This window comes from Leucobacter fengyongliangi, assembly GCF_052386045.1.
Window position 1 is genome coordinate 284,875 of record NZ_CM126356.1, and the last position, 56,650, is coordinate 341,524.

The window sequence follows — 56,650 nt, forward strand, 5'->3', positions numbered from 1 at the left end:
ATGGCCCGCGTCCGACCACGACCCTGGAGGGATTGGCTGGGCTGACACCAGTCTTTCGTGAGGACGGACGGATCACGGCGGGGAACGCCTGCGGACTGAACGACGGTGCCGCCGCGCTGGTCCTGATGAGTGATGCCAAGGCGAAGGAGCTCGGCCTCACGCCGCTCGCGAGGGTCGTGTCGACCGCTGTTTCTGGGCTTTCTCCCGAGATCATGGGGCTCGGCCCGGTCGAAGCCGTGCGTCGCGCCCTGTCGCTCGCAAAGATGAGCGTGCAGAGTATCGATCAGTTCGAGATCAATGAGGCCTTCGCCGCGCAGGTCATACCCTCGGCCCGACAGTTGGAAATCCCGCTCGAGAAGCTCAATGTAAACGGCGGAGCGATCGCGCTGGGTCATCCTTTTGGAATGACAGGCGCGCGCATCACGACCACGCTCATCAATTCATTGCAGCATCGAGACGAGCAATTGGGCGTAGTCTCGATGTGCATTGCTGGAGGCATGGGAATGGCAATGGTGGTAGAGCGCCTCTCGTAGGGAGGGCCCACGACCACTGTCAATCTGCGTCGCACGAAGCCACGATTGGTTTGACCTAGCCGGGTGGGGTATCTATAATAACTACCAACCGATTGTTTGATTTCGAATTCCGAAAGCGCTGACGCATTACTTCGCAGCACTGAGGTTTCGGAACACCTGCGGCTAGTCACCCTGACTGAGGTGCGACCTCCGACCACAACTGCCCGGCCCCGAGGGGAAGTAACATGAAGATCATTGTTCTCGTTAAGGAAGTTCCTGACACGTATAGCGACAGAAAGCTCGATCTCGAAACCGGTCTTGCGGATCGCGGGGCTAGCGATCCTGTCCTTGATGAGATAAGCGAGCGGAGTCTGGAAGTCGCCCTCTCCTACGCCGACGCCCACGAGGGCACCGAAGTAGTGGCGCTCTCGGTCGGTCCCAAGAGCGCGTCTACCACGGTGCGCAAGGCGCTGGCCGTCGGAGCCGGGCGCGCCGTCCAGGTCGTCGACGAGGAACTCCGCGGAGCAGATATCATGCTCACCGCGGAGGTGCTTGCGGCAGCTTCACGGCACGAAGGCTTCGACCTGATCATCGCTGGCAACACTGCCACCGATGGTATGAGTGGTATGGTGCCGGCCGCACTCGCCGAGCACCTCGAAGTAGCGCTGCTGTCGGGGCTGAGCGAGGTCGAGATCACGGAGTCCGTGGTCAGCGGAAGGCGACCAGTTGACGGTGGCGTGCAACATGTTTCATCGGCGCTCCCCGCAGTGATCTCCATCACTGAGGCGCTACCCGAGGGGCGTTTCCCGAGCTTCAAAGGGATCATGGCAGCGAAGAAGAAGCCGCTCGAAACGCAAAGCCTCGCAGATCTGAATGTGAGCATTGATCACGCGGTCTCACCTCGGTCGATCATGTTGAGCATCAACGAGAAGCCACCGCGCGCAGCCGGTGTCAAGATCATAGACGGGGGAGATGCCGGTGAACAGATCGCCAACTACCTCGTTGAGAACCGTCTCGCATAGGAGAAGCACAATGACTGATTTCCCTTCAGACGCGATTGTTGTCGTCATCGAGGCCTCACCAGACGGCGCGCCCGCCAAATCCTCGGCCGAGCTGCTCGGCGCAGCCTCACAGTTGGGCAGCCCGGTTGCACTGCTCCTCGGACCAGAGTCCGCGGGGCCGCAGCTCGCCGAACTCGGTGCCACTCGTGTGCTTGTTGCCGAGCGGCCCGATCCCCTGGCTCTCGACGGCTTCGGCGTCGATGCGCTCTGCGCCGCAGTCGAGCGCGTCCGGCCGGGAGCCGTACTCATTGCCCACTCGCTCGAGGGTCGCGTGCTCGCAGCGCGGTTCGGTGTTCGGGCGAAGGCTGCGGTGAGCGTCGATGCGGTCGGGGTCGACCGTGACGAACTCGGAGTGATCGCCCATCACTCGGTTTACGGAGGCAACTACACGGTCATCTCCGCTCCGACATTCGGCGTGGCGGTGATCACGCTCCGACAGGGATCAATCGAGACGCGCGCGTCCGCGCAGCCCCTCATCTCAGAGATTCTGACAGTGGCGCAGGCCGAGGGGCCGGCCGCCCGCATCGATTCCTTCGAGGTGGAATCCGTGGTCTCGTCCCGACCCGAGCTCCGGGGAGCGGCGAAGATCGTCTCCGGCGGCAGAGGCCTCGGGTCCGAAGAGCAGTTCGTGCTCGTGGAACAGCTTGCCGATGCCTTGGGTGCTGCGGTGGGGGCATCACGTGCGGCCGTTGATGCCGGTTACATAGCCCAGTCCCACCAGGTCGGCCAGACCGGAGCCTCCGTCTCTCCGCAGTTGTATATCGCGCTCGGGATCTCCGGAGCAATTCAACACAAGGCGGGTATGCAGACCTCAAAGACGATTATCGCGATCGACAAGGATCCGGACGCGCCGATCTTCGATATTGCCGATTTCGGCGTGGTTGGAGACCTGTTCACCATTGTGCCTCAGCTGATCAGCGCGCTCGAGACACGGCGGCAGTAGTTATGTCGTCTCACCCTGATGCGATCATGAGAAGTGGCTTGCCTCGCACGAGCGGCGGTGAGCCGTGGCCTCTTGGGGGAGTGAAAGCCGGTGATTTGCCGCGCGATCCTGACGCTCAGACCCGGACCCAGATACAGGCTCAGACCCAGGTAAACTCAGAACCTTGCGCTCGCGCCGAGGATCCGTCTGCGGAATCGGTTGCGCCCACCCCAGTGGGCGCTCGGAGCACGTGGCGAAGGGGCTTGCCGAGAACCCCCGCAGGCGAACCATGGCCCCCCCTAGGGGAGACCCTTACCGATTCCGGCGGTGCGACGGGCGCTGCGGCGAACGTGGCCGAAGCGACCCAGGCTTCCGTGATCGCAACAGTCGAGACCGGAAGGTCCGCGGTAGTGCCGTCTGCCGCCTCAGGCATCACGCTGCGTCGGGGCCTGCCCCGAGCCGCGGGCGGCGAGGCCTGGCCAGTCGCAGACCAGGTGCCAGTCGCACTGAGGCCGACCGGGCACACTAGTGGTGTCCCGGTTGTTGCGCCGGCGCAAGACTCAGGATCTGCCGCGCCCGTACCTGCCGCGCCCAAGGCTGTATCTGCTCTGGCGAAACAAGTTGTAATTGCTGAACCCGTTGTCGCCGAGTCGGTGCCCGGAACCCCGCGGCCCGTCATCGACACGATGCCCGCCGCGGAGAAACACACCGTCCCCGCTGTTCCGGCGGCCAGCAACCCGCAGCCGCGCATGATTGGTTCCCGCTCGCTCTCAGGGTGGGCGAGACTCGCGGTTTGGGGCATCGTGGGCGCGGTGGCGGCGGCGGGAATCATCGTGCTCGCCGCGCGCGGAGTCACCACGCTGCCCGGGGTGCCCGAGTTCTTGGCGCGCTACCCTGGTGAATACCATTCGCCGATCGTCGTGGAGGAGGGTTTCCCAGGATGGGTGCGTTGGACGCACTTCCTGAACTTCTTCTTCATGGTACTGATCGTGAGGACGGGCCTGCTGGTGCGATATCAGCAGAAGCCGCCGGCGTTCTACATGCCAAAACGGGGCGGGAAGAAGATCAGTCTGTACCTGTGGCTCCACACGACTATCGACATCCTGTGGCTGCTGAACGGCGTGGTGTTCGTGGTGCTGCTGTTCGCGACGGGACACTGGGCAAGAATTGTGCCGACTTCATGGGAGGTCTTCCCGAATGCCCTGTCGGCTGGCCTTCAGTACCTGACGCTCGAGTGGCCGACCGAGAACGGCTGGGTGAACTACAACAGCCTGCAACAGCTGATGTATTTTACCGTGGTCTTCATTGCCGCCCCGCTTGCGGCGATCACCGGGGTTCGGATGAGTGAGTGGTGGCCGGAGAAGGCGAAGAAAGTGAATCGAATCTATCCTGCGCCGTTGGCTCGGGCGCTGCACTTCCCGGTCATGCTGTTTTTCGTGTTCTTCGTTATCGTGCACGTGTTCCTGGTGCTTGCGACCGGAGCGCTGCGCAATCTGAACCACATGTTCGCGGGCACGGACAAATTGAGCTGGGCAGGCTTCTGGTGGTTCGCGGCCGCGCTCTTCGCGGCCGGGCTGGTCAGCTGGCTGGCGCGGCCGCTGCTGCTCGCCCCGATTGCGAATCTGTTCGGCAAGGTATCCAGCCGGTAACGTACCGGTGAGTAGAGAGTGCCCCGTTTCGCGATCCCGAGAGGGAGATGCGAAGCGGGGCACTATTTGTGGAGACAGCTACTACAGTGTGGCGAATTCAGCCGTCGAATCGACCAGTGCGAAGCCGACCTGCCGCTCGACTTCTTCAAAGCTTGCGTCATCGAAGATCTCAAGTACGTTTACGCCGTCTTCGCGGATCTCGAAGAGAGCCACGTCGGTGTAGACACGTTCAACGCATGCCTTGCCAGTGAGCGGGTAATCGCAGTTGACTACGAGTTTGCAGTCTCCGGTCTTGGTGAAGAGCTCCATCACGACATAGACGTGCTTCGCTCCGACCGCGAGGTCCATAGCTCCGCCGACACCTGGAATCGCTGATGGTGAATTGGTGCGCCAGTTGGCGAGATCACCGCCCTCCGACACCTGGAAGGCGCCGAGAACGCAGTAGTCCAGGTGTCCTCCACGCATCATGGCGAAGGAATCGGCGTGATGGAAGTATGCAGCACCGGGTGCCTCAGTGACATAAATTTTTCCAGCATTGATGAGATCTTCGTCGATCTCGTCCTCGCTCGGCGCCGGGCCCATGCCCAGTAGCCCGTTCTCGGTGTGCAGCACGATCTCTCGGCCTTCAGGCAAATAATCCGCTACCAGGGTCGGTACACCTATGCCCAAGTTCGCGTATGCCCCATCCGGGATGTCCTGTGCGACGCGGGCCGCAATCTCAGCTCTGCTCAGCCTCATTTTCCTCAGACGCTCCTTTTGTTGGCGGTGTCGGGCACTGCGACGATACGGTCGACGTAAATACCTGGGGTGACAATGTGTTCCGGATCGAGCTGCCCGAGCTCTACGACTTCTCCGACCTCGACAATGGTGGTCGCTGCAGCGGTGCACATAATGGGGCCAAAATTACGGGCAGTTTTCCTGAACACGAGGTTGCCGTGCGGATCGGCTTTGTGTGCCCGAACGAGAGCGAAGTCTGCGTACAGCGCCTCCTCAAGGACATACATCTTGCCGTTGAATTCCTTGACCTCGCGGCCATCGGTGAGTTCAGTGCCGTAGCCAGTCCGGGTATAAAATCCGGCGATTCCGGCTCCAGCCGCGCGAATCCGCTCAGCGAGGGTGCCCTGGGGCACGAGGTCGAGCTCGATCTCTCCCGCAAGGTAAAGCTCATCGAAAATCGTGGAGCCGATCGCCTTGGGGAATGAGCAGATTACCTTGCTCACACGTTTCGCAGCAAACAGCTCTCCGATCGCGTCGCCGCCGGCACCGGCATTGTTGTTGATGATCGTTAAGTCGCGCGCACCTGATTCAAGGAGTGCCTCGATGAGTTCGACAGGTTGGCCAGGGGGCCCGAAGCCACTGACCATGATCGTGGCACCGTCGCCAATATCGGCCACAGCCTCCGCGATACTCAGTACCTGTTTGTTTATCATCGACACTCCTTTGTGAATTCGAGAGCACACGCCCGCGGGCCGCGGGTGGCGGGTAATTTAGAAGAGCGCGGGAACAAATGTAATGCTCCCCATAAGACTATACCAACCAAACATTTGGACGACTACCTTTCGGTAGACTAGGTCCACACGTGCTTGATGGCTACGATCGTTTGACCCAGCTCGCGAGACAGTCTATTCTGAGACTGCCAACCGATTGGTTGATGGCGTTCAACGGCGACGTACTTACAAGGAGAACTTGGAATGACCATTTCATCGCAGGACATCAATAGCATCGTCGATGCGCTCCAACAGTCCGATTGGGACGAGGCTGTGGTGGTCATTGGTGATGTCAAAATTGCCGTCGCGCGCAACGGAGCCCACCTCGCAACCGAGTCTGCGGTCGCCAACTCACCTGCACCTGCTGCTCCTGCCGTTGCTCCCGCTGCCGCACCTGCAGTTGCTCCCGCTGCCGCTCCCGCCGCTGCTCCAGAAGCTGCTCCCAGCGCAGACGGTGTGCCGGTCAACGCTCCCAGCGTCGGCACGTTCTGGCGCGCCCCGGAGCCGAGCGCCGCGCCATTCGTTCAGGTTGGCGACCACGTAGATGCAGATGACACGGTCGGCATCGTCGAGATCATGAAGCTCATGAACAATGTCCCAGCTGGAGTGACGGGTACCGTGACCGGCATCCATGTCGGTAACGGTGAGGGCGTACAGTTTGGTGACACCCTCGTGACCATTCGCCCGGACGCGGCATAACGGCATGAAGCGGATTCTCATAGCGAACCGCGGTGAAATCGCCGTTCGTATTATTCGAGCCTGTTTCGACGAAGGCATCGAGAGTGTTCTTGTAGTGTCTGCTGCAGATACTGACTCATTGGCTGCGCGTCTCGCAGATGAGGTCGTGGTGATCGGACCAGCCGCCGCAACCGAAAGCTACCTTTCGGCAGAACGAGTAGTGCAGGCCGCAATCAACGCGAACTGCGATGCGCTCCACCCCGGCTACGGTTTCCTCTCCGAGCGACCTACGCTCGTTGAAGCCTGTGAAACGAATGGGATCACGTTCATCGGTCCGTCTGCTGAGATCATGCAGGGATCCGGTGACAAGTTGCTGGCGCGGAAGATGGCGGAGTCAGTAGGGATCCCGACAGGTAAGGGCACTGGAGGCCTTTCCTCTCTTGAAGAAGCAATCGAGGCGGCCGAGCAACTCGACGCCTACCCACTTCTCTTGAAGGCCTCTGCGGGCGGTGGCGGCCGCGGTATGACGATCGTCCGCGCAGCAGAGGATCTACGTGAGGGATTCATGCGATCCAGCACCGAAGCTGAGCGTGCATTCGGCGATGGCACGGTGTACCTCGAGCCCTACATTGAGAAAGCTCGCCACATTGAGGTGCAACTTCTCGCCGACAGCCACGGCAACGTACGTCATCTCGGAGAACGAGATTGTTCAGCACAGCGTCGGTACCAAAAGATCATTGAGGAAGCGCCGAGCGTCGGTCTCTCGGAGGACTTGGTGTCCCGCATCCGTGAGGCTGCGGTTCACCTGGCTCGCGCCCTGAACTATGTTGGCGCCGCCACTTGTGAGTTCCTCGTAGACGTACAGCGCGAAGCGTTCGTTTTCCTTGAGGTCAATGCACGCGTACAGGTCGAGCACCCGGTGAGCGAGGTGGTAACCGGGATCGACATCATTCGCGAGCAGATTCGGATAGCGCGAGGCGAGGAGATCTCCTTTTCCCAAGAGGACGTTCACATCAGTGGTCATGCCATTGAATGCCGCATAAACGCAGAGAACGTTCCCGCCGGATTCCTCCCGAGCCCGGGCACCGTATCCGAGTGGACGATTCCAAATGGTGAAGGAGTGCGTGTTGATACTTACATGCACGACGGTGCGGTCGTACCCCCCTACTACGACTCGTTGATCGCCAAGATCATTGTGCACGCACCAACCCGCGAGGCTGCCATTGCGAAGATGGTTCGGGTCCTTGAGAGGAGCAGCGTCAAGGGAATTTCCACGACCATTGAACTCCAACTGGCGATTCTTCGCGACCCAGTTTTCAGCGGCGAACCGATCACCACGAAGTGGCTCGAAGAGTCGTTCCTGGCAACCTACCACGCGTAGCTAGCACCCCGCCGACTTACAAGAAAGCACTCTCATGCACATCGACTTCATCGATTCGACACTTCGAGACGGGCAACAGAGTCTCTGGGGTCTGAATATGCGCGCCTTCGAAGCCGCCCGCGCGCTCGCGCCCCTCTCGGAGACCGGATTTAGCACGATAGATCTCACCGGCCCCGGGATGTTCCAGGTTCTCACCCGTGACTACCACGACGATCCCTGGGATCACCTCGACTTCCTGGTTCGGAGCATGCCGGGGAATACGTTCCGGCAGGGAATGAGGATCCACAGCGCGATTGGCTTCGGACAGTCGCCTGAGGCCATCATGGAATTGTGGGTGCAGACCATGGTGCGACACGGAGTCACCGAGCACTGGATCTACGATGTCGCCTACGACATGAAGACGTTCCAGAAGATGGCGAAGACCGTTGTCGACAGCGGTGGCGTAGTCATTCCGACGATCATGTATGGTCTCACTAGTGTGCACGACGACGCGTTTTTCGCCGATCGCGCTCGTGAGATGGCTGCGTGGGAGGGCGTTGACACTATCGAGATCGAGGATGCGCCTGGAATCCTGACTCCGGATCGTGCACGGACGCTCCTGCCGGCAATTCGACGCGCAGTCGACGATAAGCGACTTGAGCTCCACTGCCACGCTACGACCGGTCTCGGTATTCACAACTATGCCGAGGGTGTGATAGCCGGCATCGATGTGCTCCACACGGCTTCCCTCCCCATGGCGAACGGGCCGTCACTGCCTTCAACTGAGGCAACGGTGAACATGATCGAGTGGATGGGCCACACTCATTCGCTCGATACCAGTAAGTTCGCCCCCGTTGCAGACAACTTCATTGAGGCGGCAAGGCTGGGCGGGCATAGGCTTGGGGTCCCTGCGGAATACGATCCCACAATCTATGATCATCAGCTGCCGGGTGGAATGACCGGGAGCCTGATCCGCCAACTGGGTCAGCATGGGATGGAAGATCGTTTCCCTGAAGTGGTCCGTGCGATTCCGCAGGTGCGCCGTGACTTCGGCGAGCCAATCATGGCTACACCGATGTCGCAGTTCGTCGGGATTCAGGCGGTGCTGAATGTGGTGACTGGGGATCCCTACAGTATCAGCCCGGATGAAGTGATTCACTACCTGCTCGGTCACTACGGACCAATTTGGGGTCCCGTGAATCAGGAAGTGAAGGACCGAATCCTGTCGACCCCCCGCGCGCGGGAGATCATGAAGTGGGAGCGGCCGAATCCCAGCATTAAGGAGATTCGTTCGAAGTTCGAATCTGGGATCTCAGATGAGGAACTGTTGCTGAGATTCCTCCTCTCCAAAGAAGCTGTTGACCAGGCTCTCGGTAATGGGCCGGTGAGGAAGGATCCGCGCCGCTCATCGAATGCGATCGTGGAGAACGTGCTCGACCTTGTATCGGAGTCAGCTGCATCATCCGGTTTCTTGGTGCAGAGCCCCGAGTTCAGCGTCGAGCTGCGCCGATCGCGAGCGTGAAAATGTTGCACCACTGGAACCTCGAAGAGGAGGATGATGTTGTCACCGCCAGGTTCTCGAATGCCCCGAGCGGCTACTGTACAGATGCTGCCGTAAAGGAACTCGAGAACCTGGTACTCGCGTGGAGCGAAGACCCGATTGCTGGTCTGATCCTCGCCGGTACCGGTGATGGGTCCTTTATTACCCACTTCTCTCCAGACGAAATCCGCGCGGGTCTCAACGGGTCTGAGAGCCTTGCGAAGCTCGGGCCAGCTCGCAATGATCGGGTGAACCGGTTGTTTAACCTTATTGGGGCTGCACCTTACCCGGTGGTGTGTGCGCTCAACGGCGACACCATGGGGTTTGGGTACGAGCTTGCGTTGGCGTGCGATCTCCGCATAGGAGAGGACGGCGACTTTCTCTATGGTCTCCCGGAGACGAAGCTAGGTATCGTCCCAGGGTCGGGCGGGATGCAGCGTTTGAGCCGGCTCATTGGATACGATCGTGCCCTTCAGTTGGTGCTGACGGGGAGTGTAGTCACTCCACGGAGCGCGTGTGACTTGGGGATGGTCACCGAAGTCGCAGAGGATGCAGTTTCCAGGTCCCGTGAAATTGTCGCTGCGATGTTACGTAATAATGCGCTCGCGGTGGTGGCTGCGAAGCGCGCACTCCACGCGGGCCGGGAGGCGCCGCTCGGCGTCGCCCTTGATCTGGACTCTGGTGCAAGCTTGCGTGTTAAGTTCGGATCGGAGGCATTGCGGGTGCTTGACGCCTATCTCTCCCTCTCTCTTCCCGAGCGACGTCGGTTTCTCTCCGAGTGAGGGCTCTGGTCTCCAGATTTGGGAGCTATGAAGATAAATCGCTAATCAGGCAGGGCCTCAGCTCTGGGACAGTTGGTTGTCGACGAAGAGCACGTGTTCGTGCGATTGGATTGCCCATCGCGCCGGGGCGAGAGCATGAGCGAGGCGCGCAGAAAAGTGTTCCTGGGCTTCTCGTTCGTTTGCAAACCGGGTTTCTTCCACCCAGTCGATCTTCGGGGCGTTGAGCGAAACAGTGCCGCTGAGGTCGGTCGGTTGGTCGATGACATCGCACAAGATAATGTCGCGAGCTCTCGGGGTCTGGCTTGGGAGCATTTCGTGCGCGGCAGCGAGTGAGGAGCAATCTTGAATACCCTCGCCAAATGCGCCAAACGCCAAACATTTCACTGGCCCGACCCCTAGTCGAATCTTGCGCTCACGCACGCGGAGCGCAACGCTTGCCTCCCGATCGAGGAAGCGTTTCTCATCAGGCAAGATTCGATCCTGAAAGACCGCTGTCGCAGAAAAAGCAGGAACATCACCCTCGGGGAGGCGAACCGAGGCGACCCCGGCGAAGGGAAATGGCTCGAGGCCGAGCGAGTTGTTGACTACATGGTCCTGAATGTAATCGGTGCGAAACTTTCCGTATCCGGGTGTGGTCGCAATTAAGCCGCCGTGGGAATGGAGCCAGTATTCTCGAAAGCGCTGGGGGCTCCATCCTGCTTTCGGGATGAGGAGCGCTATCCTGCGCTCTCCGCCAGATGGCGCGACGCTTGGGGTGAACGACTCCTGCATATCTGTTCCGATCTCATCAAAAATGCGAGTCCCAGCCGCCATGCAGTTCCGAGATTCGCCAGACTCCGTTGTCACGCACGGCAACAAAACGATAGGGGCCCGCAGTGATTGCTCGTGTGCAGTCGTTCTCAGAACCCCAGAGCACGAGATATGCATGTGCGACTGCATAGTTCGCATTCTCGAACTCGATCACGAAGTTCGAGAACTGGTGTCGTCGATGGTCGTTCTGAAGCGGGAAGAAATCTGCTATGAACCTGCGAATTTCGTCTTGTCCGACGTAGGGGCCGTAGTCATCGACTCCCAAAACGGAGCCTTCCCAGGTGCCGTTTTCTGTGAAGCAATCGACCAGTAGGTCAAGACGACGTTCGTCAAATGCCCAACCATACCGGTTGATTCGCTCAACGATCAGCAGACGGTCAAGTGCCTCTTCTGCTGTGTCGCGGGGGACCTCGGGAGCGATTCGCGTCCGTTCAGCCCGTGTGCTCCACCCTGGAGCCGGGAATGCGGCGTTACTCATGAAACCACCTCGCGTCTGTAAGTAGCGAATAGCTCTGCTCAATATAACAACCAAACAGTTGATTGACTATAGTTGGTGCGGCCCGCGCTTCGGCGAGCGTGTCGGCAATTGGGTGATAAGACGGAGTATTGAGGAGATCGGATGCGCAAGAAGTTCAGACCTGAACCCGCCTGGGGTTCACAGGCCGGATTGCTCAAGATTGCACCCCAAAATAGCGAACCAGTTCCAGCGCAGCTCTTCATTGACGTGCAACAAGTACTCAATCGATTCACCTGGGGAACAGATGAGCGGTTGCTGGAAGTGTTGGCGGATTGCTTTGCGGAAGAGGCCGTGTGGGAGGCAAGCGTCATGGGAGAGACGCGGGTAGGTCCGTTCGTCGGAAGAGACCAGGTCTTGGACTGGTACACTCGGTTCTGGCCAGTGCAAAAGGACCAGCGGCGTCACGTGCTGACGAATCTCATCGTCGACCCTGTTGATGCGGATGGCAACGTCGAGGCCCACGCGTTAATGCAAGTCTATGGTGCCACGCGAGCGAAGAGCGACTTCGAGGCTTCTGCTTTCTGCCGCTTCGTGCTGATCCACCAGAGCGGTCGGCTCGTCATTAGGCGACTCATCGCAGGCTTTGATTCTCCCTTCTGGTCTCCTCATGAAGTTGAAAGCATGGAGGACTGGCTGTGCGACCTATTCGGCATTGACCCTCGCGATCGCCCTCATGGGGCCGAAACTCTTGGTGGCTAGAGCGTTCTGTGCGACGGGAGGGAGTCGGGGTCGATCCAGGAGTCACTTTCAAGATTCCAGAGTTCGGTGTCAGTGGCCCGAGCCTGTTGGTTGAATAGCTCAGTGAGTGCGCGGACAGCGGGCCTGGGTTGTCTTGTGATCTGCTCGGCGATTTCACGGGCCCGAGGGAGCAGGGACTGGTGATCGACGATCTCGTTAACGAGTCCCCATTCGTATGCACGCTTCGCGTCCAGCGACTGACCCGTCACTGAGAGGTACCGTGCCCGGCGTCTGCCGATTGCTTCGGAGAGGAGCAGGCTGAGACCCCAGCCTGGCAGGAAGCCAAACTTCGCATGAGTGTCGGCGAATCGCGCCCGCTCCGAAGCCAGGAGCCAGTGGCAGTTGAGCGCAAGTTCGAAGCCACCAGTGTAGGCGGGACCATTCACCGCACCGATGAGCGGCGTGCGGACTTCGAATATTGGTTCGGAACGCGGTCCGAATTCGCGCCCGGCACCGGGTACAGTCATAAGCTCATTCAGATCAACCCCTGCGCAGAAGGCGGGATCGGCCCCGGTCAAAATGATCGCCCCAATGCTGTCGTCGGCATCGAGTTGCGCGACCAGTGCTGTAAGTTGCCGAAGAAGCTCTCGGGTGAGTGCGTTACGAGATTCCGGCCGGTTGAGCGTCAGTACTGCTACTGCGCCGTCGCGCTCGCACTTCAGCATCGGGCTCTGTTCCATCATATCTCGCTCCTTTCGCCGCCGTGCCAGGATCCTTGTCTGCTCCGAACCCTTCGGCTAGAGTATGCATCGGAGAGCCATGTTTAACAATCGTTTGGTCAAACTTCTCGGACTGGGGGCGGAATGCTATCGACGGCGTTCACACGAATGTTCGGCATCACCGCACCCATCATGCAGGGCGGGATGCAGTGGATCGGTAAGGCTGAACTCGCGGCTGCCGTATCGAACGCGGGCGGGCTCGGATGCATCACCGCTCTGACGTATCCGACTCCTGAGGATCTGGCGCACGCTATCGAGCAGTGCCAGGAGCTGACTGACCGCCCGTTTGCGGTAAACGTCACCACACTCCCTTCGATCACTCCTCCGCCGTATGACGAGTTCCGCCGGGTGATCATCGAAGGTGGTGTGCAGGTAGTAGAGACCTCTGGCTCGAATCCTGCCGAGTTCATGCCGGTTTACCGGGACGCGGGAATCAAAGTGGTGCACAAAGTCACCAGTCGCCGCCACGCGATTAAAGCGCAAGAAGCCGGGGTTGACGCGGTTGCCGTTATCGGTTTCGAAGCCGCTGGGCACCCAGGCGAACTTGACACGCCTAGCCTGACGCTCCTACCCGCAATCGTCCGAGAACTTGATATTCCGGTCCTCGGAGCGGGCGGCTTCGCCGACGGCTCCGGCCTCGTCGCTGCACTTGCGCTTGGAGCCGACGGCATCCTCATGGCCACGCGCTTCATGGCCACGCGAGAGGCCCCGATCCACGATCGCGTGAAGGCTGCGCTGGTAGCAGGAGATGAGCTAAATACCGCGCTTATCTTTCGCGAACTTGGAAACACCGCTCGGGTCGCCAAGAACCGCATTGCATTAGAAGTTGCCCGACGACTTGCGGCCGGCTCCGACTTCTCTGGCGTGCGAGAGCTCGTGGCCGGTGTGCGGGGCCGAGAGGTCTATGAGACTGGCAACACAGAGGCCGGTATCTGGTGGGCGGGAATTTCACAGGCTCTCATCACAGATGTGCCGGACTGTGCGGAGCTCATCGACCGTATCGTGGGCGATGCCGAGGAACTCATCGCACACTCCCTCTCAAAGCAACTGAGTGAGTAGACAGAGCGGCGTGGGCCTGCAGAGGCGTATTCGCGCAGAAAGTGAAGAGTGAATCATGAACGAGACCGACGACCTCTTGGTGCACCGCGACGGCGGCGAGCTATGGCTGCGCCTCAACCGACCGCAAGCACGTAACGCGATCAACTGGAATATTCGGCGCGCCTTGCACCGGCACTTGCTCGAGGCTGAAGCGGATCCACGGATCCGTGCGGTGGTCATCGCCGGGACGGAAGTTGCCTTCTGCTCCGGTGGCGACATCAAGGAAATGGGTAACGGGCCAGAAGACTCGGCTGCGAAGCTTGCGCTGGCCAGTGAGATTGTGCAGTGCATTGCGCGAATGCCGAAGCCGGTCATCGCGGCGGTGCAGGGGCATGTCGCCGGGGCAGGGATTGGTTTGGCGCTTTCTTGCGACCTGGTGTTTGCCTCGAGTTCCACGGTCTTTTCCCCGGCATTCGTGCAGCGTGGACTAGGGCCTGATATGTCGACGAGCTACTGGCTCACGCGGGCACTAGGAATAGCGCGAGCAAAGCAACTCCTCCTGACTGCACGACAGCTTGATGCCTCTCAGGCGCTTGAGTTGGGTCTCGTGACCGAGGTAATTGACGAGGTGGACTTCGATAGCGTGGTGCGCGCTCGGGTCACTCAGTTCTCCATGGGCCCGACGATCGCGATCAGCCAGATCAAGAGCCTCGTTAACGCCGCTGCCGAGAGTAGCTTGCCGGAACAACTCGACCTCGAGGCCAAAGCCCAGGGGCTGCTAGCGGCGACCGAAGACCACCGTGCAGCGCTCCAGGCATTCAGTGAGAAGCGGAATCCGAGCTTCCAAGGTCGCTGACTGGCGGGCGAAGTAGCGCCTCCTGAGAGGCACTACTGACGAGGCTGCCGCTCGCGTCGAAGATTGACGCTTGGGACATCGACCGGCTGGAAAAGAAGCTGGTCGTGACAACGTCGACCAGCAGCCACTCATCTGCCCGGAATGGTCGATGGAACCACATCGTGTGGTCGAGGGAGGCGCCCCGGTGCTGCATCTTCTCTGTGTCGATGGGATTGTGTGCAGTTTTCGTAATCAGGAAGTCGAGCGCGTACGTGAGCGCCGCCTGGTGCTGCAGAGGGTCGTCGGTTAGCTCATCAACCGTCCGAATCCAGGTTTGCATGTGAGGCTTCGAAGAATCGTGTGGCACTGTGCGGCATATGAACGGTGCGCGTGCATCTGAGGTTGAATATCGATGGAGGGGATCGTCTTCCAGCGACACTGCAGGTATGACTTCGGGGGGCGTTACTTGAAACTCGAGCCCTGGCTCGCCGTCGTGGAAAGAGACGAGCGTCTCAAGAATCTCACGATCGTTCTGGGAAGCGCAGACCCTGACGACATCGAAGGCACGGCCTCGCTTGAGTGGTGTGGCGGCGTAGTGGACAGGTGCGGCTGCCAACCCCGGTGCCAGGAATACGGAGTGCAATGAACTGGCGCCTCGAGAGTACGAGATAGATGCAGAAGCGGCGATCAGCGACTGCGACAGGCTGTGTCCTCCGAAAATCCGAGTTCCGTAGCCGGCCGTACAGAGCCCGGTGAGCCCGTTGGGGGTCGGAGTGAGCTCCCGGTGGTCGAAGAGGTGGATCATGAGTATTGCTCCTGCGGACACGGTCGGAAACGAAAGTTGAACTCATTAGGGTATACCAATCGAATGATTGTTTGATAACGTGTATTTGGTCTTGAACTAGCTCAGTGAACCAAAGGAGTAGCGATGAGCCTTGTCTCCGTGCAGTACGAAGATGATCTCGCGGTCGTCTCGATTGATAATCCACCGGTAAGTACCGGAAACGTCGCGCTCCGTACAGGCTTATTCGAAGCCTTTACGCAGCTGAAAGCGGCACAGAACATCCGTGCGATCGTGGTGCTGAGCGCGCAGGCGCACTTCTATTCAGGGTCGGACATCAAGGAGTTCGATGGTCCGGTCCAGCACCCGCTGCTGACTGAGGTCATCGAGTTGATGGAATCCATTGAGATCCCTATTGTCGCGGCTCTCAACGGGCTGACCCTGGGCGGTGGACTGGAGTTCGCGCTCGCATGCGACGTAAGGATCGCGGCGACGGACTCGAAGCTCGGCCTTCCCGAAGTCAGTCTCGGCTTCATGCCGGGTGCAGGCGGTACGGTTCGGCTTCCTCGCCTGATTGGGACTGCCGCCGCGATCGATATCATCGCATCAGCACGACCCGTGGACGCGAAGAAGGCCCTTGAATTGGGTCTGGTGGATCAGGTCGTCGATCCCTCTGCACTGCAAGAAGCGGCCAAGGAAAGAGCGAAGTCGGCCGTCCGTCGCAGGATCGTGCTCATGGAGCACGAACCTGATGTCGATCAGACGGCACTCGATGCAGTCGTAGAGAAATACAAGAGCTCCCCGAAGACTCGACCGAATGTGTTGCGCGCGATTGACTTTGTTTTGGCGGGGGTGGGAAAGCCTGGCCCCGAGACGGTCAAGCAGGAGCGGGTCGTCTTCGATGAGTTGCGGGTGAGTGCCGAGGCGCGAAACCTTCGGTATCTCTTCTTTGCGACGCGAGCGGCGGCGAAGGATGTCGCGATCGCGAAGCCCAAAGCGCCGATCCGCCGAGTTGGAGTCGCAGGCGCTGGCACGATGGGTCTCGGGGTCGCTGAATCCTTGCTGAGCGCGGGACTAGAGGTTGTCGTTTACGAGGTCAACGCCGAGGCGCTCGCGCGCGCGGAGGGAAAACTGCGGGAGATCGGCAAGAACGCACGCAAGTGGGGCGAGCTCACTTGCGTGACTGACCTCGCAGGTTTCGCGGATGTTGACCTGGTGATCGACGCGGTCTTCGAAGACATGTCAGTGAAGCAGCAACTGCTTCGCGATTTGGAAACGATTGTCGCGGCCGACGCGGTGCTCGCGACGAACACTTCCTATCTCGACCTGAACGAAATGTCGGAGGTGCTCGAGCACCGTGATCGCTTCGTTGGGCTGCACTTCTTCAACCCGGCGAATCGGAATCCACTGATTGAGGTGGTACGCGCTGAACGCACCAGCGATCAGGCGATTGGGGCGATGGCCGAGGTTGCGAAACTATTGCGGAAGACCCCAATCCTCGCGGCAGTTGCGGACGGATTTGTGGCCAATCGTGTCTACGCCGACTACCGCATGCAAGCGGAGTATCTGGTCGAAGACGGTGCATCGCCCCGCCAAGTTGACGACGCGATGCGCGCCCTGGGTCTACCCGTAGGGCCTTTCGCGGTGGGTGATATGTCCGGGCTAGACATTGCGTGGGCTCGCCGCAGGCGGCTGGCAGCTACGCGCAATCCGGATCAGCGATATGTGACCATCGCCGACACGCTCTGCGAGCAGGGACGCCTGGGTAAGAAGTCGGGCGCGGGCTGGTACCAGTACTCAGAGGAGGCTCCCCGCGGTGCGGAGGATCCCCGGGTCGCGCTGATCATCGACCAGGCCCGTGAGGCCAAAGGCGTGGAAGCCCGCTCGGTTTCCCGAGAGGAGATCCAGCAGCGGATCATCTGTTCCATGCTGGTTGCCGCCGCCGGGCTTCTGGATCGCGGCGTAGCACGTCGAGCAAGCGACATCGATTTGGCTTTCACCGAAGGATTCGCTTTCCCCCGCTGGCTCGGTGGCCCGATCCGATTTGCCGCGGCTCAGTCAGAATCGTGGTTGAGCGAGGGGCTGCAGCGGGTCTGGGAATCCGACCCCATCGGCTTCGCGGGCGCCGCAGGTTCGGACGAATCGATCCCTCAGTCGATCCGTCGAGTCCTTGATGAGGTGGGTCGCTGAAGGGCCGGACCGAAGGAGTGGCGGCCGCGGGTCAGATGCCCACGTACCGGTCCTCTCCGTCTGAATCTTGTCTAGCAAGGTTAGAATTTTGTCTTGTAAGTAAACCAAACGTATGGTTGGGTAGGTAGTTATGAATCAGATATCTCAACGAAGAGTGGCGGCAGTGGGAAGCGCGCAAACCTCCCTCGCAAGTGCGCATACTGAAAAACAGCACATTGACCTCATCGACGAGGTCGTTGTGCAGGCTCTGAAGGGTACGGGCCTGACGATTCGCGATGTCGACTTCGTGATCGACTCGGGAAGCGATTTCCTGGATGGCCGGAGCATCTCAAACTGCGGCTTCCTCGGGGCGATGGGCGCGAACCACAAGGAGGAGTCCCGCGTCGAGGAAGACGGGCTCTGGGCGCTGACGTATGCCACGAACAAGATCGTTGCGGGACCAAAGTCCGTTGCGTTGGTGATCGCATACTCGAAGCCTTCGGAAAGCAACCTCGACAATTTCTGGAACGGCATGCTTGAGCCGTTCCTGCAACGGCCTGTGGGACTGAGCCATCAGACGGCTGCTGCACTCTCCGCACAGCGCTATGTGGCTGCAGCGGGGCTCCGATCCGAAGATCTGCAGGTCGTATCTGATGTCGCTTGGAAGCGAGCCGATGCCAACCCGGGTGTTGACACCGAGGGTGAGAGGCCCTCAGGCGAGACAGTGGCCTCACCGCTCGTTGCATCCGACTACTCGCGCCCGGTAGATGGCGCCGTCGCCATCGTCTTGGCAGTTGACACAATCGCCGAGAAGATCAGCCCGAATCCCGTGTGGATCACCGGTCATGGGGCATCAATGGATACCTACTTCTACACTGCGCGATCAGGTGATTCCATGCCCGCAGCCACCCACGCTCTGAAGGGTGCTCTCACGATGTCGGGCAAGTCGTCGGCAGCTGACTACGACATTGTCGAGTTTTCGGCGACATCAACCGCGGGTGAACTCATGGTTGTTGAGGCCCTCGGGCTCGCAGAGCAGCACAAGGGTATCGACCTCTATCGTTCCGAAGATAAGCGAATCAACCCATCAGGCGGTGCCTTGCCGGCAGACCCCGTGATGGCCACTGGTCTCGTGCGCTTTCATGAGGCACTCATCCGGCTCGCCGGACGCGAGGGACATGAAGTTGGCGAGGCGAAGTCCGCGCTCGTTCACGGAACCGGTGGTTTCGCCATGCAGAACCACTGCGTAGTCACAATGGAGGTGGCACGATGACCAAGGTAGCAATTGTCGGAACGGGGCAGACGGAGCACGCTCGGCGTCGAACGGACGTGAGCCAGGCCGGGCTCGCCCGAGAGGCCGTCATCGAGGCACTCGCTGATGCTCAACTGACCATGGACGACATCGACAGTGTCGTCATCGCGAGCGGACCCGCGATGTTCGCCGCGGTGAACCAGCCCGAGAAATGGATCGCCGACACCATCGGTGCCCAGTTCAAGCCCGTGGTCCGTGTTACGAGTGGCGGTGGGACCGGTCTCGCCGGTGCGCTCGCAGCTGTGAACCAAATCAAGGGTGGTGCAGCGAGGCGCGTGCTCGTCGTCGCGTACGACAAGCTCTCAGAGGGCGCGCTGCAAGCGTCGATATCTACGCTCTACGATCCCTTCTGGGGGCGTGAGTTCGCCGTGGGCATCATGGGCTTTTCGGCTGCGTATTGGCACGCGCGCATGCTGAAGTTAGGTCACACCGAGGAAGCCGCTGCGATGGTTTCGGTGAAGAACCGTAAGAATGCCCTGCTGAATCCGAAGGCGCACGTGAAGCGTGAAGTGACCGTGGATGAAGTCATGGCCTCCCGGCCGCTCTGCTGGCCCATCAAGATCCTCGATGTACCGCCGATCTCGGATGGTGCGTGCGCTGTGATCTTCTCCCATGAAGACGACGCAGAGAAGATCACGGATCGCCCGGCCTGGATTCGTGGAATGGCGTATTGGGGGGAGGCCGACAATGGGCCGGACCGTCAGATGGTGCAGTCTGAGCCGCTGCAGTTCGCCGCGGCGCAGGTCTACAAGGATGCGGGCGTTACCAACCCGTTCCGGCAGTTTGATGTCGCCGAGGTGCAGGAACCATACACCTGCTTTGAGTTGAGCTACTACGAGAGCCTTGGCTTTTGCGCCGAGGGCGGAGCTGCGGAACTCATTGCCTCAGGTGAAACCGAGATGACTGGCAGCCTGCCGGTCAACCCCTCGGGGGGATGCATGGGTGCGAACCCCATCGGCGCGACGGCTCTGATTCGACTGGCCGAAGTCGCCATGCAAGTAACCGGCAAGGCCGGTGCGCACCAAGTAGCCGGAGCTGAGCTTGGCGTCGCGCAAGCCGGCGGCGGATGGGCAAATCTCCGCGGTGTCGCAGTCGTGGGCGCAGAGAAGTAAGGGATGAAGATGACTGAGAATCAGAACGCATTGCTAGAGGCAATGCCCGCACAGATCCGGATGCCATATACCCTGACTCCGGGGACGGCGACCGGCATCTTCCTTGCCGAACTTTCGAAGCAGCGTTTGCTCGCTTCGAAGCACGGTTCGGAGATCAATTTCCCCCCCGCAGATTTCTCGCGCTCCGGGGTGGCCGCTGATGGGTTCATCGAGCTGGCGCCAGTTGGCGAAGTGGTGGCCTTTACCGAGACTATCGATGGTGTTCTCGGCCTCGTGCGGATCGACGGAACGGATGTGCCGCTCGCACACCGACTCGTTGGCTTCAGTGACGGGCAGCTTGAAGTCGGTGCACGTGTCGAAGCTGTTTGGGCTGAGACTCCTGCTGGGGACTCTGTGATGGACCTCGCAGGTTTCGGCCCCGAGCGGGGTACCGCCGGCTTCGAACCGCGGGAAATCACGGGCGAGCTCAGCGAGTCCCCGGAGAGCATCGAGTACTCGATGACGCTCGACTATCAGCACGCATATGGTCACTACTACGGCACTTTCTTTGACGGTGTGCGGACCGATCGTCGACTCCGCGGCATCAAGTGCACGGCTTGCGAACGCGTGCTGTTGCCGCCCCGGGGCCGATGCGATGCCTGCTTCGAGCCCACCGGACAGTGGGTGGATGTTGCCTCCACCGGTACAGTTCAGGCGAGTTCGGTGGTGCACATCGAGTTCATCGGCCAGCGTATGAAGCCACCCTACGTGTATGCGGAAATCGTGCTCGACGGTGCGTCAACTCGACTGATCCACATGATTGGAAACGTTGACCCAGATGAGGCGAAGACCTCGACTGCACCTGGCGCCCGAGTACGGGCGGTCTGGAGCGATCGGCACACCGGCAGCTTGGCCGACATCGAGTACTTCGAGGTAATCGAGTAACCCATGCCCCACACAAAGCCCGTTCGGCTCCACGAAGAATACGATAACCTGATCGTTCACATCGAAGATCACGTTGCAACCCTGACCCTCAATAGGCCGCATCGGCTGAACGCACTGAGCGATGGTTTGCTCGATGACCTCAGTCGAGCCTTGGATTTGCTTGCAAAAACCAGGCATCGGGTCGTAGTGATTCGTGGAGCCGGGAGAGCATTTTGCTCCGGGTATGACATCGCGGCAGACGGTTCTGAGATTGGCTACGCTGCCGAGCGGACCCCGGTCGAGGACCGAGATCGTCTCGCGTCGAACATTGAGCTGTTCACCCGGCTATGGAGGCACCCTCAGCCGGTGATTGCAGCGGTGCACGGCTACTGCATCGGCGGCGGGTCGCAACTTGCCTCATTCTGTGACATCACAGTCGTGGCTGAGAGCGCAGTGATTATGAGTTCTCCGTCGCTGCTCATCGGCGGTGGGTACCTCTCGCCGATGTGGGTGCATCTCGTTGGTCCGAAGCGCGCGAAACTGGTCTCCTTCGACGCGGGTCACCGTATCAGCGGAGAAACCGCGGTCGAGTGGGGGTGGGCCACCCACGCGGTGCCCGAGTCCGAATTCGACCAACATATCGACGAGCTCGGGCGTTCGATCGCCCGTACGCCCGGAAATGTGCTCCGCATGAAGAAGGAGGCCCTCAACCGGGTGACCGAGTTACAGGGGTTGCTGACATATGCGCGCATGGGTGCAGAAACAGACGCGTTGTTGCACCAATCTCAGGAAGTAAAAGAAGTACAGGGTTGGATCCGTGACATGGGGCTTAAGGCGGCGATTGCCCGCTTTAATGACGAAGGTGCCCCCGACTTTGAGGTGTGACAATGGCCGAACGAAAACGTTTCTCTGAGCTCCCGTTTCTCGGCGAACTGGATGTACGTCATGCGCGGGAGGAGCTTCCGGCTGCCCTCGGCACACTGTCGTTGATCACCGCGGCTCATGTGCGTCGGGCGAGCAATCTAGTGCGTGAAGGCGTGACGATTCCGCTCAACCTGCCGCTCGATGCGTTCGATCCACCGCTCTTCAACCGAGTTCCCGTCGCTCACGAACCTCTCCAGCCCAACCGGAACGAGGCCGAGGACCTCCTGCATAGTTTCAACCCGCAGTCGTCCTCGCAACTTGACGGACTCGGACACGTGCGAGCACGTGAGTTTGGGTACTTCGACGGTTCGCGAGACCTCGAAACGGCCCGGGAGAACATTGGTATCCACCACGTGGCAGAGCGCGGTATCGCGGGTCGCGCGGTGCTCCTTGACATGACCGTCATTGAGCCGGATCCTTTTCAGCCGCGCAGCCTTTCGGTTCAGGAGCTTCGTGAGGTTGCCATACAGCAGGGTGTGACAATCGAAGAGGGCGACATCCTTCTGGTGCACACTGGTTGGGCAGAGGCGTACTTGAAGAGACAAGATCCTGAACTGATGGCTGGGTGGTGCGGGTTAGAGGGCAGCGCCTCGATGGTGGAGTTCCTTTGGGACACCGGTATCTCGTTGCTGGGGTCAGACAATCCCTCGATCGAGCCCGGTCCCGGGGATCCGAAACATGGCTCCCTTCATCGGCGGTGTCTTCCAGCCATTGGGCTCTCGTTCCTGGAGTTGCTCGATTTCAGACGGCTCGTGGCAGAGGCGCGCGCGCGCAACCGCTGGGAGTTCTTCTTCGTCTCGGTACCTTTGAATTTGCGTGGCGGTGTCTCCTCGACGGCAAACGCAATGGTCATCCTCTGATCGCACCGCGTAAGCCCGGTCTCGGCGGTGGACGCAAGCCGGAGACGATGTAAGGAAGCGGATGATGCACACACCAGAAGATACGACAGTTACCGAAATCGGTCCCGAGTCTAGCTCGGGTCAGAATGTCTGGTTCGTGACGGGAGCCTCTCGAGGTTTGGGGCGGGCGATTGTTTCCGCCGCGCTAAATCGGGGCGACGCGGTTATCGCAGGTGCCCGCTCGACCCGGGCTGTTCGTGATGCCTTCCCCCATTCGGGGAACGGGCTCCTCCCCGTTGAACTGGATGTTCGCGATGAGGCTGCTGCATTGGCGGCAGTTGAGGCAGGGCTTGCCCGTTTCGGACGAATTGATGTGCTGGTAAACAACGCCGGCTACGGTCTGGTGGGTGCGGTGGAAGAGGTCAGCGCAGTACAGGTTCGCGAACTCTTCTCTACCAATGTTGACGGGCTCCTTAACTTGACTCGCGCGGTACTGCCGGCGATGCGACGAGCTCGAAAAGGCCACATCGTGAACATCTCCTCGCAGGGTGGTTTCGCGGCTGCTATCGGCTCTGGAGTGTATGCGGCGACGAAGTTCGCTGTGGAGGGGCTTTCAGAGGCACTTGCTCTTGAGCTCGCGGAGATGGGCATTCGCGTAACGGTGGTCGAGCCTGGAGTGTTCCGCACCGAGTTCTTCTCTACCGCATCGATCGTGGCGGCGGATACGCCGATCGCGGATTATGACACTCTGATCAATCGGGAAGTTGCCTTGGAGAACGACGGAATTCAGCCAGGTGATCCGCAAAAGGCAGCGGCGGCGATCTTGGCGATCGTAGATGCAGAAGTGCCGCCTCTGAGACTGCCACTCGGCGTTGACGCGGTGGCGCGCATTAGTAAGAAGATCGAGGCTGTTGCTATCGAAACGGAAACCTGGATTGGACTTTCACTCTCGACGGGCTTCGCCCCGGAGGAGTAGCTGACAGCACTTCATGGTGCGGCCAGCGGCGGCACCACCTCGACTGGATACCGCACTCGACCGACCGTTCTGAGCGGCACCCTTGGTCCTCGGCCGAGGCCGGGCTACCCGTTGTCTTCGGCGTGCCCGCCGACCACCCCGAACACCGACCCGGCGGCGGCGAATGCGCTGCGCAGGAGATCCCCAAGGTCCGACACGTCATCGGCGAGCCACTGCTCGTACGCGCTAATGCACAGCCCGAGGCATGCCCAGGCGATGGCCTGCGGGGCGAGAGAGCCGACGCTCTCGCCCCGCCGATCCGCTACGAAGTCCGCAACCACCTGGCGCCAGGCTGCGTATCGAAGGGTTGAGTGCGCAGCCAGCGACGGCACGGTGAGCAGCAGCCCCATGCGGTGGCGGTGGTAGACGCGCTCGTCTTCCGGGTAGTCATTGACTTCGATGATCGCTTGCCGCAGGGCGGCCTCGATGGAAGTCTCTGGATTGGCCGCGGCGAGTCGCTGGCGCAACGCATCGATGAGGTCGTCGAATTCGCCCCAGGGCAGGTCGTTCTTCGAGGGAAAATACCGAAAGAACGTGCGTCGACTGATGCCCGCAGCGTGAGCGATGTCGTCAACGAAGGTCTCCTCGAAGCCGCGTTCCAAGAACAACTCAATTGCCGTGCGGCTGATTTCGCGCTGGGTGGTTGCCGGCGTGCGCCCCAGGCGGGGAGGTGCGCCCGATTCCTGTGTCACTCTGGTCAGCCCTTCCGCGCGGATGCGATCGAACTCATTCTGCCAAGTTTTCTTTTTGACACCTGGTGTCATTAGTATCTATCAAGGAAAGCAACACGAAAAGCGGTTGCTCTGAATTCGAATCGCGAAGGGGCGGATCATGCGTGAACTTGGAGGGATGCCACCGTTCCCGGAGCCTCCTCGCCGCGACCGGGCATCTGCCGAGTTCACGACCCGAATTCCGCTCGCCTGGACGACCGGCGTGAGCCTCCGAGCTGGCCGGGTGGTGTTGGGTGGATCACCCTGGGCGGTGACGGTGCTGCCGCAGGCGGTGCGGCCGTTCGCGCGGAAGCTCTTCGCCGCCGACCGAGCCGGGCTCACGGCCACCACGCCGGAGGAGCAAGACGCGGCGGTCTTTTTGCTCGATCACGGCATCGCGGATCCACTGCCCATCGCAAACCGCGCAGACAGCGCAGTGAACGATGTCGAGGTCGTGGTGCCCGTCTACCGTGACGCCGAGGCGCTGGAGAACTGCCTGGCATCGCTGCAGGCCGAGGGCCTGCCCGTCATCGTGGTCGATGATGCCTCGCCGAAGCCCGACGCGACGCGCATCAAGCGCATCGCCGCAAAGCACGGCGCCAAGCTCATAGTGCACAAGGTCAACGGCGGCCCGGGCGAGGCCCGCACCACGGGCTTTCAGGCCACGAGCGCGCCATTTGTCGCCTTCATCGACTCCGACGCGATTGCAAGCCCCGACTGGGTGGCGCGCCTGCGCCCACTGTTCGACGACCCGCTCATCGGGGCGGTGGGGCCGCGTGTGCGACCCGACCTCCGAGGCACCTCGAGCATCGAGCTCTACGAAGAGACCCGATCGGAGCTCGATATGGGCCCCGACCCGAGCCGCGTGATGATCGGTGCCGCAGCTGGCTGGCTGCCGACCGCCTCCGTGATCGTGCGTCGCGCGGCGGTCACCGATCCGCCCTTTGAGCCCGGAATGCGCGTCGGTGAGGACGTCGACCTGTTTTGGCGCATGCACGAGGCCGGATGGACCGTGCGCTACGCGCCCGACGTCGTGAACTATCATCGGGTGCGCACCTCACTCAAAGACTTCGCGATTCGACGTGCAATGTACGGCGGATCAGCCGCAGAACTCGAAATGCGCCACCCGGGTCACCTGATCCCCGCACGGCCCTCCCTTTCGGGGCTCGCGGTGGTGGCCGCGCTCTCGACCCGTCACCCGTGGATCGCGGCCGGAATAGCGGGCTACGAGTTCGCCAGGCAGCGGCGCATACTTGGCCGCGAAGTACCCGCGGTGGTGGCCGCCGAGATGACCGCGCGCTCGCTGTGGTCTGATGCGTTCTGGATGGGTCACCTGCTGCGACGTGACTGGTGGCCCGTCGGCTGGGCCGTGCTCGCGGCGACCCCGAAGTCGCGACTCGCGCGCGGGGTCGCGGTCTCGATGATGTGGGAGCCGGTGCGCGATCACCTGCTTCGGCCCACGAGGCTCGGCCCCGTGCAGAGCCTCGCGCTCAGGATGGTCGATGATGCCTCGTACGGCACGGGAGTCATCAGAAACGCGATCCGCAAGCGTGTGCCCAACGTGGTGACACCTCGCGTGCGCTTCCCGAGCTGGCCCAAGAAATTAGATTCCTAAACCCCTGTATTTCACAGCTTTTCTGAACATCGAAAGAGGACAGCTCGAAATGTCGTTGCACCGTACTCGCACCCGAAGCCTCGCGCTCGTCTCGCTCACCGCCGTTGCCGGTCTCTTACTGGCAGGCTGCACCGTTGCGAGCGATGGCTCAGCAGCCGGTGGCGATGCCGCGAACGCCGAGCCCATCAGGGTTGGCGCGGTCAGCTCGCTCACAGGCCCCGCGCCGTTCCCGGAGGTTCCCGGGGCGGCGCAAGCAGTGTTCGACCGAGTCAACGCCGAGGGTGGCATAGGCGGGCGCATGATCGAGTACCTTTCTGAGGATGACGGGGCCGACCCGGCCCAGGCAGCCCAGGCGGGCCGTCGGCTCGTCGACGAGAACGAGGTCGTCGCGTTTGCCGGTTCGGCGAGCCTCGTCGAGTGCAGCGCGAACGCCGCGTTCTACGCGCAGCGTGAGGTGGTCTCCATCATGGGCACCGGTGTCGAACCCAGCTGCTTCGAATCAGCAAACATCGCGCCGGTGAACAACGGCACGATTCAGGGGTACGCGAGCCTGCTCTACTTCGCCTCGGAGGAACTCGGGCGCGAACGGGTGTGCCCCGTCATCATGAACAGCGCGGGCCTCACCGATCCCTACCTCGCACTGATCGAGCGCTGGGAGAAGGACACCGGCAGCACCGCAGCTCACATCGACACCTCTGTCGTGCTCGGCGACGATCCGACGCCGGCGATCCTCGCGGTGCGAGACGCTGGCTGCGACGCGGTAATTTTCAACGCCCACGAGGCCGCCGCGGTCGCATTCATGAACGCGGTGAAGCAGCAGGGCCTGCTCGAAATGGCCGACTGGCTGACACTCGCCTCGGCCTACACCGAAACGGCCCTCGAAACCTTGACGCAGCAGGGCACTCTCGGGCTCTATGTGAATTCAGAATTCATTCCATTCAGCGGTGATGACCCGGCGCTCGACGATCTGCGGGCGACACTCACTGCTGCCGATGTTCCCCTGACATCCCTGTCGATTGGTGGGTTTGTCAGCGCCGAGATTCTGGTCGACGTGCTTCGCAGCATCGACGGCGAGATCACCCGCGAATCCGTCACGGCGGCGTTCCGCAGTCTGGACGAGATCGCACACCCGTTGCTCGGCATGCCCTTCACCTTCGGGGAGGCCACCGCGCACCAGCCAAACCGGGCGAGCGTCATGGTCCAGGCGACCGATGCCGGGTGGGAGACCGTCAGCGACTGGGTCATCGCCCCATAGGCTGAACCACCATGAAGCGATCGCGCACCCAGGCGTTGCCCCGTGCTTGACGGGGTCATCTCCGGCCTCGTGTCGGGATCCGCCTATGCCATTTTGGCTGTGTGCGTGGTGACCCTCTATCGACTCGTCGGGGTGCTGAACTTCGGTCAGGCGGCGCTCGGCGCGCTCGGCGCGTACTCGTGTTTTGCGTTGGCCGGAGCCGGGCTGCCGCTGCCGCTCGCGGTGCTCGGCGGGCTCGCCATCTCCGGATCCGTCGCGGGGCTTGCCGGTCTGGCGATCGCGCACTGGTTTGGCGCGCCCTCCGAAACCGTTCGGGCGGTCGTCTCGGTAGTGCTGCTCGTGGTGCTGCTCGCCACGGGGTATCGACTCTTCGGTGACGCGCCGCGAGTTATGCCGAGCCTCGTGCCCACGACGGCGTTGGAGCTCGCCGGGGTGCGTATTTCGTTGACCACGGTCGTCGCACTGGCGGCCGCGATCGCGATCGCTGCGGGGCTGTCGCTGATCCTCCGCTTCACCCGGGTGGGCATCCGCCTGCAGGCCATGTCGGAGCGACCCACCACGGTGCAACTGCTCGGAATCAACACCCGCGGGCTATCGCTCGGGGTCTGGGCCGCGACGGGGATGCTCTCCACCCTCGCAATGCTCCTCATCGCCCCCACCCGCAACCCGACTTTCGAGTCGATGTCATTTCTCGTGGTGCCGGCGCTCGCCGCGGGCCTGCTCGGGGCGTTTTCACACGTGTGGATCGCGGTGCTCGGCGGCCTCGCCATTGGTGCGATCGAGGGCGCCGGATCCCGAATCGATCTTGTCTCCGATTACCGCGGGGCGATCCCGTTCGTGGTCATCATCGCCGCGCTGATCTGGTTGCGCAGGCGTGAGGTGTGGGATGCGGCTCGGTAGGCCGGGGCTCTTCGCGTGGCTCGCATTCCTCGCCGCGCTGCTCACGCTGGGGCTCATCCTTCCCACGTATTGGGTCTATCTGTTCTCCACCGTCGCCGTCAGCGCGATCGTCGCGCGCAGCATCGGTCTCGTCACGAACCAGGCGGGCATCATCACGCTGTGTCAGATGTCGTTCGCCGCGATCGGTGGGTGGGTAGTGTCGTGGATCGCCCTCGCATGGCCGGGTGTGCCATTCCCGCTGCTCGTGCTCATTGGGGGTGCGGCTGCCGCTCCGATCGGGTGGCTGCTCGGGGCCGTCACCACCCGCATTCGCGGCGTCGAGCTTGCGGTCGTGACGCTGGGGTTCGCGGCCGCGCTCGACCTGGTGCTGCGGCAGGGCACGTTTCCCGGTGTCGGCGAGGGCACGCCGATGCGTCCCTCCGCCCCGTTTGATGACCCCCGCTGGTTTTTCGCCCTCGCCTGGGCGCTATTGATTGTGCTGCAGTTCGCGGTGGTGGCGCTCGGCCGCAGCAGGCACGGACTCGGTTGGGCCGCGGTGCGCGCAAACGAACGGGCCGCGGCGGCGCTCGGTGTGCGGGTGGGTCTCGCAAAGGCGAGCGCGCTGGGAGTGGGGGCCGGCCTTGCCGGGGCCAGTGGAGGGCTGCTCGCCGGGCAGTACGGGTTGCTCACCCCGCAGGTCTTCACCCCGCTGACCTCGATGCTGGTGCTCGCGACCGCGGTGCTCGCCGGTGCGAGCCTCTTCAGCGGTGCCGTGCTCGCCGGAGCGCTCACGGTGTTTATGCCCGAACTGCTGCGGCGCATCGGTCTTCCGCTCGACGTCGGCAACGCCCTGCTCGCGCTTGGCGCGTTCGATGTGCTGCGCCGCGGCAATGGCGGGCTGGCCGAGCAGTTCGCCGCGAGGTTGCAGGGGCGCGCGTTCCGCGACGCACGCGTCACCTGCGAGCTCGGGCCGCTGCCCCCGCGCGCGAATAGCGGTGGCCATTCGACACAGAACCTCCCGACGACGCTGCCCGCGAGCCAGGCCTCCGCAGCGCCCCCGACCCAGGTGCTTGGCCAGAGCCTGCCCGCTGAGCCGTGTTTCGAGGTCACTGCACTGACCGTCGAATACGGGCCGAACCGAGTGCTGGACGCGGTCGACCTGACGGTGGCCCAGGCTGAGGTGCACGCGCTCATCGGCCCAAACGGGGCCGGCAAGACGACGCTGGTCGATGCCGTGAGCGGGTTCCTGCCGAGCTACGGTGGGGTCGTTCGACTGCGTGGGGATCCACTGGATGGGTTGACCGCCCGCGAGCGTGCTCGGACCGGCATGCGACGCACCTTCCAGCACCTCAGATCGATCGACGCGCTGACGGTCGACGAATACCTGCGGCTCGCCGCTGGCCCCGCCGATCTGGCAACAAGTTCGCGGGTGCACGAGTTCCTCGGGCTGCCTGATGGTCGCGTGCCGATCCGCCTCATTGATAGTGGATCGCGGCGTCTGCTTGAAATTGCCGGAGCGCTGGCCGCCGGGCCCAAGATCGTGCTGCTCGACGAGCCGGCCGCGGGGCTGGGGGAGGACGAGCGGCTGGGGCTTGCCGAGCGGGTGCGGCGAATCCCCGCTGAGTTTGGCTGCGCTGTGCTGCTCATCGAGCACGACATGGAATTCGTGCGCGCAGCATCGGACCGTGCGACGGTGCTCGATGACGGGGGCGTCATTGCCAGCGGCGGAGTTGCCCAGGTGCTCGCTGACCCGCGGGTCGCTGCCGCCTACCTCGGGCAGGAGGTCGAGCGGTGACGAGCGAATCGGGCGGGGAAGCCATGAGTGCAGAGGTGTTTGGGTCGGACGGGCTTCGGGTGGACGGGCTCACCGTGAAACGCGGCGACCTCATGATTTGCCGCGACGTGACGCTCGCGGTTCCGCCGGGCGAGATCACGGTGCTGCTGGGTACGAACGGTGCCGGGAAGACCACCCTGCTCGATGGCATCGCGGGGGTGCTGCCCGCAGCCACGGGCGCGATCACCCTGGGGGGCAGGCGGATCCACAGCGCACCCCCGCACCGCCGCGCAGCTCGGGGGCTGGCCTATGTCGAACAGGGGCGCTCGGTGTTCTCGAAACTGACGGTTGCGCAGAATCTCGCGGTGGTGGATCGGTCTCGGCAGGCGCGTGAGCGGGCCTTCGAGCTCTTCCCGCGCCTCGCCGACAAGCGGAATCTGCGCGCGGGGTTGCTCTCTGGCGGCGAGCAGCAAATGCTCATCATTGCGCGCGCACTCGCGACTCAGCCGAAGGTCTTGTTGGTTGATGAGTTGTCGCTCGGGCTCGCGCCACGTACGGTGCAGAACCTGATGGGGACGCTCTCGAGCCTGGCGGCATCTGGGATGGGTATCCTGCTCGTCGAGCAGTTCGCCGAGTTGGCGCTGCAGATCGGCACGACCGCGCACATCATGCAGCGCGGGCGCATCATCGAGACGGACACGTGCGAGGCGCTGCTGCGCGACCGCGGATCCCGCATCAGGAACGCTTTCTTCGGCGAGTAGGTGCAGTGGTGCCGTTCGCCCTTCCCCCACCCGCTTTCCCCCGCTCTGCCCCGCCGAGGGGTCCTAACTCCACCACCTACGGGCGAGGCGTCGTGGAAATGCGACTTCTCGGGGGGCCAGGAGGTGAGAGCTGTCGCGCCCCCCACTCGGCACGCGGCAGCAGTGCGAGAATGGGTCGGTGACCGACCTCCACGCGCTTTTCGCGCAGCTCTCGCGCGAACCAGACTTCGATGCGGCCGAGCTGGAGGCGTTTGACGCGACCGACGAGCTGCTGCTCGAGTCCGCATCCGAGTGGATCGCTTCCGGGCACGAGGCGCTCCCCGGCACGGTAGTGACCATCGGCGACCGCCACGGTGCACTGACTCTCGGCGCGGCGGTGCGACTTGGTGCGCGCGGGATTCGCGCCCACCAAGATCCGCTCTTGGGCGAGCGAGCCCTCGCGCGGAACGCCGAGCGACTCGGGCTGAGCGACACGTTCACCTCTCACGCGCTCGACGCACCGCTGCTTTCGGGCGCTCGGCTCGTGCTCCTGCAGCTGCCGCGGGGGCTCTCCGCGCTCGACGAGATCGCCCAGTTGGTGGCTCGCTACGCTCACTCCGAGGTGACGCTGCTTGCTGGGGGGCGGATCAAGCACATGTCGCACGGCATGAACGCGGTGCTGGCGCGCAGCTTCGGTGAGGTCAGCGCCGGGTTGGGATGGCGCAAGTCGCGGGTGCTCACCGCGCGTGCGCCGTGGCCCCTGGCGGCGGAGCCAGGGAAGCGCCATGCGAGCCATCAGGTCGCGGGCACCCCTGTTGATGCGCGGATCACTGGTGCTAGGCGGGACGAGACTGCTACGCGCGACGACTCGCACTCGTTTCCTACCTGGGGCGCCGACCCAGACCTTCGCTTTCGCGTGGCCGCGTTCGGGGCGACCTTCGGTGGGTCGGCGCTCGACCACGGCAGTCGCCTGCTGCTGCACACGCTGCGCGATGAACCCCCGGCAGCCGCGCACCGCATCGTTGACCTCGGCTGCGGAAACGGGGTGCTGGCGACTGCGGCGGCGCTCGACTTTCCCCAGGCGCGGGTGATCGCGACCGACCAGTCCGCGGCAGCGGTGGCGGCCACGCGTCTCACCGCGGGGGCGGCCGGCCTAGAGGCTCGCGTCGCGATCCACCGTGCCGATGCGACGGAAGCGGTTCCCGACGGCTGGGCCGATCTCATTCTGCTGAACCCCCCATTCCACGCGGGCGCGACCGTGCACGCGGGGATCGCGCACCGGCTCATCGAGTCGAGCGCTCGAGCGCTCGCGCCTGGCGGCGAGCTGCGGCTCGTGTTCAACTCGCACCTGCGCTACCGGCCCCTGGTCGAACGCGTCATCGGCCCCGTGCGAGAACTCGCGCGCGACCGCACCTTCACCGTGCTCTCCGCCACTCGCCGCTAGGGCGATTGCCTCGATCTCCGCTACCTCTCGCGAGCGGAGGCATCTCCTTCCCCAGGGTCATCCACCCACGTCGGGTGTCTGACTTCGGTCGGATCAAATCAAGGGAATCCATCCGACTGGAGTGAAATACCCGACGTGAGTGTGGCGGCTGGGGAGTGGGTGGCGTGTTGGCGGGCAGTGTGCCGGGGAGGGCGGAAGCAGGGAAGGAAAGTGATGCTCGAACAAATGTCACAAAAGGGTAACGAATCCGGATAGGGTAGTCGTCACACGCAGCGTTGCGTGAGGCGAAGGGGGAACCGGAATGCCGGGAACGAGCGGGGTGCAGGCGGATCCCCACCCGCGCAGGAACAGCGACTCTGTCTGGCCGCCGCGCAGAAGCATACGCCAGAGTGTCGCACGAATCGGTGTCTTCTCCTGGGTACTCACCGCACTTCTCGTTGTCGATGTCGGTGCGACCCCACACGCCGCCGCCGCGAGCACGCTGCAGGCGCACGGTGCGCTGCAACGGGAGGCTGCCCCCGCGATCGTGTCACACCGCGGCGCAGCGCTCCTCGCACCCGAGAACACCCTCGCGGGTATCGAAGCGGCGGTGCAAACCGGGGCCGATTTCGTCGAGATCGATCTTCGGCGCACCCAGGATGGTCGTGCGATCCTCATGCACGATCCCACACTCGACCGCACCACCAACGGCATGGGATGGGTGCGCGAATACACCCTGGGGCAGATCCGTTCGATGGATGCGGGCAGTGACTTCGATCCGGCGTTCGCGGGGGAGCGGGTGCCCACGTTCGAGGAGGCCGCCGCGGTGCTGGCACCCGCACCGGTCGCCGTGCTGATTGAACTGAAGGACGACTGGAGTGACGCGCAACTCGTGCCCGTGATCGAACACCTGCGTGATCGGCAAATGGTGAATCGCGTCGTGCTGCAGTCGTTCAACCTCGCCACCATGGAGGCACTGCAGCGCGTTGCCCCCGAGTTCGCGCGCGCCCTGCTGACCCGCGAGCTCGGCGATGAGATCGTCGATCTGGCACTCGACCTCGGGGTCTCGTGCGTGGGCGCGAAAGGCGCCCTCTTCGCGGCCGTGCCGGGTGCCGTCGAGCGACTGCGCGCCGAGGGGCTGGGCGTGGCCATCTACACCCTGAACTCGCCGGACGAGTGGCAGTTCGCTGCAGACAGCGGCATCGACCTCATCATCACCGACGACCCGGCGGCCCTCAGAGCATGGCACCGGGATCGCGCATCTGCCGCGCAATCAACTCCCCAATAAACACCGCGGTGTTGAACGGGCCACGCGAGGGCACGGTTGGCAAGATCGAGGTGTCGGCAACCCGCAACCCCTCGATGCCGCGCACTCGCCCCGCGCCGTCGACCACGGGGCCCATCGGCGCGGATCCACTGAGGTGAATCGCGGTGCCCAGGTGCGCGCGGATCCACGCGTCAAGCCGCGCGTCGTCTGTGAGGATCGTTTCGTCGAGCGAAATGAAGCGATCGAAGAGCGCCGAAAATGCCTGCGTGCGCAGCAGGTTTGCGGCGGTGCGCACACCGATTCGCATGCGTGATCGGTCCTCGGAATCCTCGAGATAGCGGTACTCAATGCGAGGGCGAGCGAGTGGATCGGCGCTCACGAGACGTAACCTTCCCCGCCCGCGCGGTTGCTGCAGCGCGACGAAGAGCTGCATGGTGTCGGTACCCGGCCAAGGATCCCCGTTCGAAACACCAGTGAACAACGCCTCCGAAGGTTTGACGGATAGCAGTACCTCGAGGTCACCCTCGGGGTACTGCGCCGCAGCGCCGGAGGAATCGAAGTTCAGTGCTGCGGGGAATGCGAATCGCTCGCGCTCATCGAGCAAGGAGCGGGTCGGGATCCAGTCGACTGTGAGGTTGGGATGATCGCTGAATCGCCCTCCGACGGGGAGATCGGCGACCAACGCGATGCCAAGCTGGGCGAGGTGCTCGGCGGGCCCGATACCACTGAGCATGAGCAGCTGCGGGGTGGCAACCGAGCCCGCGCAGAGCACCACCTCGTCGGCCGGGATGCTGCCAGCGCTCGTCTCGACCCCCGTGGCGCGCCCGAGTTCGATGCGCACGCGCAGCACCTGGGTGTCGCCGAGGATGCGCAGGTTCGGTCGGTCACGGGCTTGGTCGAGATAGGCGAGCGCCATGTTGACCCGCACGCCGTCGAGGATGTTCGACGGCACTGGGCCAACGCCGGGTGCGGCGACGGCGGCGTTCTTGTCTGATTCTGCGGGGAAGCCGAGCTCGAGGGCGGCGCTGCGAAAGGCCGAAGCGAGTTTGCTCGTTTGTGTGGGCCGGGCAACCCGAACAGGGCCAGCATCGCCGTGCCCGGGCTGGTCACCGAAATCGAGATCGTTCTCAAGTGCTCCCAGCACGGGAAGCGCGCGCTCGTAGCTCCAGACGGGCCCGCCGACCGCGGCCCATCGCGCGAAGTCAGCGGGCCGTGCGCGAACGAAGTAGCCGCCGTTGATGGCGCTCGATCCACCGAGCAACTTGCCGCGGGGCACCGTGTGTGGAACTCCCGGCGTGAGCTCTGCTTCAAATGCCCAGTTGGCCGGGTGGCCGGGCACGGCGGCCGGGAGTGTCCCGCCGTCGAGCAATTCTTGCGGGGTGGATCCGGCCGGTCCGGCCTCGACCAGCGTGACCTGGTGCTGTGGATCTTCGCTCAGCCTGGCGGCGAGCGCTGCCCCCGCGGCTCCGCCTCCGACTACGAGCGTGTGGGTCATGCGGCGGTGATGCCCGGGGTCGGCCGCGCGTCCGCGACCCCAAAGATCGCCTCTGCGGTGCCAAATGAGGTGTCGAGCAGCTCGAGCAGATCGGCTTCTTCGTGGGCGAGCCACTGCTCGTAGGCCCCGAGGCAGATACCGAGGCAGGCCCATGCGATGGTCTGCGGGGTGAGGTCATCGGGGCGCTCGCCGCGGCGCTCGGCGACGTACTCGGCAATGACGCCTCGCCAGGCGGCGTAACGCAGGGTGGAGTGAGCCACGAGCGATGGCACGTTGAGGAGGAGCCACATGCGGTTGCGGTGGTAGGGAAGCTCGTCGGGGGGGAACCTATTGAACTCGAGGACGGCTTTTCGGAGCGCCTCGATGAGGGGCTCGCGATGGTCGATTTCGTCTAGGGTCGCGCGCATCTTGTCGAGCAAGAACTCGAAGTCGCCCCAGGGCAGATCGTTCTTCGACGGAAAGTAGCGGAAAAAGGTGCGCCGACCGATGCCGGCCACGGTCACAATTTCGTCGATGGTGGTGCGATCGAAGCCGCGTTCGAAGAACAACGTGAGCGCGACGTGACTGAGTTCACCGTGCGTCGTTGCCGGGGCGCGACCACTGCGAATGGGTGGGAGTAGGCCGTCGTTCATGGTTGATCCCTCCCACTAATTGCCGATTTCCCCGATTTACCGACTGTATACCCGATACTCGCCGGACACCCCTTCCAATTGGCACCAAGTGTCATTAGGCTCAGTCGAACACGGTGCGGATCAACGGGGCGACGCACGAGGCCGCGGAAATCAACACCACCGGAACATTCACCGATTGGAAGGATTTACCATGGCAGGACGAGTTCAGGGCAAGGTCGCATTCATCACCGGAGCCGCTCGGGGGCAGGGTCGAGCTCACGCCATTCGCCTTGCTGAAGAGGGTGCCGACATCATCGCGATCGACATCGATACCCAGGTCGAGAATGTGCCATATGCCACGGCCAACGCTGAAGATATGAAAGAGACGGTTCGTCTCGTTGAGGCCCTCGATCGGCGCATCGTCGCCGAAACCTGCGACGTCCGCGACCTCGAGAAGATGAAGTCGGTCGTCGCCAAGGGCGTGGCTGAACTCGGTCGACTCGACATCGTCGCAGGCAACGCCGGAGTCGACATCGTTGGCCCCTGGCACTCGATGACTCCCGAGATTGTGCGCACCACGCTCGATATCAACCTCATCGGTGTGTGGAACTCGGTGATGGCCGCGTTGCCACACATGCTTGAGGCGGGCAATGGCGGCTCGATCATCCTCACGAGCTCGGCAAACGGCCTGAAGGCTGGCCCGTGGAACATGGCTTACAACATGTCGAAGTACGGGGTAACCGGCATGTCGAAGTCCTTCGCGCAGGAACTTGCGAAGGACGGCATCCGCGTCAACAGCGTGCACCCCGGCGGTGTCGACACGCCAATGGCGCAGGGCATCATGGGTGTCGAAGACAGCGGCTTCGTCAAGGGCATGGCCGAGAATCCCTCGCTGACGGGGATGCTCACTCAGTGGATCCCCGGCATGATGGAAGCCCGCGAGATCTCGAATGCTGTCCTCTTCCTCGCCTCCGACGAGGCAAAGTGGGTCACGGGCCACGCGATGGCGGTCGACGGCGGTCTCTCGCAGTACTAGTTTGCTGGTTTCGGTGCGGGCCGGTGATTCGGCCCGCACCGATCTATTTGTAGAGAGGAACAAGATGAGCGGTCAGACGACCACCCCGCAGCTTTCGAAGGCGAGTAGGGATCGCATTGCGTCCCGGGTTGTTGGACGTGAGAGAGAGCTCGAGCTGACCCTCGCCGCGGTGGCAGCCGGTCGCGACATCGTGCTCGAGGGCCCTCCCGGCACCAGCAAGACCACGATCCTGTCGGCGATCACCGCCGAGTGGGGTATTCCGCTGCTGTTTGTCGAGGGCAACGCCGACCTCACCCCGGCGAAGCTCGTCGGGCACCACAATCCCTCGCGGGTGCTGCGCGAAGACTACTCGCCCGAGAACTTCGTCGCGGGCCCGTTGCTTGAGGCGATGCAGACCGGCGGTTTTCTCTACATCGAAGAGTTCAATCGTGCCCCCGAAGACACGCTGAACACGCTGCTCACCGCTATGGCAGACCGCTCGATCACGGTGCCGCGGGTCGGCAAGATTCAGGCACTTCCCACTTTTCGAGTGATCGCCTCGATGAACCCCTACGACAACGTTGGTACCTCGCGGCTGTCGACCAGCGTGCACGATCGGTTGAACCGACTGGCCATCGGCTATCAAGACGAGGCCGCCGAGGTCGAGATCGTGCGGCGGCGCGCGGGCGTGAGTGGCGAGTTTGGTGAGCGGATCGCGGCCGATGCCGTGGCGGTTACGCGCGCGACCCGCGAGCATGACGACGTGCGGCAGGGTTCCAGCGTGCGCGGCGCGATCGACACCGCGATGATCGTCGTGCAACTGGCGGCAGGCCGTGACATCCTTTCTGCAGAGGACGACGGCTACGCCGACATGTTCTACGACGCGATGATCGTGGGGCTCTCGGGCCGGATCCACGTCGACGAAGCTGCCGAACTCACCCCGGAACAGGTGTTGCGCGAGATCTGGGAGGACCATTTCATTCTGAATCCGCACCAGGCCGCGCCGGGTTGAAGAGAAATCGCCGCCGACTCACCCATTCAGAAACGGAGTGACAGGAAGAGTTCGAAGCGCGGAGCGCCACTGAAGCGCACCCCGAAGCACCTGGACGAGGAACCCGCGTTGCATGACTTGAGCGGCAAGGGGGGCCTCGTGATGCCGGGGGACGGCACCACGGCTGCGGGCAAGCCGCCCATGCCCGGAAGCTCCGCACCCGGCGAAACGGATGAACCGGCGGGCCTGGTTGACGCATTCGGACTGGCAGATCCCGACACCCAGCTCGACCCCGAGGTGCAGCGCCTCGCGCGGCAGATTGCCGAGCGGCTCGCGATCCCGAAGCCACGCCGTGACAGCGCGGCGATCCGCGGGCTCGGCCGTTTGCACAGCGTGCCGTATCGTGGGGCATCCGACGAGATCGATCTCGACGCGACGATTGAGGTGCTCGCCGAGAGACCGGTGCCGGAGGACGAGGACATCAAGGTGCGCGAGCGCCTTCTCACCCGCCGCTCGGTGGTGCTGCTCGTCGATGTATCTGGTTCGATGAAGGGCGAGCGGATCAAGACCGCGGCCGCGACCGTCGGAGCGCTCTCTGCGGAACTCGCCCACGATTCCCTCGCCGTCGTGGCCTTTTGGTCGGATGCCGCGGTGCTCCTGAAGCTGGGTGACGAGGTCAGGCCACGCGAGCTGCTGGATCGGGTGCTCCGACTTCCGGCCCGCGGGCTCACCAACGTCGCGTTTCCGCTTGAGATCGCGGCCAAGCAGCTCGCGGGAGTGCCGGCTGAGCACGCGCGCGTGGTGCTGCTATCGGACTGCGTGCACAACGCCGGGCCCGATCCGCGACCCCTCGCCGCGAAGCTGCCCAGGCTCGACGTACTGCTTGATGCGAGTGGCGAGAAAGATATTGACCTGGGGCGCCAACTCGCGACTCGGGGCCGAGGAATGTGCCGGATCATCCGCACCCACAGAGACGTTGCGCCAGCGATTTCTCACATGTTTGGCACCGACACGCGCTAGAGGTCTGCCGTGCGATGCGCCTACACGTGATCTGCAAGATGCGCTTCCTTATTGGCACTCGGTGCCATTATGATGTCGGTATTGGGTTGCGCAGCTTCACCGCATTGCGCAGCAACGCCTATCGGCATCGGTGCTGAGATTCAACGACGAAGAAAGTGAGACGACCAATGAGCTTGTGGCCGTGGAAGCAGAACCCTTGGTTTGAGTCAGTGCTTGAGGCGCAGCGTCGCACGAAGCGGAACATCCCGCCGTCAGTGTACGCGGCGCTGGTCGCGGGTTCGGAGCGGGGGCGCACCCCGCAGGAGAACATGGATGCGTTTGCGAAGCTGCAGTTCGCGCCGCACGTGGCGGGCCATCAGTCGCCGCGCGATCTTTCGACGACGATCATGGGAATCCCGGTCTCCATGCCGGTGATGATTTCCCCCACGGGCGTGCAGGCGATCCACCCCGACGGTGAGGTAGCCGTGGCGCGCGCGGCGGCCGCCCGCGGCACGATCATGGGGCTCAGCTCGTTCGCGTCAAAGCCGGTCGAAGAGATAACTGCGGCGAACGAAAACACCTTCTTCCAGATCTATTGGACGGGTACCAAGGACCAGATTCTTGCTCGCGTGGAGCGTGCCCGGGCAGCTGGTGCCAAGGGACTGATCCTCACCACCGACTGGTCGTTCTCGGTCGGACGCGACTGGGGCAGCCCGTCGATCCCCGAGAAGATGAACCTGCCCGCGCTGATTAAGTTCGCGCCGGAAGGCATGATCCGCCCGAAGTGGACGCTGCAGTGGCTGAAGGCGGGCCTGCCGGATCTCACCGCGCCGAATCTGAAGCCCGCGGATGGCCCGGCCCCCACCTTCTTTGGTGCGTACGGGGAGTGGATGCAGACTCCACCCGCGTCTTGGGAGGACGTGGAATGGCTGCGCAAGGAGTGGGGTGGCCCCTTCATGCTGAAGGGCGTGACGCGACTCGATGATGCAAAGCGCGCGGTGGATGCCGGGGTGGACGCGATCTCGGTGTCAAACCACGGTGGCAACAACCTCGACACGACGCCGGCAGCGATCCGCTGCCTGGGGCCGATCGCAGACGCGGTGGGCGACCAGGTCGAGGTGCTGCTCGACGGTGGGGTGCGTCGCGGCGGCGATGTCGCGAAGGCGCTCGCGTTCGGCGCACGTGCGGTGATGATCGGTCGCGCATACCTGTGGGGCCTCGGCGCGAATGGGCAGACGGGTGTTGAAAACGTGCTCGACCTGCTGCGCATGGGTCTCGACTCTGCGGTGCTGGGCCTGGGGCACAAGTCGATCTCCGAGCTGAGCCGCGAGGATTTTCTGGTGCCCGAGGGCTTCGACGCGAGGCTAGGCGACGACTCGGCGACCGCGGACCAGCCGAAGGCGCGCGGGACAGCCGCGAAGCGTCCGGTTGAGAAGACCATCCAGTAGGGCTGGAACGTCAGCGTAAGCCAGACCGTCGCCTCACTCGGAGATCTGCACATTTCAGGGCGGAAATGCCAGAATCGGCCCTGGCTCGCGAAAATCTCCGAGTGAAGGCAACCCCGAAAGGAAGCACCATGGCTCACCGCACTCGAATTGGTCACTCCGGCATCGAGATCGCGCCATTCGCGCTCGGCGCCAACGTGTTCGGCTGGACCGCCGACCGCGAGGCCACGTTTGCGGTGCTCGACGCGTTCGTTGCCGGTGGTGGAGACTTTGTCGACACCGCAGACAGCTACGCGCACTGGGTGCCCGGCAATACGGGCGGCGAGAGTGAGACGTTGATTGGTGAGTGGATCGCGGCCCGCGGCAGCCGAGACCGCGTCACCATCGCGACCAAGGTTTTCTCCCACCCTGATTTTTTTGGGCTCGCGCCCGACAACGTGCGCGCCGCGGCCGACGCGTCACTGCAGCGACTCGGAACCGACAGAATCGATCTCTACTACGCTCACCAAGACGATCCCGACACCCCGCTGGCCGAGACGGTCGCCGTGTTCTCCGAGTTGGTCGATGCTGGCAAAGTGCGTGCGATCGGGTTATCGAACTTCACAGCCGATCGCGTGAGCGAGTGGATCGGCATCGCCCGGGAGGGCGGTTACCATGTGCCGGTGGCGCTGCAGCCCCACTACAACCTGATGGAGCGGGGCTTCGAGACGGATGGCCAGCGCACGGTGGCAGAGCGCGAGGGGCTCGGGGTCTTCCCCTACTACTCGCTCGCACACGGGTTTCTGGCCGGAAAGTACCGCGACGTCGCAGACGCCGATGCGCCAGGGGCGAGCCCCCGTGCCGAGGAATCGATGGCGTACTTGAACGATCGCGGACGCGCGGTGTTGTCGGCACTCGACGAGGTGGCCGCCGCACACGGAGTCGAGGTCGCGACGGTCGCGCTCGCTTGGCTCCGACAGCAGCCCACGGTTGCCGCACCCATCGCGAGCGCCCGCAACACCGCGCAGCTTCCCGCGCTCCTCGCATCGCTCGATCTCGAACTCACACACGCTGAGGTGGATCAGCTTTCCGCAGCCTCCGAGTGAAGTAACGGATCGGGACCGGGCGACCCCACGCGGCGGCCCGAGACCAGGCGGACGGGGCTGCCGTATGAGGCAACGATCTGGTCCGCGGTGAGGAGTTCGAGCCCTTCGACCCTTGCCTGAGCGACCAACATGCGGTCAAACGGATCGCGATGAATAGTCGGAAGGGTGGCGATCGCGGCGGCATGGGCGCTCGACACCGGGAGTTCGCGGTAACCGTGCTCGACGAGTTCGCGGCGCAAGAGATTTGCGTCAATGCGAAAGTCCTCCCGTCCGAGTGAGGCCTTGATCGTGACTTCCCAGATGCTCGCTGCGCTGAACACGAGTTCGTTCTCGAGGTTTTCGAGGAGCCCGACGGTCTCGTCGGACAGCCGTTCGGGTTCATAGGCTGCCCACAGCAGCACGTGAGTGTCGAGCAGGAAGAGCATCAGTTTCGTCCGTCGAAGAGGGCTTCGATCTCCGCGTCTCCGATGCGATCGAAATCTAGGGGGATGCGACCGTAGCCGCGTAGAAACCCGAGCCGTGTGGGTGTGCGTTCGGCTTCGAGACGTGTCAGCTTGGCGATTGGCTTGCCAGCCTTTGCGATCACGATTGTTTCGCCCTGGGAAGCCGCATCGACTAATCGGGAAAAACGAGTCTTTGCCTCGTGAATATTCACGGTTGTCATAACAGCCTCTTTCTTGCTCCGACTTAGTCCAGTTAGATTAGTCTATTTGTCTGGAAAGGACCACATCGACCCCCGTTCCTGATCCCAAACCCGAGGTGGAAGAATGGGCGGGTGACAGACACCACGAGCGGCAGCGGCGATCCACTGGAAAACGTGACCGCGCGCGCCGAATCGCCGACCGAAGTACAGGCCGAGCCGCACCCTGAGCGCACGACCTCCGGCATCGGCCCTTGGCCGGGCGGGCGCGACGCGTGGCCCGAGGGCGACCACTTCGACCCTGAGCTGCTCGAGCACGGCGACACCCGCAATGTGGTGGATCGCTACCGGTACTGGCGCATGGAGGCGATCCGCACGGATCTCGACCGGCACCGGCACCCGTTTCACGTGGCGATCGAAAACTGGCAGCACGACATGAACATCGGGTCCATCGTGCGCAGCGCCAACGCGTTCGCCGCCGACACGGTGCACATCGTGGGTCGTCGTCGGTGGAACAAGCGCGGCGCGATGGTGACCGACCGGTACCAGCACGTCGAGCACCGCGAAGATGTGGGCGCGCTCGTCGCGTGGGCCGCGGCCGAAGGGATTCCGATCATTGCGATCGACAACGTGCCCGGCTGCGTGCCCATGGAGACCTTCGACTGGCCCGAGCGTTGCGTGATGCTCTTCGGGCAAGAGGGGCCCGGGCTGACCCCCGAGGCGATTGCCGCGGCCGAGGCGGTGGTGGAGATCACGCAGTACGGATCCACTCGCTCGATCAACGCGTCTGCCGCCGCCGCCGTCTCGATGTACGCGTGGGTGCAGCAGCATTCCCCGCTGCGCCCGCGGTGAGCATAGGCTTCGAACCATGAGCATGGGCGGTGGCGGGCCCCGAGGCGCAGCCCGGGTGTCTAGCGCCGACTATGAGGCGCAGAAGCGTGCGAACAGTGAGGCGCCGAAGATCGCCAACCTGGGCGCGAGGATTTGGGAACTCTTCATCCCGTACCGGGTGCAGCTGCTCGTGGTGGTGGTGCTGGTGGTGGTTGGCGCAGCTCTCGGAATCGTTCCCCCGCTGCTCACCGCGAGAATATTTGATGAGGGGCTGTTTCCCAAGGGCGGTCCGCCGAACCTGACGGTTACCGCATGGCTGTCTGGCGTCATGCTGCTCACGTTCCTCGCGAGCGCAGCCATCGGCATCGTGCAGACGAGGCTCACCGCACAGGTCGGCAACCGGGTCATGGGCGATTTGCGGGTGAAACTCTTTGCGCACCTGCAGAAGATGGAGCTGGCGTTCTTCACCCGCACGAAGACGGGAGTCATCCAGTCACGGTTGCAGAACGACGTCGGCGGCGTGGCCAGCGTGCTCACCAACACGGTCTCGAGCGTGATCGGCAACACGGTGACCGTGATTGCGGCGTTCATTGCGATGCTCGCGCTGAGCTGGCAACTCACCATCGTTGCGGTGATACTGCTCCCGGCGCTCGTGATTGCGCAGCGCCGCGTGGGTCAGGTGCGCGCGAAGATCGCGGGCAGGACGCAGGAATCGCTCTCCGATATGAGCGCCATCACGCAGGAGGCGCTGAGCGTCTCCGGCGTGCTGCTCTCGAAGTCGTTTACCCGACAGCAGGAGGAAACTGAGCGGTATTCCGACGAGAATTCGCGGCTCATCTCGCTGCAGACGAGCCTCGCCATGAGTGGGCAGTGGTTTTTTGCGGTGGTGCAGGTCTTCCTCTCAGCGGTGCCCGCGATCGTCTACCTCATCGCCGGGTGGCTGATCACGGGGGGCGACGTGGGCATCACCGCCGGCACGGTCGTCGCGTTCACAACGGTGCAAGCACGCCTCCTGTTCCCGATGATGGGGCTCATGCGCGTGGCCCTCGATTTGCAGACCTCCGGTGCCCTGTTCGCCAGAATCTTCGAGTACCTCGATCTCAAGCCGCAGATAGTGGATCGGCCAGACGCCCGCCCGGTGCGTTTGCTTGCCGCCGCACCCGCACAGCCTGCAACCTCGGACGGCATCACACCGACTGCGGCCCCACTCATCGAATTCGACCGGGTGTGTTTCCGCTATCCCGACGCAACAGAGCACTCCCTGCACACCTTGAGCGAGGTGTCATTCAGTGTGCAGCCGGGTGAGTTCGTCGCATTCGTTGGACCCAGTGGATCGGGCAAGACCACCATCAGCTACCTCATCCCGCGCCTGTATGACGCGATCGACGGAACGGTGAGTTTCGCGGGTGATGACGTGCGCGAGCTCAGTCACGTCTCGCTCATGGAGCAAGTGGGCATGGTCACACAGGATCCGTATCTCTTCCACGCCACCATCGCCGAGAATCTGCGCTACGCCCGCCCCGAGGCAACTGACGCGGAACTCGAGGCGGCTGCGCGGGCAGCCAACATTCACGACACGATCGTGTCGTTCGAGGCGGGTTATGACACGGTTGTCGGCGAACGCGGGTACCGGCTATCGGGAGGCGAGAAGCAGCGGATCGCGATTGCTCGAGTGCTGTTGAAGGACCCGGCGGTACTCGTACTTGACGAGGCCACGAGCGCGCTCGACACGGTGAGCGAGCGGATCGTGCAGCGTGCACTCGACGTTGCGCGATCGGGACGAACTACGATCGCGATCGCGCATCGGCTCTCCACCGTGATCGATGCGGATCGCATTTTCGTGCTGGAGGCAGGTCGGATTGTCGAGCGTGGCACGCACGCTGAGTTGCTTGCGCGCGAGGGAGCGTATTGGCGTCTGCATCGTGAGCAGGCCGGGATACGGGGTGGCCTGGATCCTCTGTCTTACGGGGAGTGAGTCGGCGTATCGAGCGCAAGCCGCGCGACGGTGAGCGTCGCGATGGTCTCACCGCTGCTGAGATCCACATCCAAAAGATCCTCGATCAGCGCGAGTCGCTGGTAAAACACCGACCGAGACAGCCGCGCCTCCTTCGCGGCGAGCGAGCGGTTCGTTGGGTGAGCGGTATAGGCGGCAAGCACCCGCAGCAGGTCTCCTGGCGCGCCGGCCGCCCGGTCGTGGGCAAGGAGCGGCGCGAGGGTGTCGGTCGCGAACTCCTGCAGCTCGGGTGCGCCAGCAAGCGCGCGCACGAGGTGTGCGAGTGGTTGACGTTCCGCCTGTTGCACCGTCACCCGACCGACCTCGCCGGTGGGCGCGATCCGGCCCGCCGCGCGCACCTGTTCGAGTGCGGCGACGAGTTGTCGCAGCCTTCGCGCGGGTGTGGCAAGTGCGAGGTGGGCCCGCCACGACGATGGGGTCGTGCCGGGCACGAGCATGCCGAGCTCGTGTGCCAGGCGGGTGGCGAGCGACGGAACGTCGCGATCCACTGTCGAAATGAGCCTCGGGTCTTCGGTCGGAAACGAGAGCAGGGCGAGCAGCACGTGCCCACTCTCGGCTGCCTCGTTATCGGGAGCAATCAGGGCCCGGCCCTCGGGTGCGATCGCCCGCCGGAGCGCGGTCTCGAGGGTGGCGCGCTCGAGCGTGGCGTGCCCGCCGAAGTCGCCAGTGCCGCGCAGCGTCGCGGCGATGACGGTGCGTCCGTCAAGCGTGAGGCCGGAAGCGGCAAGCTGCGCGGCAAGTTCCGCGTCGCTGCGGTAGCGGCCCCCGAGAAGCGCCTCGAACAGCCGCTTCGAGCCCAGCTGCATCCACTGGTCACCCTCTGCGTCAGCGAGCCGACCGAGGGCAAGCGCGAAGGCCCCGAGCTCAAGCACTGTGCGACGGCCAGCCGGGTGCGGCGGGCCAGCGAGCGCGGTCACGTGCCCCCAGCGACGACCGCGCGCCTCGACAGCGACTCGCTCCCAGGTCTCGCCTTTCGGCGGCTGCGGTTCCCGCCCGTCGGCCCGCACCCACGGCGCGAGCGCCTCGGCAGGGTCTGCCCCGAGCCCGGCGAACGCCACGACTCGGTGCCCCGTATCTTCGAGCAGCACTGGGGCCCCGAGTGTCTCAGCGAGCCGCTCGACCACATAGTCGACGGGGCTGCGGTTCAGCCCGAGCTCGGTGAGCATCGCGTGCACCTCGGCGCGCGCCTGCAGCGCCTCGTTTTGCGCGGCAAGAATGCGCTGGTGTACCCGCTGCGTGATCTGCACGAAGCGCACCTCGCGGTGCAGCACGATCAGAGGCACCCCGTTTTCTTCGCACGCGTGGATCAGGGCTTCCGGTGCCGCAGTGAACCTCTGGCCCAGCTCGAGCACGATGGCCGCAACTCCGGTCGCGCCGGCGGTGACGAGCCCCTCGGCGAGGTCGGCAAGTTCACGGGGATCGCTGGGCCAGCCCGCGCCAGTGGTGAGGATGAGTTCCCCGCCGTCGAGCAGCTCGGCGACGCCCGAGCCCGCGGCGACGTGCGCCCAGCGCACGTCGCGATCCACCCCCTGCGACCCCGCGACCAACTCGGGCTGGCCCGCCTGCAACTCGGGAAGCGCGAGCACGTCGCGCACGCTCGGGAGGGCGGTCTGGTCGCCGGCGTCTCTCATGCCCGCTCCTTCGGATCGTTTCGTGGGCAGTAGATGTTGGAATGCCGTGGGCGGTTTCAGCTTGCTAGCGCAACACCGGTGATGAGTGGTTCGAGTTTCTCACGCGGCGTGTAGTACCCGAGTGTTTTCCGTGGCCGATCATTCAAAAGCTGTTGCATCTCCTCAATGTCGACATCACTGACGTGGTTGAAGTTGCTGCCCTTGGGATAAAAATCACGTATCAAACCATTCAGGTTTTCGTTCGAGCCGCGCTGCCAGGGCGAGTGGGGGTCACAGAAAAACACTGGGCAATCAGTCGCGATCGTGAACTCGGCGTGCTGCGCCATTTCACTGCCCTGGTCCCAGGTGAGGGTCTTGCGCATACTCGCGGGGAGACCCTTGACCAGATCCTGCAGAACATCAATCACGGTCGTTGAATCCCGCTTTCCCGGGAGACGCCCGATGAGCGCATACCTGGTGCGGCGTTCCACGAGCGTCACGAGCCCCGAGTTGTCTGGACCGACCACCAGGTCGCCCTCCCAATGCCCGGGAACCGCACGATCAGCGGCTTCCGCGGGACGATCGGTAAGTCTCGCCCCCTCCAGCCAGGGACGGCTGCTACGCCGCGGCAGTTTCGATTGCGGGATACGGCCGGTCCGACCCGAACGCAATGCCTTCTCAACGGTGAGCTCGTGCCGGAGTGCGCCTTTGCCCTGCACATACAGCGCTTGATAGATCGTCTCGTGGGACACGTGTCTCTCCGGATGGTTGGGGTATTTCAACCGTAACCGTTCAGCGACTTGCTGCGGTGAATGCTTCGCGTTCAACCCTGCCATGACCGCCACACGCAACCAGGGGTCTGCGAGTCTCCCCGGCCGTGTGCGAGGCCTTGCGGTGAGCGCCCGATAGTGGGCGACTTCGGCAACATATCTTCGCTGTGTCGCGTACTCCACACCATGCTGTGAGAGTTCACGCGACACCGTCGATGCGGACACTCCCAGTTCGCTCGCGATGCGACGCATCGAGAGCGGCTCAGGCAACGACCTCGCTGCCTGAATGTAGGACCGGTCAGCGAGCGTGAGTCGACGATACGCACGACCGGAGTGCACAGTGACCACACGGTCCATGTCAACGGCCGCGACACCGCCATGGTGTCCCAGAGTGAAAGTCATGCCAGCGAGTATGGCCCAACGACTCAGCGTCGTACGCGCGACACCCATCGCGCGGCTCACTTCCAAAGCGGACATGCCACGGGTGAGCGCGACTAACACGCGCTCCCGTTCATCCCAGGACAAGATATTCATGTGCGTAACCTCCAAATGGTTGGAGTGTTGCGCTAACCCCCTGAAACCGCCGTGCCTATTCCAGCACCTACTGCCCACCAAAGCTGGGCGCACGGAAACCTGGTCGAGTTGCCCAACAAAACCCAACGCTCATACAAAGTGTACGACGATGTGTTGAGATGCGGATGGTCTGACGGTGGCCTCGCTCGCTTCTCCCTGCGAGACTGGGAACCAGTGGCTCGCCGCGGCCCAGACATTTTGATTGATTCACACACCCGCAGAACAGCACCGAGAGAACCGAGGATCCACACATGGCACGTATCCCCCACCTGATCGCAGGCGAAAAGGTCGAAGCCGGCGAGCGCTTCCAGACTGTCTTTAACCCGGCGACCGGCGAAGCACAGCACGAGGTGGGAATCGCCTCGGCCGAGACGGTCGAGCAGGCCATTGCCGCGGCGCAGGCCGCGCTGCCCGGGTGGCGCGCGACGAGCCTCACCAAGCGTGCCGATGTCTTCTTCCGTCTGCGCCAGCTGCTCAAGGAGCGCACCCCCGAGCTCGCGGCGATCGTGACGAGCGAGCACGGCAAGGTGCTCTCAGACGCTGCCGGAGAGATTGCTCGCGGCCTCGAGAACGTCGAGTTCGCGGCCGGTCTCATGCACCTGTTGAAGGGCGAGCGCGACGAGCAGGTCGCGGGCGGCGTGGACGTGCACTCGGTGAAGCAGCCGGTTGGTGTGGTCGCGGCGATCACCCCGTTCAACTTCCCGGTCATGGTGCCGCTGTGGATGATTGCGAGCGCGATCTCGTGCGGCAACACCGTGGTGCTGAAGCCCTCCGAGCGCGATCCCTCCGCCTCAATCTTCATCGCCGACCTCTTCCGCGAGGCTGGCCTGCCCGACGGTGTGCTGAACGTGGTGAACGGCGACAAGGTCGCGGTCGATACGCTGCTCGACAGCCGCACCGTCAAGGCCATCAGCTTCGTCGGCTCCACCCCCATCGCCAAGTACATCTACGAGCGCGCGGCCGCCAACGGCAAGCGCGTGCAGGCCCTCGGCGGCGCGAAGAACCACATGCTGGTGCTGCCCGATGCCGACATCAACATGGCGGCCGATGCCGCGGTCTCGGCCGCGTACGGCTCGGCCGGCGAGCGCTGCATGGCGGTCTCCGTTGTCGTCGCCGTGGGTGGCGTGGCCGATGACCTGGTGCCCGCGATCCAGAGCCGCATGAAGAAGCTCGTCATCGGCGACGGCACCGATCCGGCCAGCGAGATGGGTCCGCTCATCACCCGCGAAGCAGTGGATCGCGTCGAGTCGTACGTGGCCGGCGCCGAGGCCGAGGGCGCGACCGTGGTGGTCGACGGCCGCGAACACAAGTTCGAGGGCAATGGCTTCTTCACCGGGGTCTCGCTCATCGATCACGTCAAGCCCGGCAGCAAGATCCACTCAGATGAGATCTTCGGGCCGGTGCTCGCCGTCGTGCGCGTCGACACCTACGAGGAGGGTGTGCGCATCATCAACGAGCACCAGTTCGGCAACGGCACCGCGATCTTCACCCGCGATGGCGGCGTCGCCCGCCAGTTCGAGTTCGAGGTCGAGGCCGGCATGGTCGGCATCAACGTGCCGATCCCCGTGCCCGTGGGCTCGTTCTCCTTCGGCGGATGGAAGGACTCGCTGTTCGGCGACTCGCATATCTACGGCCCGGAGTCGATCCACTTCTACACGCGCTCTAAGGTCGTCACCACGCGCTGGCCCGACCCCGCCACCTCCAAGGTGGATCTCGGATTCCCGAGCAACCAGTAGCTCGGCAGAGCGAGGGCAGGATCCGCACGCGGAGCCGATCCATCCGCGGTGGGCGTTTCGCCCACCGCTCCCGCCAGACCCGGCCAGGCTCCGCTTAGCGGATCCTTTGACCCACGCTCTTCCCATGTGCAATTCACTACCTTTGAGAGAAATCAATGACTGACTACATCGACCTGTACGGTGCGCCGCAGGATTTCGGCGATACCGAGGCTCAGCGCGAAGTACGCGCGAACGACCGGGGCTACGTCTTCCACTCGTGGTCGGCGCAGGGCCAGATCAACCCGCTCCCCATCGCGAAGGGCGAGGGCGCAAGATTCTGGGATTACGACGGCAACGAGTACCTCGATTTCTCGTCGCAGCTCGTGAACCTGAATCTCGGGCACCAGCACCCTGGGCTCGTGAAGGCGATCCAGGAGCAGGCCGGGCGCCTCACCACGATCCAGCCCGCCTTCGCCAACGACGCGCGCGGCGAACTCGCGAAGCGAATCGTCGAGCACTCCTTCGAGGGTGCCCGCTCGGTGTTCTTCACCAATGGTGGCGCCGAGGCGATCGAGTACGCGGTGCGTCTCGCGCGCCAGCACACCGGCCGTCGCAAGATCATGAGCCGCTACCGCTCGTACCACGGTTCGACCGGTACCGCGATCACGATGACCGGTGAGCCGCGTCGCTGGGCGAATGACACGATCGACACCTCGGTCGTGCACTTCTTCGGGCCGTACCAGTACCGCAGCGCGTTCTGGGCTGAGACGCCCGAGCAGGAGACCGAGCGTGCGCTCGCGCACCTCGAGCAGCAGGTTCAGCTTGAGGGCCCCGGCACGATCGCCGCGATCGTGCTCGAGACGGTCACCGGCACCAACGGCGTCTTCGTGCCGCCGCCCGGCTACTTGCCCGGCGTGCGCGCGATCTGCGACAAGTACGGCATCTTGATGATCTGCGACGAGGTCATGGTCGGCTTCGGTCGCACCGGTGAATGGTTCGCCTACCAGGGCTTTGATGTGGCACCCGACCTCGTGACATTCGCTAAGGGCGTGAACTCGGGGTACGTGCCGCTCGGTGGTGTGGTGATCAGCGAGGCTGTGCACAATTCATTTGTGGATCGCCCCTTCCCCGGCGGCCTCACCTACTCGGGGCACCCGCTCGCCTGCGCGGCGGGCGTCGCGACCTTCGACATCTTCGAGGCAGAGGGCATCATCGAGCGCGTGCGCGACCTCGGCGCCCGCGTTGTCGAACCGCGACTGCGTGAGTTCGCCGAGAAGCACCCTTCGGTGGGAGAGTACCGCGGTAAGGGTCTGTTCTGGGCGCTCGAGCTCGTGCTCGATCGTGAGACCCGCGAGCCGCTCGTGCCGTTCAACGCGTCGGGCGAGGCGGCAGCCCCGTTCAACGCGGTCGTTGCCGCGTGCAAGGCGCGCGGGGTCTGGCCGTTCGCGGCCGGCAACCGTCTCCAAATCGCGCCGCCGCTCGTGATCTCTGAGGAAGACCTCGTGAAGGGGCTCGATGCCCTCGACGAGGCGCTCACGGTCGCTGACGGCTACTACACGGGCGCTTAGCATCAGCTGATCGCTGACGCGACAGGGGGCAGATCCACAGTGGATCTGCCCCCTGTCGCGTGTGCGGCGTACCGATTAGTCTTCGGGGTCGGTTGGGTCGAGCGGAGCGTGATGATCGAGCGCGACTTCGCCCCGCTTCCAGTACCCGTGTACGTCGGCCTGTGACTTGCTCAGGCCGAGCTCGCGGCGAAGGTAGCGGCGCAGTGGGATGAGGGTGGTCGCCTCACCCGCAAGGAACACGAAGGTGCGCTCGCCGATGGGCAGCGCGCGAAGTGCAGCTTCGAGTGCGGATGCGCGATCCGCCCCGGTGAACCAGCGCAACTCGCGCTTCTCGTCGTCGACCCCGTCGAGATACGCGGATGTCTCGGGATCCTTAACGAAGAACAGTCCCGTCACAGGCACGGAGGCATCGAACGCATGCAGCCAGCGGGTGGCCGCGGGGAGCGCCGACTCGTCGGCGACAATGATCGCCGAGTCGGCTCCGGCCGGGGCGAGAACCGACGCGCGTGGCCCGCCGATGCCCAACTCGTCTCCTGGCTTCGCCCGGGCGGCCCAGGCAGCGGCAACACCGTGGTCTCCGTGCAAGACGAAGTCGAGGTCGAGTTCGGGGCCGCCCTCGGCATCGGGTCGGAACGCGAGTGGCGTGTAGTCGCGCAGGATGATGGCGGGAGCCCCCTCAGCGCGTGGCTTCCGGAACCCACCGGGCTCGGGAACCGTCAGCACTCCAGTCTCTGGGTCGGGAAAGAATACCTTGACGTGGTCTGCGGGACCGTCGGCGCTGAACCTCGCGAGATCGTCACCACCGAGCGTGATCCGCACCATGCTCGGCGCCACCGGGGTGATGCGCAGCACCCGCACCCGGCGTGTGTGGAGATCGTGCATGGTGCGCTCGCGCGCAAAAACCTCAGTCATCGCTGGCTCTCGCTTCTTCGTCGTGGTTCACCAAATCGTACACGATTTCCTAGTGAATCAGCGGGTTCCGCTGGGTGGCAGTCCTCCGTGCCGCGGCGATACGTCGCGGGGTGGTCAACGACGCGGGGTTCGCGACGTATGAACCCCGCGTCATTGTCCACCCGATGGAAGTCGGAAGTGGGAGGTGGGCGGTGGGCGGTGGAGAGCAGGAGCCCCGACGCTACGCCCCGAGCAGGCGCTGGATGCGCTGGATGCCCTCGACCAGCGCGTCGTCGCCGAGCGCGTAGCTGAAGCGCAGGTAGCCGCTCGGGCCAAACGCTTCGCCGGGAACCGCGGCGACCTCAGCCTCGGAGAGGATCAGGTCAGCGAGCTCGAGCGACGTCGTGGGCGTGACGCCCGCGATCTCGCGCCCAAGCGCTGCCGTCACGTCGACGTAGGCGTAGAACGCGCCCTCGGGGGTCGGGCAATGGAACCCCGGCACCTTGTTGAGCTCGCTCACGATGAGTTTGCGACGGCGGTCGAAGGCCAAACGCATCTGCTCGATCGGCTCCTGCGGCCCGTTTAGCGCAGCGATCGCGCCGCGCTGGGCGACGTTGTTTACGTTCGAGGTCAGGTGCGACTGGAGGTTCGCGGCGCCCTTCATGACGTCGGCGGGGCCGACCATCCATCCCAGCCGCCATCCGGTCATCGCATACGACTTCGCGACTCCGTTTACGAGAATCGTGCGGTCGGTGAGCGCTGGCACGGCCTCGACGATGGATTGTGCGCGCGCGCCCTCGTAGACCAGGTTCTGGTAGATCTCGTCGGCGATGATCCACAGCCCGTGCGATTCGGCCCATTCGCCGATTGCCTTCGTCTCGGCCGGCGAATACACCGCGCCGGTGGGGTTAGAAGGGGAGACAAACAGCAGCACCTTGGTGCGCTCGGTGCGTGCGGCCTCGAGCTGATCGACGGTCACCTTGTAGCCCTGATCGGAGCCCGCGAAGACCTCGACCGGCACGCCGTCGGCCAACTGGATCGCCTCGGGGTACGTCGTCCAATACGGCGCGGGCAGCAGCACCTCGTCGCCCGGATCGAGCAACACCTGGAAGGCCTGGTATACCGCCTGCTTGCCACCGTTGGTGACGATAACCTGCGAGGCGGGCACCGCCCAGCCGGAGTCGCGCGCCGTCTTCGTCGCGATCGCCTCGCGCAGCTCGGGAAGCCCTGCGGCCGCGGTGTAGCGGAAGTTCTTCGGGTCGTCGAGCGCGGCGCGGGCGGCATCGACGATGTGAGCCGGGGTCGCGAAGTCAGGCTCGCCAGCGGCGTAGCTGATGACGGGGCGACCCTCGGCCTGCAGGGCCTTCGCCTTGGCATCGACCTTGAGGGTGGCGGACTCGGCGATTGCACCGATTTTCTTTGACAAACGGGAGATTTTGGTCACCCCTCAAGCTTATCGCGCGCGGTGTTCCCGGGCACCGATCCGGGGCACCGAATCTCCCCAGATCTGCGCCCCAGATCCGCGCCCCTGATCCGCGTCCCAGTGGATCACCCGGCCGCCTGCGCCTTTTTCGCGCGCCGCAGCTCATGCAGAATCGGCTCGGTGTAGCCGCTCGGCTGCGCAGCGCCCTCGACGATGAGCCTGCGCGCCGCGGTGAAGGCGATGCCAGGGGTGCGGCCGTCCTCGCCAAGCAACGCCTCATAGGTGGGGTCGCCGGAGTTCTGCCGATCCACCACCGATGCGAGCCGGGAGAGTGCCTCGTCGACCTGTGACTCGGTGATGATCCCGTGCGCGAGCCAGTTCGCGAGCAGCTGGCTCGAGATGCGCAGCGTCGCACGGTCCTCCATCAGCGCGACATCGTGAATGTCGGGCACCTTCGAGCAGCCGACACCCTGATCGACCCAGCGCACGACGTAGCCCAAGATCGATTGCACGTTATTCTCGACCTCGGTCGCGACCACTTCGGGTGTGAGATCACCGTCGCGCGCGAGCGGCACCTGCAGCAGCGTGTCGAGGCTGTCAGTCGGCAGCGGCGGCAGCGACCGACGCGCCTCGAACGCGTCGAGCTGGTGGTAGTGCAGGGCGTGCAGCGTGGCGGCGGTGGGGGAGGGCACCCAGGCGGTCGAAGCGCCGGCCCGCACATGTCCGATCTTCTGTTCGAGCATGTCGTGCATGAGGTCGGGCATCGCCCACATCCCCTTGCCGATCTGCGCGCGCCCGTCGAGCCCGCACGCGACCCCGATCGCGACGTTGCGCGCCTCGTAGATGCCCAGCCACGGCTGCGTGCGAATGTCGCCCTTGGGCAGCATGGTCCCGGCGTAGAGCGAGGTGTGGATCTCATCGCCCGTGCGGTCGAGGAACCCCGTGTTGATGAACACCACCCGGTCGCTTGCCGACTGAATGCACGCGGCGAGGTTCACCGAGGTGCGGCGCTCCTCGTCCATGATCCCGATTTTCACGGTCTTCGCGGGAAGGCCGTAGAGTCGCTCGACCCGCTCGAAGAGCTCGACGGCGAAGGTGACCTCGGCGGGCCCGTGCATCTTCGGCTTCACGATGTAGATGGATCCGGTGCGCGAGTTGCCTCCTGCACTCTTCCCGCGCAGGTCATGCAGCGACCCGAGCACCGTCATGATCGCGTCGAGGATCCCCTCGAAGGTCTCCTCGCCCGCGCGATCGCGCACCGCGTCGGTGCGCATGAGATGCCCCACATTGCGCACAAAAAGGGTGGATCGGCCCGGCAGTACGAGCGGTTCGCCACCCGGGGCAGTGTACTGGCGGTCGGGGTTGAGGGTTCGCGTGAAGCTGCGGCCACCCTTGCTGACGGTCTCGGCGAGGGTGCCATCCATGAGACCCCGCCAGTTGCGGTATCCGAGCACCTTGTCTGCCGCGTCGACCGCGGCGACCGAGTCCTCGAGATCCATGATGGTGGTGAGCGCGGATTCGACCAGGATGTCTTCGACACCCGCGCGGTCGGTGCGTCCGATGCGCCCAGCCGGGTCAATGACGATCTCGAGGTGTAGGCCGTGATGGCGCAGCAGCACCGCGGTGGGAGCGCCCTCCTCACCACGGTACCCGGCGAAGGCCTGCGGGTCGACGAGCGTCGTAGTCTCGTCGCGCCCGAATACTACGCGAAGCGCGCCCTCCGAAACCGTGTACGCCGACGCATCCGCGTGTGACCCGCGTGCAAGCGGGGCGACGCTATCAAGCATGTCGCGTCCGAACGCAATTACGGCCGCGCCCCGCTCAGCGTTGTACTCGGCGCCAGGGGCGAGGTCGCCCGTTTGATCGATGGCATCGGTGCCGTACAGCGCGTCGTAGAGGGAACCCCAGCGGGCGTTGACCGCGTTCAACGCGAAACGTGCATTGAGGAGGGGTACCACGAGCTGCGGGCCAGCGAGGGTGGCGATTTCTGGATCGACGCCGGTCGTGGTGACCGCGCAGGTGTCGGGCTCTGGCTCGAGATAGCCGATCTCGGCGAGGAACTCGCGGTACTCGGCCCTGTCGGGGATGCCAGGCCGGGCCCGATGAAACTCGTCGATCTGGCGCTGCAGGTCGTCTCGGACCCGCAAGAGCTCAGCGTTCTTCGGCCCGAGATCGTGAATGATCTCGCTCACACCGCTCCAGAATTCCTCGGGCGTGAGGCCCGACTGATCGAGCGATTCCTCGACGAACGTTGCGAGGGCCGGGTCGACGGTGAGGTCTGAGTGGGTCAGGGGCTGGGGCACGGTGTTTCTCCGATCTGCTGGGCGCCTGAGCGCTGGCGCCAGGGGTGTCGAAGTCGAGTCTAGACAGCGGATCCATGATTTGAAATACTGATTCCGTAATGTGAAATAGGATGAGAAGGATTTCGACCTTGGTCGGTGCTGTTGCCAGATCGGGGCGCGCGATAGCGACCCAAGATCTTGAATGAGACCGGGCAGGCCGGTGTGGGTCATCAACAACAAATAATGGAGTTGGCGTGAGCGGAACCGAATCTGGAGGCGTGCAGTCGGTGGAGCGAGCCTTCGACGTGCTGGAAGCTCTGGCCAGGGCCGAGCACGAACTCACGGTCGCCGAGGTCGCTGCCGCCACACAGCTTGCCGCGCCGACGGCGCATCGACTCCTTCGCACCCTGCTGAGCCGCGGCTACGTGCAGCAAACAGACTCTCGTGGCTACGCACTCGGCTCTGGCCTGATCCACCTGGGAAAGCGTGCGACACCCGAACTTGCGACCCTGGCGCAGGGCGTGCTCGCTGACCTCGAAGAGGCATCGGAGGAGACGGCGAACCTCGCGGTGCTCGACGGTGACCTGGTGGCCTACATTGCTCAGATGCCCTCGCGCCATCGCATGCGCATGTTCACCGAGGTCGGCCGGCGGGTGCTGCCTCATGCTTCGGGCGTCGGTAAAGCTATTCTTTCGACGCTGCCCGAGACGCGGGTGCGGGAAATCATTGCACGAACGGGGCTGCCGAAGTACACCCCATCGACCCTGACAACAGACTCTGCGCTGCTGGCAGACCTGCGCGAGTCACGCCGTCGCGGTTTTGCCGTAGACGACGGAGAGCAGGAGGTGGGCGTGCGCTGCATCGCCGTCCCGATACCCGGGTCGTCGCCCCCCGCAGCCGTGTCAATTTCGGGTCCGGTCGCCCGGGTTACCGACGCGAAGAGCAGCGCATTGACCGTGGCGCTCATGCGGGCGGCCGCGAGTCTCGCCTCGGCTGCATCCCGTGGCTGAAGCGTGTGACCTAGGCTTGCAGCGTGACCCAGAAATCGTCGCTGCGCGCCATTCCGACTGCCGATCGCGCGTGGCTGCTTGCCGCGCTCGCCGATGCGTTGCAGGGTGGGGCACCGGTGCTGCCGGTGAGCGAGGGGGCCGACCCGGAGGCGATCCACCGGCTGCAACGCGAGGCATTGCCAGCTGGCACCGCGCTCGTCGTGCGTACCTCGGGCTCGAGTGGCGTGCCCAAGGCGGTCGCGCTTTCGGCCGATGCCCTGCGCGCGAGCGCGGAGGCGACTCACGAGGCCTTTGGTGGCGCTGGGCAGTGGCTCGT

52 protein-coding genes and 1 pseudogene (2 of these 53 running past the window's edge) are annotated in these 56,650 nt (G+C 63.7%); 36 read left to right on the plus strand and 17 right to left on the minus strand.

Features of this window, described 5'->3' with window-relative positions:
• The 4 genes from ACTNFK_RS01365 to ACTNFK_RS01380 all read left to right on the plus strand — a co-directional run.
• A protein-coding gene (locus ACTNFK_RS01365; protein ID WP_435937048.1) for an acetyl-CoA C-acetyltransferase crosses the window boundary here: on the plus strand, positions 1–533 show its 3' portion. It extends 670 nt beyond the left edge of the window; the window shows 533 of its 1,203 coding nt (coding positions 671–1,203); its start codon lies beyond the left edge, outside the window; it ends in the stop codon at positions 531–533.
• Positions 534–757: 224 nt separating this feature from the next.
• Complete coding sequence (locus tag ACTNFK_RS01370; protein ID WP_435937049.1) at positions 758–1,534, plus strand: electron transfer flavoprotein subunit beta/FixA family protein; 777 nt, start codon at positions 758–760, stop codon at positions 1,532–1,534.
• A gap of 10 nt (positions 1,535–1,544) precedes the next feature.
• The gene (locus ACTNFK_RS01375; protein ID WP_435937050.1) at positions 1,545–2,516 is read left to right on the plus strand and encodes an electron transfer flavoprotein subunit alpha/FixB family protein; all 972 of its coding nucleotides are present in this window, start codon (positions 1,545–1,547) and stop codon (positions 2,514–2,516) included.
• A gap of 782 nt (positions 2,517–3,298) precedes the next feature.
• Positions 3,299–4,144 (plus strand): cytochrome b/b6 domain-containing protein, encoded by an 846-nt coding sequence (locus ACTNFK_RS01380; RefSeq protein ID WP_435937051.1) that lies wholly within the window; start codon positions 3,299–3,301, stop codon positions 4,142–4,144.
• An 81-nt stretch (positions 4,145–4,225) separates the two neighbouring features.
• Here the strand turns inward: ACTNFK_RS01380 and ACTNFK_RS01385 are convergent, their stop codons facing one another.
• Positions 4,226–4,882 (minus strand): 3-oxoacid CoA-transferase subunit B, encoded by a 657-nt coding sequence (locus ACTNFK_RS01385; protein ID WP_435937052.1) that lies wholly within the window; start codon positions 4,880–4,882, stop codon positions 4,226–4,228.
• 5 nt (positions 4,883–4,887) lie between these two features.
• Positions 4,888–5,574, minus strand: coding sequence for a 3-oxoacid CoA-transferase subunit A (locus ACTNFK_RS01390; RefSeq protein ID WP_435937053.1), 687 nt, complete (start codon positions 5,572–5,574; stop codon positions 4,888–4,890).
• Between the two features lie 261 nt (positions 5,575–5,835).
• Here ACTNFK_RS01390 and accB point away from each other — a divergent pair, with 261 nt between their 5' ends.
• From accB to ACTNFK_RS01410, 4 genes are read left to right on the plus strand one after another with little or no spacing between them, the layout of a single operon-like run.
• Complete coding sequence (gene accB, locus ACTNFK_RS01395; protein ID WP_435937054.1) at positions 5,836–6,330, plus strand: acetyl-CoA carboxylase biotin carboxyl carrier protein; 495 nt, start codon at positions 5,836–5,838, stop codon at positions 6,328–6,330.
• A 4-nt stretch (positions 6,331–6,334) separates the two neighbouring features.
• Positions 6,335–7,690: an acetyl-CoA carboxylase biotin carboxylase subunit gene (locus tag ACTNFK_RS01400; RefSeq protein ID WP_435937055.1), complete on the plus strand. Its 1,356-nt coding sequence runs from the start codon at positions 6,335–6,337 to the stop codon at positions 7,688–7,690.
• 34 nt (positions 7,691–7,724) lie between these two features.
• Entirely contained in the window at positions 7,725–9,191 is a 1,467-nt protein-coding gene (locus ACTNFK_RS01405; protein WP_435937056.1) for a hydroxymethylglutaryl-CoA lyase-like TIM-barrel protein, read from the plus strand.
• A 2-nt stretch (positions 9,192–9,193) separates the two neighbouring features.
• The gene (locus tag ACTNFK_RS01410; RefSeq protein ID WP_435937093.1) at positions 9,194–9,991 is read left to right on the plus strand and encodes an enoyl-CoA hydratase/isomerase family protein; all 798 of its coding nucleotides are present in this window, start codon (positions 9,194–9,196) and stop codon (positions 9,989–9,991) included.
• 57 nt (positions 9,992–10,048) lie between these two features.
• On the opposite strand, the gene ACTNFK_RS01415 is transcribed toward ACTNFK_RS01410, so the two are convergent.
• Positions 10,049–10,804 carry an EthD domain-containing protein gene (locus ACTNFK_RS01415; protein WP_435937057.1) on the minus strand — a complete coding sequence of 252 codons (756 nt, stop codon included), beginning with the start codon at positions 10,802–10,804 and terminating at the stop codon, positions 10,049–10,051.
• Entirely contained in the window at positions 10,779–11,279 is a 501-nt protein-coding gene (locus ACTNFK_RS01420) for a nuclear transport factor 2 family protein (RefSeq protein WP_435937058.1), read from the minus strand. Before ACTNFK_RS01420 ends, ACTNFK_RS01415 begins: the two co-directional genes overlap by 26 nt.
• Positions 11,280–11,420: 141 nt before the next feature.
• Between ACTNFK_RS01420 and ACTNFK_RS01425 the strand changes: the two genes are divergently transcribed.
• Positions 11,421–12,017, plus strand: a complete 597-nt coding sequence (locus tag ACTNFK_RS01425) for a nuclear transport factor 2 family protein (protein WP_435937059.1) — start codon at positions 11,421–11,423, stop codon at positions 12,015–12,017.
• Here the strand turns inward: ACTNFK_RS01425 and ACTNFK_RS01430 are convergent.
• A complete protein-coding gene (locus tag ACTNFK_RS01430; protein ID WP_435937060.1) occupies positions 12,014–12,739 on the minus strand; it encodes an enoyl-CoA hydratase in 726 nt (241 codons plus the stop codon). The two genes, ACTNFK_RS01425 and ACTNFK_RS01430, sit on opposite strands and share 4 nt — an antisense overlap.
• Positions 12,740–12,883: 144 nt before the next feature.
• Here ACTNFK_RS01430 and ACTNFK_RS01435 point away from each other — a divergent pair, with 144 nt between their 5' ends.
• Entirely contained in the window at positions 12,884–13,834 is a 951-nt protein-coding gene (locus ACTNFK_RS01435) for an NAD(P)H-dependent flavin oxidoreductase (protein WP_435937061.1), read from the plus strand.
• A 55-nt stretch (positions 13,835–13,889) separates the two neighbouring features.
• Positions 13,890–14,669, plus strand: a complete 780-nt coding sequence (locus tag ACTNFK_RS01440) for an enoyl-CoA hydratase/isomerase family protein (protein ID WP_435937062.1) — start codon at positions 13,890–13,892, stop codon at positions 14,667–14,669.
• Here ACTNFK_RS01440 and ACTNFK_RS01445 read toward each other — a convergent pair.
• Together ACTNFK_RS01445 and ACTNFK_RS01450 are read right to left on the minus strand one after the other, a co-directional pair.
• Positions 14,632–14,988, minus strand: a complete 357-nt coding sequence (locus tag ACTNFK_RS01445; protein ID WP_445117223.1) for an acyl-CoA thioesterase — start codon at positions 14,986–14,988, stop codon at positions 14,632–14,634. The two genes, ACTNFK_RS01440 and ACTNFK_RS01445, sit on opposite strands and share 38 nt — an antisense overlap.
• A gap of 213 nt (positions 14,989–15,201) precedes the next feature.
• Positions 15,202–15,453 (minus strand): annotated as a pseudogene (locus tag ACTNFK_RS01450) (acyl-CoA thioesterase domain-containing protein); the annotation flags it as partial.
• Positions 15,454–15,576: 123 nt separating this feature from the next.
• On the opposite strand from ACTNFK_RS01450, the gene ACTNFK_RS01455 reads away from it, so the two are divergent.
• The 7 genes from ACTNFK_RS01455 (at position 15,577) to ACTNFK_RS01485 (ending at position 23,664) form a co-directional block, all read left to right on the plus strand.
• Positions 15,577–17,619: a 3-hydroxyacyl-CoA dehydrogenase NAD-binding domain-containing protein gene (locus ACTNFK_RS01455; protein WP_435937064.1), complete on the plus strand. Its 2,043-nt coding sequence runs from the start codon at positions 15,577–15,579 to the stop codon at positions 17,617–17,619.
• A 163-nt stretch (positions 17,620–17,782) separates the two neighbouring features.
• Positions 17,783–18,871, plus strand: a complete 1,089-nt coding sequence (locus tag ACTNFK_RS01460) for a thiolase C-terminal domain-containing protein (RefSeq protein WP_435937065.1) — start codon at positions 17,783–17,785, stop codon at positions 18,869–18,871.
• Positions 18,868–20,022, plus strand: coding sequence for a thiolase C-terminal domain-containing protein (locus ACTNFK_RS01465; RefSeq protein WP_435937067.1), 1,155 nt, complete (start codon positions 18,868–18,870; stop codon positions 20,020–20,022). Before ACTNFK_RS01460 ends, ACTNFK_RS01465 begins: the two co-directional genes overlap by 4 nt.
• Positions 20,023–20,031: 9 nt before the next feature.
• On the plus strand, positions 20,032–20,946 hold the full coding sequence (locus tag ACTNFK_RS01470) for an OB-fold nucleic acid binding domain-containing protein (protein ID WP_435937068.1): 915 nt from the start codon (positions 20,032–20,034) through the stop codon (positions 20,944–20,946).
• A 3-nt stretch (positions 20,947–20,949) separates the two neighbouring features.
• Complete coding sequence (locus ACTNFK_RS01475; RefSeq protein WP_435937069.1) at positions 20,950–21,810, plus strand: enoyl-CoA hydratase/isomerase family protein; 861 nt, start codon at positions 20,950–20,952, stop codon at positions 21,808–21,810.
• A gap of 2 nt (positions 21,811–21,812) precedes the next feature.
• A complete protein-coding gene (locus ACTNFK_RS01480) occupies positions 21,813–22,709 on the plus strand; it encodes a cyclase family protein (protein ID WP_435937070.1) in 897 nt (298 codons plus the stop codon).
• 61 nt (positions 22,710–22,770) lie between these two features.
• Positions 22,771–23,664, plus strand: a complete 894-nt coding sequence (locus ACTNFK_RS01485) for an SDR family NAD(P)-dependent oxidoreductase (protein WP_435937071.1) — start codon at positions 22,771–22,773, stop codon at positions 23,662–23,664.
• A 104-nt stretch (positions 23,665–23,768) separates the two neighbouring features.
• Here ACTNFK_RS01485 and mftR (ACTNFK_RS01490) read toward each other — a convergent pair whose 3' ends face one another.
• The gene (gene mftR, locus ACTNFK_RS01490) at positions 23,769–24,395 is read right to left on the minus strand and encodes a mycofactocin system transcriptional regulator MftR (RefSeq protein ID WP_435937072.1); all 627 of its coding nucleotides are present in this window, start codon (positions 24,393–24,395) and stop codon (positions 23,769–23,771) included.
• A gap of 139 nt (positions 24,396–24,534) precedes the next feature.
• Between mftR (ACTNFK_RS01490) and mftF the strand changes: the two genes are divergently transcribed.
• From mftF to ACTNFK_RS01525, 7 genes are all read left to right on the plus strand, one after another.
• The gene (gene mftF, locus ACTNFK_RS01495) at positions 24,535–26,028 is read left to right on the plus strand and encodes a mycofactocin biosynthesis glycosyltransferase MftF (protein ID WP_435937073.1); all 1,494 of its coding nucleotides are present in this window, start codon (positions 24,535–24,537) and stop codon (positions 26,026–26,028) included.
• A 49-nt stretch (positions 26,029–26,077) separates the two neighbouring features.
• Positions 26,078–27,283, plus strand: coding sequence for an ABC transporter substrate-binding protein (locus ACTNFK_RS01500; protein ID WP_435937074.1), 1,206 nt, complete (start codon positions 26,078–26,080; stop codon positions 27,281–27,283).
• 42 nt (positions 27,284–27,325) lie between these two features.
• Positions 27,326–28,183 carry a branched-chain amino acid ABC transporter permease gene (locus tag ACTNFK_RS01505; RefSeq protein WP_435937075.1) on the plus strand — a complete coding sequence of 286 codons (858 nt, stop codon included), beginning with the start codon at positions 27,326–27,328 and terminating at the stop codon, positions 28,181–28,183.
• Positions 28,170–29,957, plus strand: coding sequence for a branched-chain amino acid ABC transporter ATP-binding protein/permease (locus ACTNFK_RS01510; protein ID WP_435937076.1), 1,788 nt, complete (start codon positions 28,170–28,172; stop codon positions 29,955–29,957). Before ACTNFK_RS01505 ends, ACTNFK_RS01510 begins: the two co-directional genes overlap by 14 nt.
• Complete coding sequence (locus ACTNFK_RS01515) at positions 29,954–30,697, plus strand: ABC transporter ATP-binding protein (RefSeq protein ID WP_435937077.1); 744 nt, start codon at positions 29,954–29,956, stop codon at positions 30,695–30,697. The genes ACTNFK_RS01510 and ACTNFK_RS01515 overlap by 4 nt, the downstream gene beginning before the upstream one ends.
• A gap of 178 nt (positions 30,698–30,875) precedes the next feature.
• Complete coding sequence (locus tag ACTNFK_RS01520) at positions 30,876–32,120, plus strand: class I SAM-dependent methyltransferase (RefSeq protein WP_433645281.1); 1,245 nt, start codon at positions 30,876–30,878, stop codon at positions 32,118–32,120.
• A gap of 301 nt (positions 32,121–32,421) precedes the next feature.
• The gene (locus tag ACTNFK_RS01525; protein WP_435937078.1) at positions 32,422–33,387 is read left to right on the plus strand and encodes a glycerophosphodiester phosphodiesterase; all 966 of its coding nucleotides are present in this window, start codon (positions 32,422–32,424) and stop codon (positions 33,385–33,387) included.
• Here the strand turns inward: ACTNFK_RS01525 and mftG are convergent.
• Positions 33,335–34,861, minus strand: a complete 1,527-nt coding sequence (gene mftG, locus ACTNFK_RS01530) for a mycofactocin dehydrogenase MftG (RefSeq protein ID WP_435937079.1) — start codon at positions 34,859–34,861, stop codon at positions 33,335–33,337. The genes ACTNFK_RS01525 and mftG overlap by 53 nt on opposite strands.
• Positions 34,858–35,493, minus strand: a complete 636-nt coding sequence (mftR, locus tag ACTNFK_RS01535; protein ID WP_435937080.1) for a mycofactocin system transcriptional regulator MftR — start codon at positions 35,491–35,493, stop codon at positions 34,858–34,860. The genes mftG and mftR (ACTNFK_RS01535) overlap by 4 nt, the downstream gene beginning before the upstream one ends.
• A gap of 190 nt (positions 35,494–35,683) precedes the next feature.
• On the opposite strand from mftR (ACTNFK_RS01535), the gene ACTNFK_RS01540 reads away from it, so the two are divergent.
• The 5 genes from ACTNFK_RS01540 (at position 35,684) to ACTNFK_RS01560 (ending at position 41,007) form a co-directional block, all read left to right on the plus strand.
• Positions 35,684–36,508, plus strand: a complete 825-nt coding sequence (locus ACTNFK_RS01540; RefSeq protein ID WP_435937081.1) for a mycofactocin-coupled SDR family oxidoreductase — start codon at positions 35,684–35,686, stop codon at positions 36,506–36,508.
• A 64-nt stretch (positions 36,509–36,572) separates the two neighbouring features.
• A complete protein-coding gene (locus tag ACTNFK_RS01545; protein ID WP_433645276.1) occupies positions 36,573–37,499 on the plus strand; it encodes an AAA family ATPase in 927 nt (308 codons plus the stop codon).
• A gap of 108 nt (positions 37,500–37,607) precedes the next feature.
• The gene (locus ACTNFK_RS01550; protein WP_435937082.1) at positions 37,608–38,498 is read left to right on the plus strand and encodes a vWA domain-containing protein; all 891 of its coding nucleotides are present in this window, start codon (positions 37,608–37,610) and stop codon (positions 38,496–38,498) included.
• A 167-nt stretch (positions 38,499–38,665) separates the two neighbouring features.
• The gene (gene mftD / locus ACTNFK_RS01555; protein WP_435937083.1) at positions 38,666–39,925 is read left to right on the plus strand and encodes a pre-mycofactocin synthase MftD; all 1,260 of its coding nucleotides are present in this window, start codon (positions 38,666–38,668) and stop codon (positions 39,923–39,925) included.
• Positions 39,926–40,053: 128 nt separating this feature from the next.
• Positions 40,054–41,007 carry an aldo/keto reductase gene (locus ACTNFK_RS01560; protein WP_435937084.1) on the plus strand — a complete coding sequence of 318 codons (954 nt, stop codon included), beginning with the start codon at positions 40,054–40,056 and terminating at the stop codon, positions 41,005–41,007.
• Here the strand turns inward: ACTNFK_RS01560 and ACTNFK_RS01565 are convergent.
• Both ACTNFK_RS01565 and ACTNFK_RS01570 read right to left on the minus strand, forming a co-directional pair.
• Entirely contained in the window at positions 40,983–41,432 is a 450-nt protein-coding gene (locus ACTNFK_RS01565; protein ID WP_435937085.1) for a type II toxin-antitoxin system VapC family toxin, read from the minus strand. The two genes, ACTNFK_RS01560 and ACTNFK_RS01565, sit on opposite strands and share 25 nt — an antisense overlap.
• Entirely contained in the window at positions 41,432–41,671 is a 240-nt protein-coding gene (locus tag ACTNFK_RS01570) for a type II toxin-antitoxin system Phd/YefM family antitoxin (protein WP_435937086.1), read from the minus strand. The genes ACTNFK_RS01565 and ACTNFK_RS01570 overlap by 1 nt, the downstream gene beginning before the upstream one ends.
• A 153-nt stretch (positions 41,672–41,824) precedes the next feature.
• Between ACTNFK_RS01570 and ACTNFK_RS01575 the strand changes: the two genes are divergently transcribed.
• Together ACTNFK_RS01575 and ACTNFK_RS01580 are read left to right on the plus strand one after the other, a co-directional pair.
• Positions 41,825–42,499, plus strand: coding sequence for a TrmH family RNA methyltransferase (locus ACTNFK_RS01575; RefSeq protein WP_435937095.1), 675 nt, complete (start codon positions 41,825–41,827; stop codon positions 42,497–42,499).
• Between the two features lie 16 nt (positions 42,500–42,515).
• Positions 42,516–44,453 (plus strand): ABC transporter ATP-binding protein, encoded by a 1,938-nt coding sequence (locus ACTNFK_RS01580; protein WP_435937087.1) that lies wholly within the window; start codon positions 42,516–42,518, stop codon positions 44,451–44,453.
• Here the strand turns inward: ACTNFK_RS01580 and ACTNFK_RS01585 are convergent.
• Positions 44,441–46,123, minus strand: coding sequence for a PucR family transcriptional regulator (locus tag ACTNFK_RS01585; protein WP_435937088.1), 1,683 nt, complete (start codon positions 46,121–46,123; stop codon positions 44,441–44,443). The genes ACTNFK_RS01580 and ACTNFK_RS01585 overlap by 13 nt on opposite strands.
• Positions 46,124–46,179: 56 nt before the next feature.
• Positions 46,180–47,406 carry an IS30 family transposase gene (locus ACTNFK_RS01590; RefSeq protein ID WP_435936932.1) on the minus strand — a complete coding sequence of 409 codons (1,227 nt, stop codon included), beginning with the start codon at positions 47,404–47,406 and terminating at the stop codon, positions 46,180–46,182.
• A 290-nt stretch (positions 47,407–47,696) separates the two neighbouring features.
• Between ACTNFK_RS01590 and ACTNFK_RS01595 the strand changes: the two genes are divergently transcribed.
• Positions 47,697–49,181: a CoA-acylating methylmalonate-semialdehyde dehydrogenase gene (locus ACTNFK_RS01595; RefSeq protein WP_433645270.1), complete on the plus strand. Its 1,485-nt coding sequence runs from the start codon at positions 47,697–47,699 to the stop codon at positions 49,179–49,181.
• A 155-nt stretch (positions 49,182–49,336) separates the two neighbouring features.
• Positions 49,337–50,728: an aspartate aminotransferase family protein gene (locus tag ACTNFK_RS01600; protein WP_435937159.1), complete on the plus strand. Its 1,392-nt coding sequence runs from the start codon at positions 49,337–49,339 to the stop codon at positions 50,726–50,728.
• A gap of 75 nt (positions 50,729–50,803) precedes the next feature.
• On the opposite strand, the gene ACTNFK_RS01605 is transcribed toward ACTNFK_RS01600, so the two are convergent.
• From ACTNFK_RS01605 to ACTNFK_RS01615, 3 genes are all read right to left on the minus strand, one after another.
• The gene (locus ACTNFK_RS01605; RefSeq protein WP_435937160.1) at positions 50,804–51,640 is read right to left on the minus strand and encodes a siderophore-interacting protein; all 837 of its coding nucleotides are present in this window, start codon (positions 51,638–51,640) and stop codon (positions 50,804–50,806) included.
• Positions 51,641–51,860: 220 nt separating this feature from the next.
• A complete protein-coding gene (locus tag ACTNFK_RS01610; RefSeq protein ID WP_433645267.1) occupies positions 51,861–53,063 on the minus strand; it encodes a pyridoxal phosphate-dependent aminotransferase in 1,203 nt (400 codons plus the stop codon).
• 104 nt (positions 53,064–53,167) lie between these two features.
• Complete coding sequence (locus tag ACTNFK_RS01615) at positions 53,168–55,345, minus strand: malate synthase G (protein ID WP_435937161.1); 2,178 nt, start codon at positions 55,343–55,345, stop codon at positions 53,168–53,170.
• A gap of 233 nt (positions 55,346–55,578) precedes the next feature.
• On the opposite strand from ACTNFK_RS01615, the gene ACTNFK_RS01620 reads away from it, so the two are divergent.
• Positions 55,579–56,334: an IclR family transcriptional regulator gene (locus tag ACTNFK_RS01620; protein ID WP_435937162.1), complete on the plus strand. Its 756-nt coding sequence runs from the start codon at positions 55,579–55,581 to the stop codon at positions 56,332–56,334.
• Positions 56,335–56,357: 23 nt separating this feature from the next.
• On the plus strand, positions 56,358–56,650 hold the start of the coding sequence (locus ACTNFK_RS01625) for an AMP-binding protein (protein ID WP_435937163.1). The gene runs 859 nt beyond the window's last position; 293 of the gene's 1,152 nt are visible here — the first part of the coding sequence; it begins with the start codon at positions 56,358–56,360; the stop codon falls past the right edge of the window.

Coding starts and splice junctions, on each gene's coding strand:
- ACTNFK_RS01475 (WP_435937069.1), top strand. CDS start 20,950: ATGCCCCACACAAAGCCCGTTCGGCTCCACGAAGAATACGATAACCTG.
- mftR (WP_435937080.1), bottom strand. CDS start 35,493: ATGAACGACGGCCTACTCCCACCCATTCGCAGTGGTCGCGCCCCGGCA.
- ACTNFK_RS01370 (WP_435937049.1), top strand. CDS start 758: ATGAAGATCATTGTTCTCGTTAAGGAAGTTCCTGACACGTATAGCGAC.
- ACTNFK_RS01390 (WP_435937053.1), bottom strand. CDS start 5,574: ATGATAAACAAACAGGTACTGAGTATCGCGGAGGCTGTGGCCGATATT.
- ACTNFK_RS01580 (WP_435937087.1), top strand. CDS start 42,516: ATGAGCATGGGCGGTGGCGGGCCCCGAGGCGCAGCCCGGGTGTCTAGC.
- ACTNFK_RS01510 (WP_435937076.1), top strand. CDS start 28,170: ATGCGGCTCGGTAGGCCGGGGCTCTTCGCGTGGCTCGCATTCCTCGCC.
- mftF (WP_435937073.1), top strand. CDS start 24,535: ATGCGTGAACTTGGAGGGATGCCACCGTTCCCGGAGCCTCCTCGCCGC.
- ACTNFK_RS01605 (WP_435937160.1), bottom strand. CDS start 51,640: ATGACTGAGGTTTTTGCGCGCGAGCGCACCATGCACGATCTCCACACA.
- ACTNFK_RS01420 (WP_435937058.1), bottom strand. CDS start 11,279: ATGAGTAACGCCGCATTCCCGGCTCCAGGGTGGAGCACACGGGCTGAA.
- ACTNFK_RS01435 (WP_435937061.1), top strand. CDS start 12,884: ATGTTCGGCATCACCGCACCCATCATGCAGGGCGGGATGCAGTGGATC.
- accB (WP_435937054.1), top strand. CDS start 5,836: ATGACCATTTCATCGCAGGACATCAATAGCATCGTCGATGCGCTCCAA.
- ACTNFK_RS01560 (WP_435937084.1), top strand. CDS start 40,054: ATGGCTCACCGCACTCGAATTGGTCACTCCGGCATCGAGATCGCGCCA.
- ACTNFK_RS01480 (WP_435937070.1), top strand. CDS start 21,813: ATGGCCGAACGAAAACGTTTCTCTGAGCTCCCGTTTCTCGGCGAACTG.
- ACTNFK_RS01385 (WP_435937052.1), bottom strand. CDS start 4,882: ATGAGGCTGAGCAGAGCTGAGATTGCGGCCCGCGTCGCACAGGACATC.
- ACTNFK_RS01540 (WP_435937081.1), top strand. CDS start 35,684: ATGGCAGGACGAGTTCAGGGCAAGGTCGCATTCATCACCGGAGCCGCT.
- ACTNFK_RS01465 (WP_435937067.1), top strand. CDS start 18,868: ATGACCAAGGTAGCAATTGTCGGAACGGGGCAGACGGAGCACGCTCGG.
- ACTNFK_RS01415 (WP_435937057.1), bottom strand. CDS start 10,804: ATGGCGGCTGGGACTCGCATTTTTGATGAGATCGGAACAGATATGCAG.
- ACTNFK_RS01410 (WP_435937093.1), top strand. CDS start 9,194: ATGTTGCACCACTGGAACCTCGAAGAGGAGGATGATGTTGTCACCGCC.
- mftD (WP_435937083.1), top strand. CDS start 38,666: ATGAGCTTGTGGCCGTGGAAGCAGAACCCTTGGTTTGAGTCAGTGCTT.
- ACTNFK_RS01485 (WP_435937071.1), top strand. CDS start 22,771: ATGATGCACACACCAGAAGATACGACAGTTACCGAAATCGGTCCCGAG.
- mftG (WP_435937079.1), bottom strand. CDS start 34,861: ATGACCCACACGCTCGTAGTCGGAGGCGGAGCCGCGGGGGCAGCGCTC.
- ACTNFK_RS01445 (WP_445117223.1), bottom strand. CDS start 14,988: ATGCAAACCTGGATTCGGACGGTTGATGAGCTAACCGACGACCCTCTG.
- ACTNFK_RS01590 (WP_435936932.1), bottom strand. CDS start 47,406: ATGAATATCTTGTCCTGGGATGAACGGGAGCGCGTGTTAGTCGCGCTC.
- ACTNFK_RS01570 (WP_435937086.1), bottom strand. CDS start 41,671: ATGACAACCGTGAATATTCACGAGGCAAAGACTCGTTTTTCCCGATTA.
- ACTNFK_RS01600 (WP_435937159.1), top strand. CDS start 49,337: ATGACTGACTACATCGACCTGTACGGTGCGCCGCAGGATTTCGGCGAT.
- ACTNFK_RS01500 (WP_435937074.1), top strand. CDS start 26,078: ATGTCGTTGCACCGTACTCGCACCCGAAGCCTCGCGCTCGTCTCGCTC.
- ACTNFK_RS01455 (WP_435937064.1), top strand. CDS start 15,577: ATGAGCCTTGTCTCCGTGCAGTACGAAGATGATCTCGCGGTCGTCTCG.
- ACTNFK_RS01545 (WP_433645276.1), top strand. CDS start 36,573: ATGAGCGGTCAGACGACCACCCCGCAGCTTTCGAAGGCGAGTAGGGAT.
- ACTNFK_RS01585 (WP_435937088.1), bottom strand. CDS start 46,123: ATGAGAGACGCCGGCGACCAGACCGCCCTCCCGAGCGTGCGCGACGTG.
- ACTNFK_RS01425 (WP_435937059.1), top strand. CDS start 11,421: ATGCGCAAGAAGTTCAGACCTGAACCCGCCTGGGGTTCACAGGCCGGA.
- ACTNFK_RS01375 (WP_435937050.1), top strand. CDS start 1,545: ATGACTGATTTCCCTTCAGACGCGATTGTTGTCGTCATCGAGGCCTCA.
- ACTNFK_RS01470 (WP_435937068.1), top strand. CDS start 20,032: ATGACTGAGAATCAGAACGCATTGCTAGAGGCAATGCCCGCACAGATC.
- ACTNFK_RS01430 (WP_435937060.1), bottom strand. CDS start 12,739: ATGATGGAACAGAGCCCGATGCTGAAGTGCGAGCGCGACGGCGCAGTA.
- ACTNFK_RS01405 (WP_435937056.1), top strand. CDS start 7,725: ATGCACATCGACTTCATCGATTCGACACTTCGAGACGGGCAACAGAGT.
- ACTNFK_RS01565 (WP_435937085.1), bottom strand. CDS start 41,432: ATGCTCTTCCTGCTCGACACTCACGTGCTGCTGTGGGCAGCCTATGAA.
- ACTNFK_RS01595 (WP_433645270.1), top strand. CDS start 47,697: ATGGCACGTATCCCCCACCTGATCGCAGGCGAAAAGGTCGAAGCCGGC.
- ACTNFK_RS01525 (WP_435937078.1), top strand. CDS start 32,422: ATGCCGGGAACGAGCGGGGTGCAGGCGGATCCCCACCCGCGCAGGAAC.
- ACTNFK_RS01400 (WP_435937055.1), top strand. CDS start 6,335: ATGAAGCGGATTCTCATAGCGAACCGCGGTGAAATCGCCGTTCGTATT.
- ACTNFK_RS01440 (WP_435937062.1), top strand. CDS start 13,890: ATGAACGAGACCGACGACCTCTTGGTGCACCGCGACGGCGGCGAGCTA.